This is a genomic window from uncultured Chloroflexus sp. (assembly GCF_938091255.1).
Lineage (GTDB): Bacteria > Chloroflexota > Chloroflexia > Chloroflexales > Chloroflexaceae > Chloroflexus.
In genome coordinates, this window is the sequence record NZ_CALLJH010000034.1 from 1 (window position 1) to 57,671 (window position 57,671).

Sequence of the window (57,671 nt, forward strand, 5' to 3'; positions counted from 1 at the left end):
CGCGCTCGATCAACGGCGCGGCGGCTTGTTGGATCAACGCTGGTTGACGAAGCTGATTAAGCGGGTCGTGGATCTGTAATCGGCCTTGGGCAAACACCGGCGAACCGACCAAGGTAGCAATAAGCAAGCACAGCACGAGAGAAAGATAGGGTCGCATGTAGCAATCTCCACGCTGGCGTGAGATCGATGAATGGATCCGGCCGGTGCATTGGGGCATGGTCGCGATCTCCACGCTGGCGTGAGATCGATACCCCTTGTCACTACTATAATATGTGCCACTAACCAATCTGTTTCCATCACGGTTTCATGTATAGGTGCAGCACTCCCATTCTCCCCGCAGGGGCGAGAGAGTGTGTATCGCGTACCGCTGTCCCCAGCAGCGCTGGCCTCCCACCTGCAGGGGACAGCAGGGGAAGGACGGGCGTAGCACATCTACCGCGCTGAGCGGATTGCGAGGGGCGAGATACATTCCGCCTGCATAGGAGAAATCCCCCCGTGTGGGAGTGGGGGGATCATCTCCTCGCTTCCCTCACCCCCCTAGCCCCCTCTCCCACGAGGGGAGGAGAGAATACTCCCCTCCCCCCGTGTAGGGGTGGGGCCGGGGGTGGGGGTACCCGGGCACGCCGGCCTCCCATCTGCCGAGCAGCACTGCTGCGTCCCGACAGGCACGACTAACGACTAATAATCGGCAAATACCGCACTGCCGGCCCGGTGATGACCTGCACCCCCGTACCATACCGCTGCGGTGTCGTACCAAGGTATGCCCCATAATTCGTAATACGCAGCACATCACCGATGTTGCCAGAAGCGAAGCTCAACGCTTCATAAATGTTATCGCCCCCAGAAATTTCGGCTACCGGCCAGATCACCTGACTCCCAGTTTGCGTACCGCCGTCACTGATTGCCACCGGCGTTACCCCCGTCGGCAAATCAACGACGAAGTTCAGGTTGCTTACTCCTGCTGCTGGGCCTTGCCCAAAATTAATAATAGTGAACAGCATCGAATAATCAGAACCTACTTCGACAAACATTGGGGCGAACGCAGCGACGAAGAGGCGTGGCTGATTGATAACCGTGGTTACAGGATCGCGACCAGAACTTGTAACGGGCCCACTAGTGCTACCGGCTACAACGTTCACCGCTCCAGCAGTCACGCTTGCCACAGCCTGTACTTCATAAGTAAGTCCCCGCACTTCACCGGCGTCCAGAGCGCCAAGCGACCACGTAACGGTGTTTGTACTACTATTGTAGACGCCGTCATCACTGATACTACCACTTACCAGTGTCGCTCCAGTCGGCACAGTGACGGTAGCAACCACACTCGTCAGCGGCAATCTACCACTATTCGCAACCTGCACGAGATATGTAAAGGGTGTATTTGGAGCCGCAGTCGAGATATGAAGAGGCATTTCCGGATCATCAGACAGTGGCGATTGCCAGATATCGACATGGGCGGCACCGCTTATCTGCGCAGTAATCCAGTCGGCGAAGAAGGCAGTACGTGCATACACGCCGGGAAAGTGCGGCCAACTACAGCCGATACCGAAGCTAACAATACCGGCATGCAAGAAACCACCACTCCCATCCGATACCATCAACGGCCCACCGCTGTCGCCTTGACACGTATCAACACCACCAGCGGGATACTGGCCAGCGCAGAGGTGCATTGAACTCAGCGCATCATCATACCGCTCATTGCACGTTGCCAGATCAACAATCGGCACTTGCGCCTTATGAGCGACATTGGGGAAGTCAAAGCCGGTTTGAGGTAACCGGTTGCCCCACCCAGCAATGTAAGCCGTCTCCCCCGGAGCAAACCGTACTGCGTCCGCCGGCGTAGCAATCCGGATCGGCGAGATGCCATTCACCGGATTAGCCAAATGCAAGAGCGCCACATCGTTGTAGAGTACGCTGTCTTGTACGTAGAACGGATGAACAATCACTTCAGCAACATCATAGCGTTGGGCAGCAGTCGCTTGCGACAGGTCTTGCTGACCAACCAGCACTTGGATCGAGGCTGGGTCAGCAATATTCCCATCGCTATCTACCAGACAATGGGATGCGGTTAACACCCACTGAGTTGTAGTAAACGCACCTCCATCATCAATCAACGCACCACCGCAAAACGCAGCCGCCTCATCGGTAATCTCAGCGATCAACAATGCAACGAGCCACGGATATTCGCCCGGCGCCACCGGCGTGCCACCAACAATTGTCAACTGCGGCGGCGTACTTTCCCGCGAAGCTACACGTACCGGCAACCAACCAATGAACAGGACAAGAGCAAGCAGAGCAATACGGTATCGCAATCGCATATAGTGGGAAGTCCTTTCTTGTTCATAGTAACGTTATTAATTATAATAATACAAATCACTAACGTTGTCAACCGGCGACGATCCACAGCTTTCTTGCCTGCTTACTAAAAAATGGTATATTGATAAACTGCAGGCAGTATCGCATAAAAGACTAGGAGGCCACGTCCGCATGAGCCCTGATTTTGAACGGCTGATCGGCAGAGCCGTGCTTGATCCTACTTTCCGCAAGCGGCTGCTCGCTGATCCGGATGCCGCAGCTAAAGAGGCTGGATTGCAGCCCGATCCTGCCGAAATGGATCGATTGCGCAAAGCGCTTGCTGATCCGGCGCAACGCAAGCAGCTTGAGAATATCGATCAGCAAGCGACTTCACTCAGCGGGTGGAGTTAGCGATTAGGTGAGACGCTGAGCATTTGCAACACGTTATGAAACCGCGAGATGCCAACGTTGTGAATGAATTGCTAGGGCAGATCGATGCCCAGAATGAGCAGTTGCGCCTGCACACGATGTTGCGGATGCTCAACAATCTTGTTGTGCTGCTGACGATTGTCGCGCTGCTGATCATGCTGATTCCACCCCTTTCCCGGCCGTTGTACTATGCAATTGTGGTAACATCCTTAGCAGTCAACGGATGGATAGAATGGTTGATCCGCCATGAGCGTGAACGAATCGGCGCCGTCTTGTTGGTTCTTTGGACAAATCTCGGCATTTTGTTGATCATGGTGGCGAATGCGATCGAACACGATCTGCTTCGTGTAACGATATTCGCCGAAACGACCCCCTTATTCGTAATTCTCGCCGGATTATTGTTGGGTTGGCGGTTCGCCGGCTTGATCACAATCGGTAATCTGATAGTGATCTTTGCCGTTTATGTCATAATATTTACCGTCAACCCCACACCGCGAGGCGTTTTTGAAGAATCGACTGGGTTCTTTATTCCTATCTTGATTTACACTATTCTGGTATGGGTCGCTATCTCCTTTTATCAATGGCAACTCTCTGCATCACAGCGCCAGCTCAATCAAGCTCGTCTGCAATTGATGCAAGACCAGATGGTCCGCTATGAATTAGAACTGGCCCGTCATATCCAGCAGCGCCTCTATCCACCGCCGCCGCCACCACTCGGAGACATTCGGATCGTCGCTCGCCTAGAAGCGGCCCGTGAAACGAGCGGCGATTTTTACGATTTTGTGCAACTGCCCGATGGGCGCTGGGCCATTGTGGTGGCTGATGTTACCGGCAAAAGTGTTCCGGCTGCACTCATGATGGTTATGGTTCGCTCGCTCTTACGTTCACACATTGCTGCTTACCAATCGCCGGCAGCCGTCTTGCGCGCTACGAATGAAATGCTCTGCCGTGATGGCTTGCAGGCCCAATATGTGACTGTATTTCTCGGCATCCTCGATCCGGCGACCTCAACGCTCATCTTTGCCACCGCTGGTCATCCCTTCCCCTATCTCCGGCGCGGTGATCAGGTTCACGAGATCGGCTGCCCGAGCCTGCCGCTTGGTGTGCAACCGACCGTTGAATATTCCGAGATCACGCTCAACCTCCAATTGGGAGATCAGGTATTTTTGTTGACTGATGGCTTCTTCGAGACCCGTAACGCTCAGCGCGAGCTGTTTGGGTTTGATCGGTTGATGAATCTGATCCGCCAAATTGATGCCACTGATCCCCAACAAGCGCTCGACCATATGTGGGCCGCTGTCGCCGATTTTCGCGGTGAGTTAGAACAGAGCGATGATATAACGGCGGTGATTATTCAGAGGCTGCCTGAACCACATTATGCTATCGCTGTCACCAACCGAACGCAGGCGCTGGCAAACGATTCAGATCAAGCTAACCCGACTGATCGTCAGGCTGCCATTCTCATTGCAGATGCCAGCACGTCAAGCGCTTGACGGTGAATTGCACCGGCTGTTAACGCTGTGGCCATATTGGCTGGCTCCCCGCTGGCCGCTTCCGGCCCCCATTCTTTGTCGTGCGGCACTCGCCACGCTGTGCGGTAGTTGGGCTGCAACCCTACGCGATGCGTGCCTCGATGGTGAAATGCCGGCGTATACCGGACGATTGGCGCACGCATTGGGGCGACGATCGTGGCGGATGTTTCTGCGTCTTGGCATCAGCCATTACTTATTGCACAGCTTGGAACACCGAATGGTCGCCGCTTACCGGCGCGAACTGGCGGCGCGGGCTGTTGATGGTCAATGGCAACCTTGGCAATTGCAGGCGCTAACCGCGCAGTGGGTGTGCGATCGTGCTGCGGGTTGGCACGTAACGCAAATCGCACATTTGACACTGGCCGGCCTGCCGCCGGATGATCCGGCTTGGCATACATTGGCTGGCGTGCTCAACTGGCTAATTCTGGCTCGCCAATTACGCGATGACGCACTTGATCTAGCTGCCGATCTGAACGCTGGACGGGCCGGCTGGTTGATCCATCTGATCGCCGAAGTCATTTGGCGGGAAGATCGCAATATGAGATCGTTAGATCAGCAGCGCATCGCCGGACGGTGGCTACTTGACGGCGGCCTCGGCCAGCGTATTGCAAAGCTGCACGCACGGCTCTGCGCTAATGCAGCCAATACAATTGCCACTTATACCAATGATCTCCCACGACTCCGCGACGTGATTGTCGCTGAACAACAAGCCGGTCAAGCTGTCTTTGCCAGCGTCCCTTCATTCGCCTTCAGTGCAACGCGCGCGCCACTGTGCGATTCGTTCGGCGCTATCAATGCAGGCGTCGAGGGCAACGCTAGCCTCAGCCAGCGCCTGTTCACGCCCGATCAGCACTAGTCGGCAGAGCGGTATAGACCGCTGCGCAAGCCGTAGCGCGCTCAAGCGCAGCCTGCCGGCTACCAGATGCACTTCATCGGCCCACGGCGAGTCGGTGCAGTAGACAATCCCTTTGGCGCGGAAAAGGCCCTTTACCGCCAGATCGCGCAGGGCCTGTTCGAACGTTGATCGGCGCAACGGCAGATCGGCTTGCCAGCTTAGCGCGTGAAATTCAGCATGCTGGTGGGACAACTCAGCCGGCAGGTGGCCATCGCTGCGCGGACTGAAGATCAGATCAGGCGAGACATCACCATAGCTTGCTGGCACAATCGGCGCGCGCCGGTTAAGCTGGCGAATCTGTCCGGTGACACCATGCATCGTCTGTGCATCAACCAGATCGCCATGGGTCAGTATGATCAGATCGGCAACCTGAATCTGGCGCATCGCCAAGGGAGTTGCAGCCAGCGCCTGCTCATAATCGGCGGCTGACACCAGCGTCACGAGCGCATCGAGCGAAATATCCACAGCGCGGAGCTGGCGCACAATCGCTCCCGGCTCGGCCAAACCGCTCGTTTCAATTGCAATGGCGTCGAGCAGGCCGCTATTCGAGAGCGTTTCGATCGCCAAGATCAGATCGCTGCCGGCCACACAACACACACACCCGCCGCTCAATTCGATCAACTGACTAGCGCCACTTTGTGCCAACAACGCGCCGTCAATCCCAATCACACCAAACTCATTGACGATCACGCCGATTCGGCGATCGGCACGAGCCAACAGCCGGCGCAACAGCGTCGTCTTGCCGCTGCCAAGGAAGCCGCTGATCAATGTGATCGGCGGCAGCGCCGGCTCATTTCGTGTCAGCATAGCCGGTCAATTCCACATAGCCGCGCCCGCTCATCGTGCCGCTCACCGTCACCGCTCCTTCCCAATAGACCACAGTCACGGGCAATTCTTGATCGCGTATTGCCGGCGTGATAGTGAGGTCTAACCCATAGCGCGGCAGGCGCAAGCGCCAACCGGAAGGATAGACCGCACCGCTGCGCGGGCTACGCCACGTATCGGTCACGCTCAGCTCGACATCGCCGGGCTCGAGAATGATCACGGTATCGTCGGGCAATACGAGACTACCGCCAACAAACGGCGACGGCCTGCCGTCGGCTTCGCGTAGTTGGTAATACATCAGATCGTGCCCACTCTCAAGCTGCAACGCAAACCAATCCCATCCTGTCAGCCCCTCTTCGAGCGCACTGGTACCCCACTCGCGATCCATCCACGTCAAGCCGCGCACCGCATACGTCGTCGCGCCAATGCGGATCGTACCCTCACTAACCATACGAGTGAGTGAGTAGTACGCCGAGGCATTGCCAATCTGCGACCCCTTCTGGCTCACGCCAGCATTGCCTTGGAGTACCGGCGGTCGGCTATTGACCGCGATCAAGTCGAGGGCAACATCATCTTGAGCAGCGCGCAGATGCATCGTCATGCCTTCCGGGCCGCTGCCTTCCACTGACCAATCGTTGAGAAAAACACGGAACGGTTCGCCGCTGGCGCCGGCCAACCCCGCCGCAGCGCGACTAAACCGCTCGAAGGCGTAAAACTGGCCGCCATCGATGTCGCTCAGGGCAAAATGGGCCATGTACACTTCACTCGCTGCCCACGCCGACTCGCGGGCCGGCGGACTGGGGCTGAGCGCGCGGCGGAAGAAGGTCAGTTGAAAGCCAAAGCGCCGGCCATTGTCGGCGGTGAGGTTGCCGGTGTAGTACCACCATTCGGTTTGGAAGGCCGGGTGCGGGCCGTGATCGGCAGGAAACACGAACAGTCGCGGCGTCGTGACACGCTCAAACCCTTCACTGTTATCAGCATTGACCGCCTCGATCGCACCGATGCTTGCCCGCACGGTCGGCTGAGCCGGCGCTGCGCAGGCCGCCAACGCGAACACGATGGTTATGATGAGCAAAAATTGACGAAAAAAGCGCATAACGTTTGGCAAGTTGCGACGGTTTCATATATAGAGGGCCTGTTTGTAGTGTACCACGGATCGGCTGGCGGAAACGAGCCAAACTAATGGAACGGAGGACATGGATCGCGCCAGCGTTTGTCATTGCGAGGGCACGTAAGCGCCCAAAGCATTTCCCCCTTCAACGTTAACGAATATCCTCCGCTTTTGGGGAGATTGCTTCGCCGCCTCCGGCGGCTCGCAATGACACCGACGCGCTCACCAATGGAAGATCTTCCTCTCACTCCAACGGGGGAAGGTTGGGGGTAAGCACCGTCAGCCCTTCCCGCCGGGAGAGGGAGAAAGCGCCCCTCCATTAGAGGAGGCTACCTCCGCGATGTACTCAACCGGAGATCGCTATGCTAGAACCTGATAATGACGCGCGGGTACTGGTGGTAATCGTGCCGCGTCCCCGTGACCTTGAACTAGCCCGCAGCGCGGGGTGGTACCGGCTACCGCTGAGCTATGCCCCGCCCCGTCTTGCCGCTGATTATCTCGCCTTCTACCAACCGGGATCCTTCGGTGCTGAGCGATGGCGGGTGCAGCGTTACGCTGCCGTGCTGCGCTATCACATCGTGCAGCGTCGTGATCTCTTGCCTGACGAACCTAACCATCCCCGCGCTAGCGAACGCTACTACCGGATCGATCTTGGGCCGCTGTGCGAGCTGGAGCGACCGGTGCTGGCAGCGCGCTTGCGCCGGATCACCTTCATCGCTACCACCTTTGGCCGGTTGCGGCGAGCAATTGATGTGACCGATCTGTTTATGCCGCCGCCGCCTCCCGACGTGTGGGGCGGCGGGTTGGCGGGCAAGGCGATTACGTAAGGCGCAGCGCATGTAACCGCAAAGGCGTAAAGCACGCACAGGATCGCCAAGGTTTGATAGACGTAAAAGCGCGAAGCGGTATCGGGCGAGCGAGACAACTCGTCTTATGACATTCCCGCAAACCCATTTGCGTTCTTCGCGTCTTTTGCGTTAAGAACCTCTGCACCTCTACGCCTTGGCTTCCTCGTTCACCACCCGCCAGCGCAACGTCTGGCCGGCAGCAAACGGCACGACATTGCCATAACGATCCGGCACCTGCCACGGTTCTTCAACCAGCCGCACCATACGCGCTGGCGGGGTCAAACCGTGGATACGGCAAGCATTGCCGCTGACAAACGCCGGCAAGCGATCGAGCGCATCGTGGCGCTCAAACAGCTCAACCAGCAGCGGCAGCAGCACCGGCGCCGAAAAGACCCCGGCAGCGCAGAAGGCGGCTTCTTTGCGATCAATCGGGTGCGGAGCGGAGTCACTGCCCAACATCAGCTTGGGATAGCCAGCCAACGCCGCCGCCAGCAGCGCATCGCGATCCGCCGGACGCTTTGCAATCGGCTTACAGAAGAGGTGCGGCTGCAACAACTCACCAGCTACATCATCGAGTGTAATCATTAGGTGATGCAGTGTCACCGTCGCAAACAGATTGGGATAGCGGTCGAGCAGATCGAGCGCGGCGGCAGTGGTAATATGCTCCATCACAATCCGCAGGCGCGGAAACGCGCGCGCCCACCGCTCGTAGACAGGCAAAAACTCGGCTTCGCGATCAAGCACAAAGCCGTGGCTCTCGCCATGCACTAGCAGCGGAATACCTAGTTCTTCCATCAGCGCTAGCGTTGGCTCAATCGCGGCCAGATCGCTCACCCCGCCAGCGCTGTTGGTGGTCACACCTGCGGGGTAGAGCTTAATCGCAAAGATCTGATCACGCAGCGACCGCAACGTCGCCGCATCATACGGGCGGAAAAAGAGCGTCATCAGCGGCAGAAACGGGTAGGGTTCCGTCGCAGCCAGAATCTCGGCTCGATAGCGCGCCAACCGCTCGGCGTTATCCACCGGCGGGATCAGGTTTGGCATAATCACAGCGCCGGCGAATTGGGTGGCGGAAAAAGGCGCGACAAGGCGCAACATCGCGCCTTCGCGCAGATGCAGATGCATGTCAAGCGGCGCAAAGAGGGTCACCATCATAAGCGTTTTCCGGGTTGGCGCGGCAAACGCATCCGCGCCGCCACAAAGCGATCATGAGGCAGGTTAATAGCGGCAGTGATCCGGCTAATCTCGGCGCTTTCAGCGCCAGACAGTTCGCCGTCAGCGAGAGCCACCGCAAACAGCGCATCAAGAAATCGTTCGCGCTGCTCGACCGAGGTTGACTCGGCAAACTCTTTGGCGAGACGGAAGAAATCAAGGCTGGCCGCACTCTCAGCCAAGGCCACCTCGGCCACAAGTGTGGCGCGGGCATGGTCGAGATGCCACCATTCTTCGAGAATCGCTACAATCTTATCATGCTCAGCCGGGGTCACCTCCTTATCGGCACGCGCGACGTGGGCTAATAGGCCACCGGCTAAAGCCAGCGCGTAGACCTCGCGCTGATCAACACCCAGTTCGTCAATATGGATGCCAAGACGCATGTTCAATGCGTAATAAATCCGGTTGCGCAAAAACTCTTGCAACAGATCTTCGCGATTGGGACCACGAGCGCGAATGCCAAGCGCCAAGCGGAAGGCGCGGCCCAATTGGTGGAGCAGGCTATGGTTATCGTGATCGAGCGCGGCATGAATTTCTTGGGCAACCGCGCGCTCGGCTGGCGTTAACACCCGATCGGCGGCAAGCAAGCGATCGATGGCACTGATTGCAATCTGGCGCTCAGTCGGCGTTGCAATCAGATCACGCAGATCGGCGATCAACCGCGCCCGTTCGGCAGCCTCCACCGGTGAATGGAGATAAATTTCCAGCTCAGCCCACTCTTCGGCGGTTAATGCGAGATTGCCGCTGGTTTGGCCCAACTCGGCCAACAACCGCTTCAAATCGTTGATCTCATCTAGCGTCAACTCGCCATCGGCCCACGCCGCCGCAATAATCACTTTCGCCAGCGCCATTGCTAGGGGATGTTTAGCCATAATCGCCCCGCTCAATCACCAACTGCGCCGCCCGCATGGCACCATCAACCCAGTTGAGCCATCTGCATCCGGTGCTATCACCGCATAAAACGACTGTACAGTGTAACGTCCATATTGTACAATAACTAAGGAGAGATTATCTACCGGTAAAGAGGCCGAGGAATGCAACGCCGCTGACCCAAAAGGGTCAAGCGGCGTGTGATTTTGAAGGAGGAGATCATGCACACCAACCTCACCTGCCCCCGCTGCGGCCAGCCACTCACCTCCGAGGGCACGTACCTCCGGTGCGCGGCACACGGCCTCTTCTTCCGCTACGGCCCCCGCCGGTTGCTGGCGGCGCCGCAACCGGAAGTGAATGACGACTATCTCATGCCGTGGCAAACGCTGGCGGAAGCAGCACCGGAGCGGTTAGAATTACCAGCCGCCGCCGCCACCGCGCCTGCCAAATGAGCCGCCACCGCCGCCGCGACCGAACGAACCGCCACCGCCGCCGCGGCTACTCCAGCCACTGCTGCTCGACGAGGAGCTGCCCCAAGAGCTGCGCCGTGATGAGCTGCTCCAACTCCGGCTGTACCCCCAACCGCCGGCAGCTCGCCCGATTGTCGAAGCGACACTATCGGTGGCAGTCCGCGATGACAATGATGGTTGCAACGTCAGGAGCAGTTCATCCGCTGCGGTAATAATTGCCTTTGCCTCAGCCAATGCTGCGTTTAGGGCCTGTTCACCGTTGATTGGCAACCGGATGTGATTAAACCGCTGCTGTAACGCGGTATATTTGCCGCTTACCGAAGCCGGCCAACCCAAGAGCGACGCTGTACGCAGCCGTTCAATCCGATCCAACCGATCACGGGCCTGCTGCAACGCTTGATTAAGTTGGGCACGCAACGCTTCCAGCCGTTGCACATCGGCATACGCGGCTTGATAGGCTGCCATCGCCATTTGCAAGATGACTTGATAGCGTTCAATCGTCTCGGTCAGCACCTGCCGGCGGGCGGCATCCTCGCGTTCCTCGGCTTGGCGCATCAAGGCAAATGTCTGCTGTACCTGCTGCCGCACCTGCTCGATCTGCTGGATAGTCGCCGGGGCTAGATCAGCGTCATGCACCGAGGCGTAATGCACCAACTTTTGCACTTCGGCGGTTGCTAACTGCTGTGCCTGCTGGGCGCGTTCGCGCAAGCGGGCAGTCTGTTCGGCTTCATCACGCGCGCCAGCTAGCGCCTGATCGGCCAGCCGGTCAGCCTCTTGCGCATCTTGCACCAGCCGCAGCCAATCGGGGTTAGGTTTGGCGGCTTCGGCTTGGGCTGCTTGCAAGAGGGTGGCCGCGCGTGCCAGCAAGGTGTCGGCCTGCGGGCTAACATCGGCATCGTGAGCGGCCACAAACGAACGGCCAGCGTTGATCGACCGATCAGCTTCAGCCAAGAGATCGCGGGCAATAGCACGGGCATGCTCCAGTGCGCGTAAGCGGTCGGTAATCGCGCCGATCAGCCGCTCGACGTGATCAAGCTCCTGCTCGGCGGCATCGAGGTACGAGCGCGCGGCCAAAAACTCTTGCGTTTCCATGGTGTTCGCAGCTTTAGCTGCTTCCCAATGCTCAAACGCTCGCTCAGCCGCCGCCTCGGCCTCGCTGCCGTTGCCGCAAATATCTGCCCACGTACTCTCGGCAAACTCATCAACCAGATCGAACGCCTCGCGCCCTTGGGCAATCAGATCGGCAATCTGCGGGCCACGCTCAGCTAGCGCCGCGATCCGCCGCTCGTTCTCGGCGCGGATCGCAGGCAGATCGAACCCTTCTTGACGGGCGCGCTCCAACGCCGCTTCCGCTTCCATGATTGCCGCTTCCGCCGTTTCCAAATCACCTTGCTGCAACGCGGCGGCCAACCGGTCAAGCGCTGCGCGGGCCGCATCCAGCGCGGCATGGCAGGCATCCATGCGATAACCTTCGGCAGCCAACGCCTCGGCGGTGCGGCGACCCTGCGCAATAGCCGCGCGCGCCTTGGCGTAACGATCCAGAATATTGATCAACGTCTGCCCTATGACCGACGCCGCTCGCGCCGCCGTACTCGCCGCCGCCGCCTCGAGCTGCGCTAGCACCGCGACGGCGCGCTCCAGCTCGCGCTGCGCTGGGGCTAACACTCCGGCATGATCGGCCAGCTCATTGCCAAACTGCGGCAGCCGTTCAGCGACGCCGGTCAGGACTTTTTTTGCCTGATCGACATCCTCCTGCGCTTGACGCGCCAGCGCATCGAGTTCGGCGCGGCGCTGCTCAAGCGCGTGTAATCGTTCAGCAACCGTAGCCGCCTTTTCCTGCAATTGTTCATAGGCCGTAGCCGCCGCAGCTAACGCTTCCAGCGACGGCTTCGCTTCACGGTTCAGTTGCTCGCCGATCTCGTCAAAAGTGACCTTCAGAGCAGTAAAGGCGTTGCGCGCCGCTTCTTGCATTTGGAGCAACTCGGCCACTGCCGCTGGCGGGTACGAAACGCGGTCGTATTTAGCCTTTTCTGCGGCGTCAGCAAACCGCTGGCCGAGCTGCACTACCCATCCTCCCGCCTGTTCGCGAGCATCGCGCAGGCGCTTCTCAGCAGCCTGCCGCGTCTGCCGGCGACGGCGCAATTGGTACGCGCCCGCCCCAGCCGCAGCCGCGCCAGCCAAGCCCAACCCGCCGATTACCACTGGAGTCAAATCGGTATTGATCGTCAAACCGCCGCCGGGCCGGGGCGGATTTACAATCGCTGTTTCAATCGCTGTCAAAGCGCTGGTCACGCCGCGGGTAAAATCACCGGCGGCCAGACCGGGGTTAAGCTGGGTGGAACGGATCGTCTCATAGTTGTCATTTACTGCCAGCGCCGCATTCCAATCATCACCGAAAACGATCGCGCTGTAGCGATCATTGACCGCAACATAGATCGCGATCAAATTCGAGCGCACCGAACCATCGCTACGGCCAAGGCCATCGGCGATCAAGCGGCGATTAAAATCAGCCTCGCCACCGTTATCAACCACATACACCGCCACCTGCGCACCGCGCCGGATCAGGGGGCCGGCAGCGGCTTGCACCGCCGATTCGTTCAGCCGGCCAGCCGGGTCGACCAGCACCAGCCGACCTTGGGCCAATACCGGCGTAAGCAGCAACAGGGCTAGCGCTAGCCCAACCAACCAGCGAGTTCTCCTACTCATGGGCATACTCCTTTGCCCGCAGCAGACGCAAAGATCCCGCACACTACTATTCTTCCCGCATAACAGTACGTCTGAGCAGCATAGATCGTTGCATGCTATTGGAAGCACGGGCGGCCCGCCCGCAGCCCGCGCCCCAATATGAGGAGCGCGAGCACCCCTCCCACAGCGCAGCCTAAATCACTCACGGTCTAGGCGTCCCATTCCCCGGCGCCGGCAAATCACGGAAATCGGCCGGAGGCATAAGCCGGATCGACCCATTGATCTCGCTGAGTTGCACATCGAGCGCGAATGAGAAGGGTTGCGCTTGACCTTGCGGATCGGTCGCCGTGCCGGTGAAGGTAATGGTAAGTTGGTGCAGATACCCATCATCGCACACCCAAACCTGCGCTGCCGCGTCAGTAATTGCACTTTCAGGCAACTGCGTAGGGAGACCGACGGCATTAAGACTGGCGAAAAGGGCTGTCGTTGCGTCGCGATCACCGCGATACTCTTGGCAACGAACGCCGTTACGTTCAGCGGTCGCACCAGCGGTAAAGCGACTGAAATCGGCGCCGGCGTTGCCTACTGCGCTCAATGTAGTATCGACCTGCGCTGGCGGCGTGGCAATCGCGCTCTGTTCGGGGGCTAACCGATACCAGACATCATCAGGCGCACCGAGAAAAGTTAGCGGGCCGCGGGCATAACTTACCCCTCCCACCGTCATTGCCTGCAAGCCGCGGGTCACGTCAGCGCCGAGAAACGCCGCCAGAAAGCCACGCAACGTAAACGAGACATCGGCACCGGCAAATTGCGCATCAAGCCCTAGCAGTTCGGTTGTCGCATTACCCAGATTGAACCCGCCAACTAACCCGCTGCCGCGCAAAACCAACTGCATTCGATAGGTATCGATAGTAGCCGTTTGGCGAATTGCCGCCGGAATCGCACTGCCCGCCGGCGCCGCAGCAGCGGTTGGAGTTGGGACAGGGGTCGTTGTAGGCGAGGGGGTTGGTGAGGGTACCGGCGACGGCGTAGCCGTTGGCGGCGGGGTCGGCGTTGGGGCTGACGGAGCAGCGCAACCAACTATAAATACGGCTATCAGGACAAGCACGACAAGACGCACCACGTTCATCCTTTCCCTTTCGATCAGATGATGGGTCGCATCACCGTGGCAACAGCGGGGTGTTACCAATAACACAGGGTTTGGCCGAACTAAATATCAGGGCACAGCGATGCTGTGCCCGTATCATATCGCATCCAAGCTTGATTATAGCAGCGAAGGAAGGCATACGACAAGGCAAACGCTAGCCAAACACTGGTTGGCGCGGTATCATGGGTAGAGAGACATTGCTGGGCAAAGCCGGTGAGCAGCTTCTGCTGTTGCATTCAGCGTATAATCGCAGTATGATATGTCAAAAGCGTACATCCATAGACAGGAGGCGAACGATGGATTTCTGGATTATGGTCGGGATCGTTATTTTTGTCTTTATTGGGCAAGCCGTCCTGTGGTCGTGGGTCATTATCCAGCGCAACAAGGTCGCGCCCGACGTCAAAATTTTCAACTGGCGCGAACTGTCGCAAGCGTTTGACCGCTGGCTCGCCGAGCGCCAACGCCGGCGGCAGAACCGCTCGTTCCGGTAACGTGAAGGGTGCGAAGGGGGTAAACGCACAGGCGCGAAGGATTTTGGTAGGTGGGGCATCAGCGTGCTGGTAGCTATCCTTGACAACCTTTGCACCTTTGCGTCTGTGCAGTTCAAACGCTTTGCGTCTGTGCGCCTTTGCGGTTCAAACGCTTTACGCCTTTGCGGTTACACTTCCACCTGCTCGCGGCGCAGCGCCGAGGCTAGATCGGCTGCCGTTGCCACATCAGCCAGATCGACGCCAAGCGCAACCATCGTCTGCGCCACTTCCGGCCGTACCCCGACTAATGTTACCTCGGCGCCAAGCAAGCGGGCGGCTTGCACTAGCTTAATGAGACCGGCAGCAACCGTCGTATCGACAAACGGCATGCCGGTAATATCAAGCACCAGATGGCGCGCGCCAGTCTGATCGATCGCTTGCAACGCAGTTGACTGTGCTAGCCGGATCCGATCATCATCCAGCTCTCCCACCAAGGGCATTACCAGCGTCGCGCGGCCTACTGGCAAAACCGGCATACTCAGGCCACGGATCAACTCGCGCTGCCGTTCATTCTCGGCCAGCAATCGGCTCTGTTCAGTCATTTGCCACTCAACTTCAGCCAACACCTGTTGCAATTCCGCCGTGCGTTCCGCAACCCGCTCTTGCAAACTGGCCCGTTCGCGCTGCAAATCTTCATTCACTTGCCGTAACTGCGTGATCACGCCGATCAACCGCTCGTGAAATAGCCACAGTTGCAAGAGTAAAATTGCGCTAATCCCCAACACCCCGGCAAACTGAAACGGTATTTCCAACACATCAGGAACAGGTGGAAAGAGGCGTAGCTGCGAACCAAGGATGAGTGTAACGAAGACTCCAATCCACGCAATGATGAGCAAGCGGCGGAGGATCTGGCCACTGAGGAACGGCAACATGGCAACAATTGCAATCACCGGTCCAAACGCCATTAAACTGGCGATGTTTGGCAAGATCACTGCACCAGCTAGACTGTACAATATCAGCGCGATAAATGACGTCATCAACGAAACGCGCACTTGCCCGCTGCGCGCCTGCGCCCATGCCTGCAACAGACCGACGACCAACATCCAATCGAGGATCATCAGCGCAATTAGGGTAGCGGTTTGCCAGATAAGCGCGGAAATCGTGGCGATCATAGCAACCACTCCCACGATTCCGGACACTATCAAAAAGAAGCGTTGAAGTTGGCGAACTTGTCCCAGCGACAGCGTTGAGATAAACGGTTCGTGCATAGCGTCCTCGATCGCGTCGTTGCTTCCGATAGCGCTGTCATCGTACCATATCTTGACAAACGCGCTGTAATCCCGCTTTTGCCTCAATCCATTGTGATCCCGCCATCGACATCGAGTGTCTCGCCGGTGATGAAGGCAGCTTCTGCTGAAGCGAGGAAGACCGCTGCTGCCGCCACTTCGACCGGTTGGGCAAAGCGGCCCAGCGGAATGAGTGCCTGCACCCGCTCGCGCTGCGCCAGCGTCATCGCGCCAAGCAACGGCGTCTCGACCGGGCCGGGGCAGATGGCGTTGGCGGTGATGCCATGTGGAGCCAGTTCGCGGGCAAGGGCCTTGGTCAAGCCGATCGCGCCGGCTTTGGCCGCGCTGTAGGCGGCGCTGCCGAGAATGCCGCCACCGCGCTTGCCAGCTACCGACGCGATGGTGATCAAGCGGCCATACCGATTGGCGATCATCGCCGGCACGACGGTGCGGCACGTGTGATAGATCGCGCTCAGATTGACCGCCAGCGTCCGTTCCCATTCGGCAGGAGCTAGTTCGAGGAACGGCGCCGAGCTGATGATTGCGGCGTTGTTGACCAGAATATCCACCCTGCCCCACTGCGCGAGCACATCGCCGATCACCGCCGTCACTGCGGCGGCATCAGCTACATCAACTGCGGCGCTCAATGCGGCGGGGCCAAGCTGCGCCGCCACTTCGGCGACTAGCGTTGCCTCGCGGTCGAGGAGGGCAACGGACGCGCCGTGTTCGGCGAGGGCGACGGCGATGGCGCGGCCAATTCCGCGTCCCGCGCCGGTGACAATCGCAGTGCGTCCGGTGAGATCAAACATAGATACCTCAGAGAGGAAAAGTGCAAAGGCGCGAAGATTGTAACGTAAAGGCGCAAAAAGGACAAGCCAGCAGACAAGTTGCCAGCATGGCCCAAGCCTGCTATACTTGACACACTTGTTCGGATAGCAGTCGCGATGACCGGCGCTGACCGGTCATTGCGTTGTCAAGGGGGAACCCGCGATGCAATTGCTTTATCTCGATCCGCGCCAACTAGACGTTGACCCGGCGGGGGTGCGCGAGGAGCCGGGGGATGTGGCTGGGTTGGCGGCGACGATTGCGGAATACGGTTTGTTACAGCCGATTGGGGTGACGCCAGCGGGAGGTGGGCGGTACCGGGTGGTCTACGGCGGGAGGCGGCGAGCAGCGGCGATCCAACTTGGGTTGAGCAAGGTGCCTTGCATCGTGCTCGATAGTGATGACCCTGACCTGCTGCTGCGCCAGTTGATCGAAAATGTGCAGCGCCAAGACCTCAACGATCTCGAGCAAGCCCGCGCCTTCGCCCGGCTGCGTGAGCACATCATCGCCACGCGCGGCAAACTACCCGACAACGAGCTTGACGAAGCGGTCGGGCAAGCGGTCGGTCTCGGCGCGCGCACAGTGCGCCGCTACCTCGGCCTGCTCGAACTGCCGGAAGAAGTGCAGCAGATGATCCGGCGCGGCGAGTTGAACGTGACCCAAGCCCAGCACTTGCGTCGCATTACCAACCCTAAGACCCAGATCGATCTAGCTCGCTTCGCGGTCGAAGAGGGTATGTCGGCAGCAGAACTGAGCCGGCTCACGACCTACTTCGCCGCCAACCCCAACCTGACCCTCGACGTCGCCTTGCAGGCGCTCGAACAAGGCGCCGAGCTGCGTACCAAAGCTACCCCGGACGTTAGCAGCGGCGGCCCGCTCAGCCACACGCCGGTGGCAGTGGTTGATCTGCCTGAACACGATGACGTGTGGGAAGACGAGGAGGGTGCGGCGGACGGCGAGTATTTGACGGTGGTGGAAGAGACGGTTGAGAATCAACCCAAGAACAAATCCCGTGTTTTCCGCATCCGTTCGCTCGACCAAATGGTTGACGAGAGCGACCGCCTCGCTCGCGCCGTGCATGACGGCGACCTGCTGAAGTGGATCGAACGCGACGAAGGAGCGGCGTTCAAGGTCAGCTTGCTGTTACGCCAGCTCGAAAGCCTCACCCGCGCCCTGCGTGAGATTGCCCGCCAGCGCAATATCCCGATTGAACCGTAACCGCGCGGGGATGGTTGTTGCCATCCCCTGCGCTGACCAACGGCATGCCCTATACAGGGATGCCGTCGCATCGTCATCCCCGTAACGACGCCCAGCCGAACGTTCAACCAGTCGTCATCCCTGTAGAGACGCGGGGCTGTGCGCCTCCCCCTCTGCCCCCGATTGCATATCGGGGTGCGCCGGTGGCCGGCGAGTGGCAAGGAGGCAGTGACGAACGTTCAACCGGTCGTCATCCCCGTCACAACGCACGGCTGTGCGTCTCCCCACCCAATGCCACCCTCGGATAGCATGCCGAATGCGCTGGCGGGAACCGCGTGATCTGTGGTTGTGCGTGAATTGGCGGATGGTTGATTCAGGCAATGCGGGGGCGGTATTGATGGAGACGCACGGCTGAGCGTCGCTACGGGATCACAAACCGTTCCCGGCATTGTATAATTAATGATATGAACAACAACATTAGATGGCTCAACCGAATCCGCGCTCGATTGCAACGGCCCGCCGCGCCGCCGGAGGAACGGCGGCTGGGTTTGGCGCTCAGCGGCGGCGGTGGGAAGGGGGCTGCTCACATCGGCGTCTTGCAGGTGCTACAAGAGCTAGACATACCGATTGACCTGATTGTTGGTACGTCAGCCGGTGGAGCGGTGGCAGTGCTCTACGCCGCTGGGTTTGACTTACCCGCGATACAAGAGGTCTTTCGCCAGAGCGCACTGCGCCGCATTGCCACGCCTGATCCGACCGGCACCGGTATTATCGGTCAGCGCCGGCGCGAAGAGATGCTACGCCGCTTGCTCGGTGATCGCACCTTTGCCGATCTGCGCATTCCTTGCGCCGTCGTCGCCACCGATCTAGTCAGCGGCGAGCTGGTGGTGTTGCGCGAGGGGCCGGTAGTACCGGCGCTGCTGGCGACAACGGCGCTGCCGGCGCTCTTCCCGCCAGTGCCTTACGGCGAGATGCTGCTCGCCGATGGCGGCATTCTCAACAATCTGCCGGTTGATGTCGCCTACGAGATGGGGGCGCAGCGGGTGATCGCAGTCGATCTGCGCGATGCCAACACCGGCTTCTCACTCCAACCCGAAGAGAACGATAACCTGTTCGCTCGCCTCATGTTCGCGCCTAAGCAATTCGCTGTCGCCCAACGGGCGTTGAGTTTGCTTATGGCGGAGGCGACCGAACTGCGTTTGCAGCAGTATCCACCCGACCTCCTTATTCAGCCCGATGTGAGCAGCATCGCGACCCTCGACCTGACGACGCCGGAGAAAGGGTTTGCCATTGGGGTTGAAGCTGCCCACGAGCTAGCCGGTGAGTTGATCGATTTGCGTTTGTGGCGTAAAGGTACTCAGTTGGCTGCCCAACCCCAACCAGCCCGTCCGCCGCGCCTGCCTGCGCTGCCGGCGTATCGACGGGTGACCACCCCGGTGACGTCGTAATGTGGTTGCCCCCACCTCTAACCCCTCCTACGCCGGAGGAGAGGAGCGCCCTTACCCCCTCTCCCACGCTAGTGGGCGAGGGGAAGGGTTGCTGCTGCGTTCCGCGATTCGGTTGTCATTGCGAGCTGAGCGACGCGAGGCGAAGCTATCCCCCACGAAGGCGCATGCTGCCACTCATCGCGTGGAACCGCTTCCCAGCTCGGCTACGTCGTGGTGTGGCTATTTCGTACCCTCACCCCCACCCCGTCCCCGCTGATTGCAAACATGAACATCCCTCCGACAGTCTGGCAAGCAATCCTCTCAGCCACCATTGGGCACCCGGCTTGGCACGAGCGGTTGCGAGCGTGGCGCGAAGGGCGCAGCACGGCTACCCTTCACCTTGCTATGTTGCGCGAGCCATACTTGGGCCGCATCCTTGCCGGACGCAAGCGGATCGAAAGCCGGTTTGGGCGCGACCGGCGCGCGCCGTTTGGGCAAGTGAAGGCTGGTGATCTTGTGTTGCTCAAGCGGGCTAGTGGCCCGTTGGCCGGGTTGGCGCTGGTGACGCATACGATCAGCCGGGAGATAACGCTGTCTGTAATCAATGAACTTCGCACTGTTTACGCCGCTGATCTGGCGATTGATGATCCACAATTTTGGGAACTCCACGCCTGTGATCGTTATGTCACCTTGATTTGGATCGACGACATCTATCCACTGCCGGCCATTGCCTTACCTCGGCGCGACCGGCGCGGGTGGGTGGTGGTGGGTTAGGGTTTTTGCCCGCACAGGGCGCGCAGGAGTGGAGTCGCTCGTTTTCTCTTCTGTCTGCCAACATCCATTTGCTCGGCGCTTACGTTACGTTTAGAGGGAGCACCCCCTTCTCTCCACCCTACGACCGATTGACGGCCAATGCCAGTTGTGTTATTTTGTGAATGATTTCACTAGAAAGGAGGCGGGCAATGGCTTCGCCACTATCAACAACGTCTCTCGCCCCGACAGCCCGCCCGCGCGTTGTGATCGTCGGTGCGGGTTTTGGGGGCCTCGCTGCAGCGCGCATGCTCGCCAAAGCGCCGGTTGATGTGCTATTGATCAATCGCACCAATTACCATGGCTTCTGGCCGTTGCTGTATCAAGTTGCTACCGCCGGTCTCGAACCAGAGTCGATCGCGTATCCGGTGCGTGCCATCTTGCGCCGCTACCGCAATGCCAGTTTCTTGCTGGCCGAAGTCACCGGGGTTGATTTCGCGCGGCATCTTGTGCATACCAATACCGGCCCCGTCAGCTACGATTATCTCATCCTCGCTGCGGGCAGCACGACCAACTTCTTCGGCAACGAGCGAATTGCACGGTATACGATGGGGATGAAAGACCTCAATGAAGCGCAGCGGCTGCGTAATCACGTGCTCTTGTGCTGCGAGTATGCCGCCGCCGAGAGCGATCCAAACCGGCGCGCAGCGTTGCTCACCTTTGCCGTGGTTGGCGGTGGGCCGACCGGGGTCGAGTTGGCCGGTGCGTTTGTCGAGCTGATCCGGCACGTGATTCGCCACGACTACCCGATGCTCGATGTGCAACAGGCACGGGTGGTGTTGATCGAAGCAACTGGCCACATCCTTGCCTCTTTTCCTGAATCGTTGCAGTGGGCAGCTTTGCAACGCTTGCAGCAGATGGGGGTTGAAGTGCGGTTGAATGCACCGGTGGCCAACGCCGATCCGCACGGGCTCAATTTCCGCGATGGTTCGCGGTTAGACGCCGAGACCGTAGTGTGGGCAGCGGGGGTACGAGGGGCGCCGCTGGCCGATGCGCTTGGCGTGACGCTGGGGCGCGGGGCGCGAGTGGTGGTGACGCCAGAACTGACCTTGCCGGATGATCAGCGGGTGTTTGTGATTGGCGATATGGCTTATCTCGAAGGCTACCGGCCCGGTGTTGCGTATCCCATGGTCGCACCGGTGGCGATTCAGATGGGCGAACAGGCGGCACGGAATATCGTTGCGCAGATCAACGGCCAGCCAATGCAGCCCTTTCGCTACGTTGACAAAGGCCAGATGGCAACCATCGGACGTAGCGCCGCCGTGCTCGACGCTTTTGGCATCAGGCTGAGCGGATGGCCGGCGTGGGCTGGCTGGCTGTTCGTGCATCTGATGGCGTTGGTTGGCTTTCGCAACCGGGCATTGGTGCTGTTGAATTGGGCTTATAGTTACTTCACCTATGATCGCGGGGTGCGGCTCATTTTTGGGGTCGGAGCAGAGGAGCAGCCAGTTGCGGAGGCGGTCTGGCGCGATTGATGCTCCACTCTGCAGCTTGGATGGCGTGCGGCAGTCAAACTGCCGCACGCCATCCGTTTTGCGCGTTGTGTTGGTCCGTAGCGTGAGATCTGGCCGGTATTGCATCGCCATGGGTTTGCTAGCCAGCCTTTGGTTTCCCGACCAGAAAGGGCCGGGCTACGGTTACGAAGCCCGCTACGCGGGCTGAAGCAGCGGTGGGTCCTTCAGTCGTAGCGCAGGAGTGGGTCTGCTTGTCATTGTGAGAGCGCCGAGCACTCGCAGCAATCTCCTGCTTGCTGGCACATCATACCTTGAGCGACCGATCTCACTGTCGGAGGAGATTGCGTTGCCACCCGTGGCGGCTCGCAGTGACAGGGGAGCGCGCGCATCAAACCACGATCGTTCATCTTATGCTATAGTGAGCGTACAGCAATGCTATCGGAATGGCATGCATTTAGGACTGCAACCTCGGTGACGCAACATTAGTCATATTTCGCAAACAGTCGCTCAGCAGATAGAGAAAGATGGAGAAGAGCCATGCCATTCTGCCCGCAGTGTGGAGTATCTAACCCTGATACTGCTCGCTTTTGCGATCAATGCGGCGCACAGTTGATCCCGGTACCGGCTCGCGCGCCAACACCGGCGTCTGTGCCCAAACCGGCCACGACGATCAGCGGGCCGGTGAGCGCCGGCCCGACCAGTTGCCCGCAATGCGGATCAGGCGTGATTCCGGGTGAAGCCTTCTGTGACAATTGCGGTGCGCCGTTGTTTCAGGCGCCGCCGGTCACCACAGCGCCAGCGCCGGATCTCCCCTTCCCCGGTGCGCCGCCGCAGCCGGTCTACCCGCCGCCGCAACCGGTGACGATGCAACCAGCTCCTCCGCCGCCGGCAGCGATTCCCGCAGTGTCACCCTCATACCCAACACCGCCACCAGCACCGGCAGCGCCTCCGACGCCGCCAGTGCGCAGTTCACTCGCTGGCGCGCGGTTGCGTCTTGCTGATGGCACAGTGCTCCTCTTGCCAGCGGCAGCGCAGGCGCTGATCGGGCGAGCTGATCCGGTCAGCAACTTCTACCCTGATATCGACCTCACCCCACACGGCGGCTTTGAACGCGGTGTAGGCCGTCGGCACGGACGGTTCTTCGTCCAGCAGGGGCAGGTCTATTACGAAGACCTTGATAGCACGAACGGCAGTTTTGCTGGCGGGCGGAAACTGTTGCCGCGCCAACCCCAGCCAGTGCGGCACGGCGAGGAATTGCGGCTGGGAACGTTGTCGCTCATCGTTGAATTGCAATAGCTGAGAACTATGACTACTGTTGAACCAATGCGCATTGCGATTGTGGGCGTCGGCGGCGTCGGCGGCTATTTCGGTGGACGTTTGGCGCAGGCCGGGTATGAGGTGTTGTTCATTGCGCGCGGCGAGCATTTGGCAGCGATGCAGCAGCACGGGTTGCGCGTGCGCAGCATTGCCGGCGATTTTACTTTGCCCACAGTCAAGGCAACCGATAACCCGGACGAGGTGGGGCCAGTTGATTTGGTGATTGTTGCGGTCAAGGGCTGGCAGGTGCGTGAAGTGGCTGAAATGATGCGCCCGCTGATCGGCCCTGACACAGCAGTGCTGCCGTTGTTGAATGGCGTTGATGCGCCAAACGAACTGGCCGAGGTCCTCGGTCGTGAACACACCTTGGCCGGTCTTTGCCGAATCATTGCCTATCGCGAAGCGCCGGGGGTGATCGTTCACGCCGGCGTCAACCCAACCTCGATCGACTTTGGTGAACTCGATAACCGGCGAACACCGCGCCTATTGCGCATTAAGGCAGCGTTTGAGCGCGCTGGCATTCGCGGCAACCTACCTGCCGATATTCATGTCGCGATGTGGCAAAAATTTATGTTAATCTGCGCATGGAGTGGATTTGGCGCCACGACGCGCGCCCCGATTGGTGTGTGGCGGTCATTACCCGAGACCCGCCCGCTGGTCGAGCGGTGCTTGCAAGAGGTCGTTGATGTAGCCCATGCGCGTGGGATTGCGATGCCTGATGACTCGGTACCGAATATGATGGCCTTCATCGATAGCATGCCCTACGAAGGCACGGCGTCGCTGCAGCGCGACATCATTGCCGGAAGACCGTCTGAATTGGCGAGCCAGAATGGCGCATTGGTGCGGCTGGCCCGCGAAGTCGGGGTGCCGGTTCCGGTCAACGAGATGCTTCATGCGATTCTGTTGCCGCAAGAGTTGGCGGCGCGCGGGCAATTACCGAGGTGACATAGCGACGCGCGTTTCTGAGCGAGGAAAGCCATGATCCCAGCCCGTCTCCAGCGCTTGATCGACCGCCTCGCCGAAGGCGAGTGGGCCGGAGCGGCCCTGATGCCAGCCACCAATCTGGCATATCTAACCGGCTTACAGTTTCACCCCGGCAAGCGGCTGACCCTGCTGCTGATCCCAGCCAGCGGCGCTCAGCCGGTGATGGTCGTGCCGCAGCTCGAACTGGAGCGAGTGCGCGCGGCGGCGCCGTTTGCGATGCGGTACGTAGCATGGAGCGATGCCGAAGGGCCGCTGCGGGCACTCGCCGTGGGCATGGAAGCCGCGTTTGGCTCAGGCGTGCCGGCCAAGCCGCTGGCCGTTGAGCATACGATGATGCGGGTGATGGAACTGCGCGCGCTGGAGACGGTCGCACCCGGTTTGCACACTGGTGACATTGACCCGTTGCTGAGCGAACTGCGTATGGTCAAAGATGCTGAGGAGCTCGCGTTGATGGAACGGGCAGTTGCGATTGTCGAGCAGGCTTTGCACACCTTCATCGCGCAGGTGCGCCCCGGCCTCAGCGAACGTGCGCTATCGCGGATGCTGAGCGACGCAATTATGGCGGCAGGGGCCGACAGCGAAAGCTTTGCTAATATGGTGGCCAGCGGCCCAAACGCAGCTAACCCCCATCACGAAAACAGCGACCGGCTCTTGCAACCCGGCGATCTGGTCATTATTGATTGTGGCGCCGTTTACCGAGGTTATCACTCTGACATTACCCGCACGATTGCCATCGGTAATGTAGAACCAGAAGCGCGCCATGTCTACGAGATTGTGCTGGCCGCCAATGCCGCTGGCCGCGCTGCCGCCCGCCCCGGCGCTAGCGGTGCGGATATTGATGCCGCTGCGCGTACCGTGATCGAGACTGCCGGCTACGGCGCGGCGTTTGTCCATCGCACCGGCCATGGGCTTGGTCGCGAAACCCACGAACTACCCAATATCGTCGCCGGCAGCGATACGCCGCTGTTGCCGGGCACAACCTTCACTGTCGAACCGGGCATCTACCTGCCGGGCCGGTTTGGTGTACGGATCGAGGATGATGTAGTGATCACCGCTGATGGTAGCCGGTCATTGACCAGTTTCCCGCGAGAGTTGATAGTGATATAGCCTGACCGAGGAAACGTCATGACAGCGCTCGACACCCCAGCTCATCGCTTCCAAGCGCATGTATACCTCCACCAGTTCTTACTTTGGGCCGCACTTGCTGCGGTAGCTGCAAGTATCGCGTTCTTCACTGGTGGTTTCTTACTCAACGCTTTGCCACTTATTATCCTAGCGATAGGCGCTATTGCTCTCTTGGCGCTCGAACTGTTTGCAATGTGGCTGAATCGGCAAGCAAAGCAATCAGCAGCAATCTACACTGTAAGCAGCGCCATAGCAGGGTATAGCATCCTTATCACATTGGTAGTGCCAGATTTGTTACCATTATCGATACTTGGCCCAATGGTCGTTATTGCGATTGTGTTTCCATACCTTGACCGCATCACACTGCTTGGGTTCGGCATCGGTGCGGTAGTGCTGTCTGTCATCATCGCTGCACTCGGGGTGTATGTGCGGTTGTTTGAACCACTGCCGTTCGCAGTGCTAAACCCGCTCCTGATCCTACTTGTTGCGATATCAATGCCAGTCATCATGCTCTTGTTTTGGCACAACTACCAGCGGATAGTAGATGCACTACAGCAGAGTGAGCAGAGCAATCGCGCATTACAGGCTATTCGCGAACGGCTCGAAGAGGAAGTTGCCAAGCGAACAAGTGATCTCCAACAAGCAGTTCAAACGCTTGAACAGCGATTTATCGAGCAGCAGAATCTTCGACGCGCACTCGAACAGCAGCGGGAGGTTATTCGTGGGCTGAGTGTACCTATATTGCCGGTCACCAATGATATTCTGGTAATGCCATTAATCGGCGAGGTAGATCATGAACGTCTTACCGAGGTGAGTCGTCGCGCACTGACCGCTATCGCTCAGACGGGCGCTCGGAACTTGTTTATCGATATTACCGCTGTACCGGTGGTTGATGAAGAAGTCGCCAACGGCTTGATAACAGTGTTCCAAGCGGTTCGTTTGCTCGGTGCGCAGGTGTCCCTTGTCGGTGTGCGCCCAGAAGTAAGCCCAGTCTCTGGTGATGGCGGCCATTGATCTCAAGAATATTCAGACGTTTGCCAGTCTACAAGATGCGTTAGCGCGAACGCTCGGCTATCGCGAACGTGTAACTGACGGCGAGCGGTACGTATGACGACCTACGCAGGTACGAAAGTAAACAGAAAAGCACCGGTGTGCGCCCGTCACTCTTCCAATGCTCAACGTAGGTCAGATCGTCATCATAATTCTGGTTTAGGCATGCTCTAAGCTGTTCCGCAGCCATTCCACTAATTGCACCCCCGCGCCGGCTGTGGTATACTGCGCGAGCACAGTTGCAGGCAAGGAGACGATGATCGCAATGGATATCATGATTCAGCCCAACACCTACCGCAGCCACCCGGTGGTTCATCGTCGCCGTCGTCGTTGCCGTCGCCAGCTCATTGCGCGAACTGGCTAGCCGCGCCTGCACTTCTGTACGAGATATTCTCAGGCCAGCACTGCCAGCGCGCAGGCTGGCTTCTTCTATGTATTCGCATCAAGTCAGCGCAGGGAGTTATGACGCACTTATATCTAATCCGTCACGGGGAAGCCGTCGCCAATATTCAGCCGATTGTGGCCGGGATGCGCGGCGATGCCGGATTGACGCCGCGCGGTATCACGCAAGCCGAACGATTGCGTGATCGTCTCGCCACCAGCGGCGAGATTAAGGCCGATGTCTTGATCTCATCGACCTTGCCGCGCGCCCGCCAGACTGCCGAGATTATCCAACCCGCGTTGGGCCTGCCGATTATCTTCGATGATGAAGTGCAAGAGCTGCGCGTCGGCGAGGCTGATGGCATGCCAAATCACGAGGCTTGGGCGCTGTTTGGAGTGCCTGATTTCGACCGCTACCCGCTGCGCCCGATCGCTCCCGGCGGCGAGAGCTGGGGTGATTTTACGCTGCGCGTGAGCCGCGCGCTTACTCGGATTACGTCCGAATATGAGGGCAAGACGATTGTGGTAGTCTGTCACGGCGGTGTGATCGACTGCTCGTTCATTCACTTTTTCCGCATGCCGAGTCTGGTGGTGCCACCAACCGACTTTCATACCCGCAACACGAGCATCACGTGGTGGGAGCGGGTAGAACGGCGGAACCAACAGCTTTGGCGGCTTAATGCCTATAACGACATCGCTCATTTACAGGGGATCGGTGCGGTCGAGTCGGTACGCTGGGAAGATACCCACCCTGCCTCGCCAGTCCCAACTGAGGAGTAGCGCAGTATGATCAGCTTTCTCGCCGATGGACACGTTGCAAGCCCGCGCGGCTGGCGCGCTGCGGTCGCTGCGTGCGGCATTAAGTACGCTCACCGCGACGATCTAGCGTTGGTGGTCAGCGATCGTCCGGCGACAGCAGCGGCGGCATTTACCACCAACGCCGTGAAAGCGGCCCCGGTGCTGTACGATATGGCGTTGATGGCCCAAGGCGGCGATTGGCGCGCGGTGGTCATTAACGCCGGCAATGCCAACGCTTGTACCGGCGCTGATGGCGATGCTGCTGCGGTCGCGATGGCCCGCGCCGTCGAGCAGGCCCTTGATCTGCCAGCCAATAGCGTCTTTGTCATGTCAACCGGCACCATCGGCGTGCCGATGCCGGTGGAAAAGATCACCCGCGGGATCGCCGAGGCTGCGACCCGCCTTAGTCCTGATCACGGCTTGGCCGCTGCCCGCGCGATTATGACCACCGATACCCGGCCCAAGCATTGCGCCGTCACAGTGACGTTGCCCGATGGGAACAGGATAACCATTGGCGGAATGGCCAAGGGCGCGGGGATGATTCACCCGAATATGGCGACCATGCTGGCCGTGGTGACAACCGACGCCGCGGTGCCGCGCGCGGTGCTTGACGCAGCGATGCGGCAGGCACTCGAGGTGAGCTTTAACAGTATCAGCGTCGATGGCGATACCAGCACCAACGACACGTTGCTGGTGATGGCCAATGGCGCAAGCGGCGCGCTGCCGATCACCGAGCTGGATTCACCTGCCGGAGCTGCCTTTGTGGCCGGCCTTACCACAGTTTGCCAGCACCTTGCCCACGCAATTGTGCGCGATGGCGAAGGTGCGACCCGTTTTGTCACCATCACCGTGCATGGCGCCGTCAACAACGCCGAGGCCAAGCAGGCGGCCATGACCATTGCTCGCTCGCCGCTGGTCAAGACGGCACTGTTCGGGGCTGATCCGAACTGGGGACGGGTGTTGTGCGCGATTGGCTACTCTGGTGCAACGGTTGATCCTAACCGGGTCGTGCTGCACTTCGGCGGAATGCGGGTGCTGGAAAACGGTTTACCACTGCCGTTCGATGAGCAAGAGGCTCACAAACTGCTCGATGTGCCTGACATTACGATTGATGCCGATCTTGGTCTTGGCGAGGGAAGCGCCACAGTCTGGACGTGCGATTTTAGCTACGATTATGTGCGGATCAATGCTGAATACCGGACATAACCATCCCGTCTGGTATCGCGGAAGAGGGGCGGGGGGTGAGGGTTATGGATCGCACTGCACGCCAACAACTTGCCCGTGAACTGTGCCAGCGCCTCGCTGCGCAGCCGGGAACGGTCGTGGTTGTGGCGGGAATGATCGAACCGCCTGCGCCACTGACCGATTTCGATCCGCTTGAGGTGCTGGCAGTGGTCGAGAGTACCGTCACGCGCCCACTTCACAGCTTCATCGTGCAGAATCTGCCGGTGACGATACATACCATTGCCGCGGCGGAACTGGCGACGGTTGTGTACGCACCAGACCTGCGCTGGGCGCAGTGGCTAGGATGGTTGGCGACGTTGCAGCCGCTCATCGGCGATGGCCACAAGGTGAGCGAGTGGCTGGCACAGGCCGGCGCCTTGGCCGAGATCGATTTTCACCGCAGCATCTGGCCGCACCTGCCGCAACTAGTGTTCGGCGTTTACGGCGAACTACGTGCCGCCGCTGCTCGCCGCCACGAGCGGGAGGCCGTCTTGTTAGCGCCGGCATTGCTCGCCGAGCTACACACCGCGCTCTGCTTGATCAACCGGCGCTGGCCTACCCAGCGCCGCTTCGCCGGAATCATGGAAAGTTTTTCGTTTCCGTTGCAGCCCCGCGATTGGCCGCAACTAGCCGAAGAGCTGCTCAATGCTCATCAGCTCGACGAGATTGTGCGCGTGGCCGGCACACTCGTCGCCAACTACTGGCAATTACTGGTACGGTGCAGTTTGACCATTGAATCTCATCAGACCACAGCAACCGCGCCTTTATGATCCAAATGGAGGAGTAGCGCCGATGGAACACCGGCTTTGGGGGGGCAGATTTAGCGAACCAACGGCAGCCGAGATGCGCCGGTTCAATGACTCGTTCCGGTTTGACCGGCGACTGGCCGACGTTGATATTACCGGCAGCATCGCGTGGGCCAGCGCCTTGGCGCAAGCCGGCCTGATCAGCGAGGCCGAGTATACCGAGCTAGTGCGCGGCTTAGAGCTGGTACGGGCCGAATTCGCCAATGGTACGTTCGTGGCAATCGAAAGTGACGAAGACATCCATACTGCCGTCGAACGCCGGTTACGCGAACTGATCGGCGATGCCGCGCTCAAATTACATACTGGCCGCTCGCGCAACGACCAAGTCGCCACCGATATGCGCCTCTACACGATCGGCATTGCCCGCCAGCTCGACCGGCGGCTACGCGATCTGCAATTGGCGCTGCTCGCGCAAGCCGAACAGCACGCCGATACCCTCATGCCGGGTTATACCCATCTGCAACGCGCCCAACCGATCACCTTCGGCCACTGGTGCTTGGCCTACGTCGAGATGTTTGCCCGCGACCGCAGCCGCTTGCGCGACGCAATTGCCCGGATGCGCGTGTTGCCACTAGGAGCGGGGGCGTTGGCCGGTAACTCGCTCGGCGTTGAGCGTGAGCGGCTGACCGAATTGCTCGACGAATTTGATGAATTGTCTGCCAACTCGCTCGATGCGGTCAGCGACCGCGACTTCGTGGCCGAGACGCTGTTCGCTGGCGCGCTGATCGGCGTTCACCTCAGCCGGCTGGCCGAAGATGTTATCCTCTATGCTAGCAGCGAATTTGGTTTTGTTGAACTCGCCGATGCCTACAGTACCGGCTCGAGTCTGATGCCGCAGAAGAAAAATCCTGATAGTATGGAATTGTTGCGCGGCAAGAGCGGGCGATTGCTGGGCAATCTGGTGGCGCTGCTAACCGTGCTGAAGGGCTTGCCGCTCACCTACAACAAAGATATGCAAGAGGACAAAGAGCCGCTCTTTGACAGTTTTGACACGCTCGATCTCGGCTTGCAAGTAGCGGCGGCGGCCATTGCCACCATGACCGTGCGCCGTGAGCGGATGGCTGCCGCACTCGATGATGCGATGCTGGCCACCGATTTGGCCGACGAACTGGTGCGGCGCGGCGTGCCATTCCGCGTCGCCCACGGCAAAGCCGGTCAACTCGTGCAGCGGGCAATGGCGCTGGGCATTAGCCTGCGCCATCTGCCGCTGAGCGAGTATCAGGCGATTGAGCCAAGCCTTGATGCGAGCATCTATGCCGTGTTCGATATGGCGCGCAGCGTCGCCCAAAAGGCCAGCTATGGCGGCACCGCGCCGCAACGAGTCCGTGAGCAATGCGCCCGCTGGCACGAGATCTTAGAGGAAGAAGACGAGTAGGGCACAGCAGGCTGTGCCCCTTATGAGACACCTAAAGCTATGACCATCCCGCTCTATACACCGCCAGTCAGCCTGCCGGCACTCCACATCCGGCCCGACGCCGCCGTATCGATTCGCCGCGCGCGGGTCAGCGATGTACCGCGGCTCTACGAGATCATCAACTACTATGCTGCTCGTGGCGACATGCTGCCTAAGACGCTCGATCAGCTCTACAACCGCGTGCGTAATTTCAATGTAGCCGAAGCCGATGGCGAAGTGATCGGCTGTGCCGCGTTGCATATCACGTGGGCCGATCTGGCTGAAGTGGTCAGCGTTGCCGTGCATCCCGCGTTTCAAGGTCGCGGCATTGGCCGCCGCCTCGTTGAACCGCTCTTCGCCGAGGCGATAGAGCTAGGTATTCCCACTCTCTTCACGCTAACCTTGCAGGTCGGCTTCTTCAGCTCGCTTGGCTTCCGCGAAGTGCCCAAATTGCGCCTTCCGCACAAAATCTGGCAAGATTGCGCCACCTGTTTCAAACAGGATCGGTGCGATGAAATTGCGATGATCCGGCAGGTGCCGTAATCGTGACAACCATCGGGCCGTCACGATCACGTGCGGCTCGATGGTTGTGCGAATCGTCACATATTCCCTGCTCATAACGCGACTATTTCCACTGTGGCCACGCGCCAAACCGCCCTTTTGCCGAGTCGGACTCAGGCATACAATAAATCTAGGTTCTTGCAGATGCACTGAAAGCTAGGAGTCATCGTATGCGGATGAATAGCACTATTGCTGCCGCAACTCTGCTGATCGTTCTTGGTGTTGGCGGTGTCTTCTCAACCGGTGCTGCAACGTCGGCCATTCCTGCCTTGTTCGGGATCGTCTTGCTGGGGTTAGGGGTGGCGATTGAACGATCGCCAACGCCACGTCGCTTTGAGTGGATCGCCGCGTTGGTTGGGTTGCTCGGCTTTCTGGCACCGGTCGCCAACCTTGCTCGCGTGATCGGACAAAGCGGCTTCGTCATCAATGCAGCTGTCTTTGCCAATATCGTGATGTTGGGCACGTGCGGCCTCTACCTGTTGGTCTGGCTGTGGGAGCAGCGCACCGGTGAGCGGTTGCGCATTCGGTAGACCACGAACAGGATAATGAATAAACGAATGGTGAGGTAGTATCGCCTCTCCTCACCATTCGTCTATTCGTTCAGTTATTCGTTGCTTCCTACTTCAACCCCCGCTAGCCGTTCGATCGCTTTAATCAGCGCGTGATTGCCTTCGTGGCCCAAGCCGGCGGCTTGCAGCGTGCGATAGAGGTGGAAGACGGTTGATGTGGTGAGCATCGGTGCGCCGACGGCATCGGCGGCGGCCAGCACTAACCGCAAGTCTTTTTGTTGTAGGTCGATGGTGAAGCCGGGCCGCCAGTCGCGCCGGATCACCTGTGGCCCTCGGTTCGAGAGCATCCAACTGGCTGCTGCGCCACCGCTGACCGCTGTCAACGTCTTTTCGAGATCGACACCGCTGGCCTGCGCGAAGACCAGCGCCTCGCTGATCGCCAGCATTGTACCAACGACCAGTATCTGATTAACCAGCTTGACGGTTTGGCCGGCGCCGTGCCCGCCGACATGGGTGATCGTTTTGCCCATCGCTTGAAACACCGGCATCGCCCGATCAACCAGTTCCGCTGGCCCGCCCACCATAATGCTGAGCGTGCCGCGCGCTGCCCCTTCGCTGCCGCCGCTGACCGGCGCGTCAAGGAAGCCGATGCCGCTCTCGCCGAGCCGAGCAGCGAATCGCTGCGCTCCCTGCGGACTGATCGTGCTCATGTCGATCATCAGCGTACCAACCCGCGCACCCTCAATCACTCCCTGCGGCCCGAAGATCACTGCCTCGACATCAGGCGTATCGCTGACGCAACTGATCACAATATCGCTGCGGGTAGCCACATCAGCCGGCGATGTTGCTAGTTGCGCACCAGCGGCTACCAGCTCATCGGCGCGCCCCGGCGTGCGGTTCCAGACCGTCAGCGGAAAACCGGCGCGCAAGATGTTGGCCGCCATCCCGCGCCCCATAATGCCCAATCCAATAAAGCCGATTCGTTCGGTCATGGCACTCTCCTCGTTGCTATGTGCGTGGTGTACCAATGGTATCATACCTGCCGGTGGGCAAATCTGCCGTTTCGGGAGCCACACAGCCGTGCGACTCTACCGGAGGGATCAATTCGCTATGCCTGCTGCACTTTCTGATCTGCTGGTGCTCGATCTCAGCCGAGTGCTGGCTGGCCCCTACGCTACGATGGTGCTTGCCGATCTAGGGGCGCGGGTGATTAAGGTTGAACAACCCGGCCTTGGTGATGAAACTCGCCAGTGGGGGCCACCTTTTGCCGAGAATGGCTTGAGCGCCTACTTCATCGCCGTCAACCGCAATAAACAGAGCATTGCCGTCAACCTCAAACATCCTGACGGGCAAGCGATCGTGCGCGCGCTCGCCCGCCGGGCCGATGTGCTGATCGAGAATTTCTTGCCGGGAACGTTGGCACGGATGGGGTTGGGTTATGAAGACTTGCGTGTGCTTAATCCGAGGTTGATCTATTGCAGCATTACCGGTTATGGTCAATCTGGCCCTGACGCACTACGGCCCGGCTACGATACGGTGATACAGGCCGAAGGCGGGTTGATGAGCATTACCGGCGAACCCGCTGGCCCGCCGCTGAAGACCGGCGTGGCCGTCGTTGACATCACCACCGGTTTGTACGCCGCCACCAGCATGTTGGCCGCGCTGCACTACCGCGCGCAGAGCGGCGTAGGCCAGTACATCGATATCGCCCTCTTTGATGTGCAGCTCAGTTGGTTAGCGAATGTCGCCTCGGCCTACCTCGTCTCCGGCCAACCACCGCAGCGCTACGGCAATGGTCATGCCACGATCGTGCCATACCAGCCCTTTGCCGCAGCCGACGGTTACCTCATGATCGCGGTTGGCAACGATCAGCAATTCGCTCGTTTCTGCGCTGCGCTCGACCACTCGGAATGGGTGACCGACGAACGCTTTGCCACCAACCCGGCCCGTGTCGCTCATCGCGCCATTCTCGTGCCGCTGATCGCAGAGGTCATTGCCCGCGAACCGGTCGCGGTCTGGCTGAAACGGCTCCGCGCTGTTGAAGTGCCGTGCGGGCCGGTGAACGATATTCCAACCGCACTGCGCAGTCCGCAGGCGCAGGCGCGAGCGATGGTGCAGAGTATCGAAGACATACGTATGATTGCTCCCGCCCCCAAACTGAGCGAAACCCCGGCCACTATTCGTACCGCCCCGCCCGCGCTTGGTGCCGATACCGAAGCGGTGTTACGCGAGATGGGCTATGAATCTGACCAGATCAGCACGCTGCGTGCAGCCGGAGTAGTGGGGTGATTAAGCGGCCAGAAAAGCCAAGCCCTACTGTAACGTGCCAGTGAAGTCCGGTGGGTAATCGTGGCTCACACCGCGGCGCACTTCGATCTCGCACGGTATACTGGCCTGCTGAAGCGTAGTGACCCACTCGAGCACCGGCTGGGAGAGGCTAGCGAGATCGCAGATCACTACATACCCCCGCAGGTGCCGATCAGTATTTGTGTGCAGCGGCTTGACCCGCTCTGGCCTGATCGCCGGCATAACGGTAAAAAACCGGTTCACGGCGACTGTCCCGCTCAACGCCGCGCGCACTGCCAGCGCCGCTCCCATCGAAGAACCGGTGATAACCGTCACTGGCATCGGCGCTAGTGCAGCCAGATGCCGGCGAAGCTCGGCTAATGCCTGCGCTGTATCGGCCCAGTGGTAACGGTTAGAGGCCCAAAGCTGCGCCGATTGCAGCATCGCTACCCGCTAGCCAAACGCCGTCGCCGGTTGCCAGTTCGCCATCACTTACGATATTGCTGCTTGTCATACCCGGCGCTGCGGAGTTGCCACGGCTTGCGCTTGCGCGTATCGCTGCTGAAACAGAACCTGTAACTTCGCGAACACCTCCGTGCCCCGCACGATATCGAGATCAGAATCGCGTAGCATCCGCTCGTGATACCAAAGACCACGATCGGCGGCTTGTTGTAGCCACCCGATCACACTGGTTCGATCGCCCGTGCAACCGGCAAGACACGCTCGCCGAAAGAAGAGATCGCTTTCGTATTGTCGGAATAGTGACATTCGCTGATCGATCAGCGTCGGTGCCGCCGCACACGAATGCTGGTTGTACCGTGCAAAGACCTGCGCGCGCAATCCGCGCAAGGCAGGTTCGGTCATTACGGTATCCTCGGATTGCACACTGGCAACGCACCATAGGCTGTCCATACGTGCGGTACATACGGCGTCGCTATCGAGTATCGAAGCGGGTGCGTGTTGAGTACATAATATCGCGGTTTTACTTGGAGTGCGGCAGTCAAACTGCCGCACCACGTGGTGCCTATGAGTTATCTTACCCCCGCCCGCTCATGCTACAATGCCGCTACCCGTAGACAATTGGCGTCTGCGGCACGTAGACGGAGAGACGGCAATGCGACATGAATTGCACAGTCCAGCCGGCACGGTTGTGATCGATAACGCTGGCCGGATGGCCTTTTTCCACGAAGGGCGCGAGGTGCTACAGGGCTACGGCGCAGTAGCCCACGCCTATGGCGTTGATTTCCCGATCACCGGCGTCGCCAGCGCCAACGTCACCTTGCACCATGCCCGTATTCATTACACCACCACGCGCCCGGAAATCACGTTGCGCGCCGAGATCGAAGCCACGCCGACCGGGTTTCGCTTGGTCTGGTCGGGGCCACCCCACCTCCACGCCGTGCGCGTCGAATGGCAGCTCGATCCGGGCCGGCCATGGTATGGCATGGGCGAACGTATCTTCCAACACTGGCCGCTCGATCGCGCGCCAGTCGTTTCCGATCCGTTCGAGCCGATCGATCATGGCCGCGATGGGACGTTGAACATCGCTACCCCTTTCTGGCTCAATGCTGCTGGCACGGCAATCTTGCTTGAGGAGAGCGATGGCGAGTTAGCGGTGACGATGGATCGAGCGGGAGACGGCTTGTTGCGCATTACCAGCCGCGAAGCGCCGTCGCCGCCCAACCTTGGCTTTGACGAACGCTATGCGGCGCCCGGCCCCAGCCTCGCCAGCCACGTCATTCTAGCCGCCAATGCTCCGGCTGCGTTCTATGCCTCATTGCCGTTGCTTGGTCGCCCGACCGCCGCCCCGCCGCGCGATCTCTTCGCTCGCCCGATCTGGACAACGTGGGCGCATTATAAGATGCACGTCACCCAGCGCGATGTGACTGAGTTCGCCACTCAAATCGTTGCTCGCGGCTACCCTTACTCAGTGCTTGAAATCGATGACCGTTGGCAGCGCGGCTATGGCGCGTATGTGTTCGACCAACACAAATTTCCCGATCCGCGGGCAATGATTGACGAGTTACACGCCGCTGGTTTTAAGGTCACGCTCTGGACGCCGATCTTTTTCGATCCAGTCGATCCGGCCTTTGCCGTCGCCACCCGGCGCGGCTACCTGATTCGCCATCCCGCTGATGGCTCGCCCTATCTCGTGCGCTGGTGGCAAGGCTACGGCGGTGTGCTCGACTTGACCAATCCTGAAGCGGTGGCGTGGTGGCTGAGCGAACTGCGCGCGTTGCAAGCTGAAACCGGGGTTGACGGCTTCAAGTTTGACGCCGGCGAAGCCAACTTCATCCCGCCCGACGCCATCTGCTATGCACGTGAACCGCGCCGTCGCTACGCCGACCGCTACACCGAGTTTGTTGCCGACCACTTCGCCTACACTGAAGTGCGTGCCGGTTGGCGCAGCCAGCGCCGCGGCATCCTCTTTCGCGAGTGGGATAAGTGGAGCCGCTGGGGAATTGATAACGGCTTGCACAGCGTGCTGACGCAGGCACTAACTCTCAGTGTCTGCGGCTTTCCGTTCGTTTTGCCCGACATGATCGGCGGCAACGCCTACCAAGATGAAGTGCCCGACGGCGAACTTATGGTGCGTTGGACGCAACTGAGCGCATTGTTGCCAACCATGCAATTCAGCGTCCATCCGTGGCAGTACGGCGCTGAAGTTGACGCCATCTGCCGACAGTATGCCCACTTGCACACTGAACTCGACACGTATCTCGCTGAACTGATTGATGAAAACCTGCGTGATGGCACGCCCCTAGTGCGTCCGCTGTTCTGGCACGATCCTACCAATGAGCAGGCGCTGCGCTGCAACGACCAATTCCTGCTCGGCGCACGCTACCTCGTGGCGCCGGTGGTGCAGCCGGGCCAGCGCCAACGCGATGTCTATCTGCCGGCAGGCGTCTGGCGCGATTACTGGAGCGGCGCGATCCATCAGGGGCCAGCGCTCTTGACCAATGTACCGGCGCCGCTGGCACAGATACCGCTGTTTGAGCGGCAGGAATAGGTCGGCCCGACAAGCCGCTGCCCGCTCGCCGGTTGTCGTTGCAAGCCGTGTGCAGTGCGGCGAAGCAATCTCCCGCGAGCACGGATGAATCCTGCGCAGGCGTGCTTCCTGTCCTCCCATCTCCCGTATGTTGCGGCTGCGGGGGCTGCGCGCCCTCGCAATGACAGACGCACCATGTCATTGCATACCGCTATTTATCTCCTCCCAACGCCACAAACGCGATCACCTCAGCCACCCGCGCCCGCCATGCCGCCTCGTTGTGATCCGCGCCGGGAAATTTGCGCGTGATCCAATCGTGACCGTGCTGGTAACCAGCCCGCCGCATCCACTCGTCCATCCTCTGCTGGAACGGCTCATATTCGGCGTCAAGGCCAACCGTGCCGTAATCGAAGTAGAAGCGGTGGCGGCCCGGTGGCGGCAAGAGCGCAGCTAGTTCATCAACCAAGATATTGCCGCCCACCGGCCAGTGGGTCGAGAGACACCCCGCACCGTGAAAGACTGCTGGATAGCGGCAGAGACCGTAGAGCGAGATCAACCCGCCCATGCTCGATCCCATAATGAAGGTATTGGCTTGATCGGGCAGGGTAGGATAGTGAGCATCAATAAACGGCTTAATCTCTTCGACCAGATAGGCCAGATACATATCCGACACCGGCTCGCCGCCCATTCGCTCGATAATGCCTTCCCAACCGCGCGTCTGGCGGAGGGCCGCGAACGGTTGTTGCGGTGCGTACTCGCGCCAGCGTCGATCGGTACACCAAATCCCAACCACAATCGCGCCGGGCCAGCCTCGCTCGGCGCGCAGCCGTTCAATCGCCCGATCAACCGCCCAGACCTCGCCATCGGTCCGGAGGGCGGGATCAAACAGATTTTGGCCGTCGTGCATGTAGATAACCGGCAGGCGTTGATCACCAATCGCTGCCGGCGTCCAGACATCAACGGGGCGTGATGGAACGTAACGGCTCGTGATAGTCGTATGGCGAACAAGAGGCATCCTATTTCCTTTTGTCAAGATGGCCCGCTAGGCCATCGCTGCAATATTACCGCCCTAACTGGTATGTGATCACCCCATCGGCGCGGGTGCCGATCCAGAGCACCCGTCGCTGATCAACTGCCAACGCCAGCGGTTCAGCGCCGGTAAAACCAGAGTTGCGCGGTAGAAAGTTGCGCCACGTGTGGCCATCGTAACGGAGCAGAAAACCGCCGGTGGTGAGCGGACGGGCCGCGCCGACCCATAGTTCGTTAGGAGCCGGCTCGAGTAAGGTCGTGATCGTCTGCGCCGGCAACTGTCGGTTGGCGGTGGTCAACCACTCCCAGCGCGTACCATCCCACCGCGCTAGACCTTCACCCAGCGTCGCTACCCACACGATGCCGTTGTGATCAACCAGAATAGCCGAGATTCCTGCCCCGCCGAACCCATCGGCGCGATCAAAATGCTGCCAGCCACCGGTGGCCGGCGTGTAGCGGCTGACGACGCCAAGCCCGCCAAACCACACTGTGCCGGCGGGATCGAGTGCAATCGCAAGCGCCAAACCGCCGCGCACCGCTTGAGGCAACGGCTGCCAGCGCCCATCAGCATAACGCACTGCGCCGCCGGAGCTAGTGCCTAGCCAGAGCGTGCCGTCTGGGCCAGCGACGACCGTGCGGACCACCAGATCGCGCTGGCCGCCGAGCGTTGGCGTCTGCCACTCCCAGCTCCCATCAGCAGCTACTAATGCTAAGCCACGATTACTTGCTGCCCACAAGCCGGATTCGGTCTCGGCCAATGCATAGACTCGCCCTAGTGGCAGGCGTGTCCAAAGCGGTGGATCTTCGCTCACTGCCGGTGCTTGCCAGATGACCAACCCGGTCTCACTACCTATCGCCACGCGCCCATCGCGCAACGGTTGAATAGCGTATACCGCTCCCGGCGGCAACCCGCCGGCGCCCGGCACGATCGCGTTCCAGCCAATACTTCCGAGCGTAACCATCACTAATGCTGTGCCGTAGACGGCAGCGATAAACCCAATCAAAAGCGCCAGCGCGATCCACGCAGAGCGGGGCGGTCGTAGAAACATGATCTCGCTCCAACCCCAATACTCATCCAGATCGCGCAGCCACGTTACGATCCGGCCCAAGACCGGCGCCGCCAACAGCGCAATGGGAATGACCAGCGTGAGCGCATACTGCGGCCATTTAACCGGCCACCAGAGCAGGATCAGCAAGCCGCTCACGAACCAGACGGCAAGATAGCGGCGTTGCGGATTGCGCCACGCGGCGGGCAGACCGATCAAGGCCAGCAGGGTCAGCCAAGGATCAGGGCCGGGGAAGAAGAAGACTTCGGGGTGCCATTCAACCGCCGGCGCTGTCGCGATCCAGATCAGTGGTTGGTACCACGGATAGCCGGCGACTTGCACCTCGCTCCCGTGGGTGTACGCCGTCCAGAAACCGGCCATGGTAGTGAGGCGAGTCACCGGCTCACGCCAGATCGTTGGGTTAGCAAGCGCGAAAATAAGCAATGCAAGGCCGGCCACCTCCCCCAACCGCAGCGCATACCATACCAACCCCCTGCGTTCTTGCGGCTGTGCAGTTATCTCAACGCGCAACGCAGCCAGCGCAAGCATGATCATCGCCGGCAGAGCAACAATCGTGTAGGACATCTTGGCCGCCGTTGCCAAACCCCATGCCATGGTACCGATCCATAACCATCTACGCCGGTGGCGCGTTGCTGGCTGGCAAGCGTGTTGCCATGCGCCGATGGCCGCCACCACAAGCGCCAGCGGCAGCGCCTCAAGATACGCCTGCGCCGTGTATTTGATCGTTAGGGTATGGACGGCAAGTAAGCCGGCGGCCAGCGGGCCGGCGCTGAACGCCAACAACGCAACTGCGAGTGTGCCAAACAGCGCCGAAATCAATCGCGCCACTAAGAGAACAGTCGTTTGGTTGGCGCTCTCGCCCAACAGCAGCGCCCCACCGGCGTAGACCAGCTTGGAGAGCGCCGGATGCTGGCGATTGCCGGGATAATCGATCACTCCCATCCAATCGCCCTGCCGGATCAGGCGCGCATAATCGAGCGCCGCCCCTACATACACCGGCTCATCAAAATCGGGCGGCAGCGCTAACGCGGCCCACAAACGGAGCAGCGCGGCCAGCACAATCACGCTGATCAGCCAGCCGCGCGATACAGTAGCGTTCACGGTTGTTTATCCCTTAACACCGCCAACCGTCAACCCCGACACGAGGAAGCGCTGGAGCATCAAGAAGACAATGATCGTTGGCAGAATAATCAACAACCCGCCGGCGGCAAAGTTGCCCCACGGCACGCTCTGGCTGTTGGCCAAGCTGAAGAGACCGGGTACCACTAACTTCATATTGTCGGGAGCCGGCACCAACACTGAGGCAAAGATATAATCACCCCAACCAGCCAGAAAGCCAAGCAGGGCCGTAACCGCTAAAGCCGGACGCGCCAGCGGCAACGCGATCAAGATAAATGACTGGATCGGCCCGCAGCCATCAATCATTGCAGCTTCTTCTAGCTCGATTGGGATCGTATCGAAATAGCCCTTCATATTCCACGTGCTAAAAACCAGCGTGCCGGTTGTGTAAGCAAGGATCAGACCTTCGTGCTTGCCGTATAAGCCGAGCGCCGTCAGCAACTGTGCCACTGCGACGAGACTCAAGACACCGGGGAAGGTTTGAATAGCCAACAGGAGGATGAGGGCAAACTCGCGACCATAAAACTTAAACCGCGAAAACGCAAACGCCGCCGAGGTGGTAATCACCAGCGAGGCGACTGTTGTCACACCCGCCACATACAAGCTATTCCGCAACCACGTCAGTAGCGGCCGGTCAAAGATCATCGCTCGATAATTCTCAAACGTCCACTCGGTAGGGATAAACATCCCAAGCAGGTTGAGTGTATACAGCCGGTCGCCGGTGCGGCCCGAAGCCAGAAAAGCAAACCACAGCGGGTAGACAGCAAACAACACCCCGAGAATGAGGATAGTGTACTGCAAGATGAGGACTGGTCGAGTAGGTTTGCGGATCATGACTCGTAAGCCCCTTTCGTGATGCGCGTCAGCCGCAGGCTGTAGAGCGTCGCGGTGAAGAGGAAGATGAAGAGAATGACGGCAAAGGCAGTCGCATTCCCGTAATTCTGGGTTTGGAAGATTTGCTTATAAGCGTAGACAATCACAAACTCAGTTGCGCCGGGCCGGCCAACCTCGCTAATTGGGCCGCCCTGCGTGATGGCCCACACCGTGCCAAACATCTGAAACGCGGTGATCGAGGTCAGCACCGTGGCCGGCAATACCGCTGGCCGGATCAACGGCAAGGTAATGCGCGTTAATTGTTGCCACCACGACGCGCCATCAAGTTCAGCCGCTTCATAAACATCACGAGGCACCGACTGTAACGCGCCGAGGATCACAATCATAAAGAAGGGGTACGAGAACCACGTATCGACCAGCACCACAATCAAAAACGCACTTACCGGATCACGCAACCATGACATCCCGGAAAAACCGAACAAAGTCAACACTTGATTGAGCGTGCCTTGCTCGCGAAAGAAGAACTGCCAAATCAGGGCCATCAAAATCGCCAGTGATGAGGCTGCCCATGGCACAAACAGCAACACCCGGAAGAGGGTGCGTCCGGGAAGGTTATCACTATTCAAGATCAACGCAAACGTTAAGCCGAGCAAAAAGCTAAACGGTACCCGCGCGATCACGAAGAGCAAGGTACGGAAAACCACCACTACAAAATCGCCAGTACGCATCAGGGTGTCATACGCTTGCGCCACATTGACCACGGCGGCCAGAATGAAGCCCAACACTAACGCCCCCAGCCATACCATCGACGGCGCAACCGGCGGTTCTAACATCTGGTTGAGGCGACGATTAACAAATGAAGCAGCAATCAGCGGTACGAAGCAGAGGGCAATCGCCACCATAGCGCCGAGCGCTTCCGGCGTGAAGAGGTTACCAATCAGATTCGCGTAATTAGCGTAGATTGGGTCTTGCAAGCGGTACGGCTGCCCTAGACCTACTGGCGTACTGGTGCGGAACTGCGGCCAACACAACGGGTCAAGCAAACCGGTGAGGAAGATTTCGCAATCGGGATTGGGGCGGAAGCGATTACGATTGGTAAACGAGGTATAGACGCTGAGCAGAATAGGATAAATATTAAACAGCAGAATACCAATAATGGTAGGACCGGTAAAGAGCAAAACGGTGAGCGCCTTACGGCGATTAGACCACGACACCATGTGCGTTACCTCACTGGAAGCAACCGGAAGGCCGTTGAGCGGCTGCCGGGCGCCCGACCGGCGCGGCGGTAGTTAGTGAGCCGGACACTGTTGTCCGGCTCAAGTTGATAATCGCCATTGACAATACTGCGGGGTAAGAAAGCAATTCTCACCCCGCACCGCCACTTACTTCATCTGCATAATCGCAGCTTCAATCGCCTGCGCAGCAGCAGCCAGCGCGTCAGCCGGCGACTGCGTGCCCGTCCAAATGGCCACGCTCGCATCACCCACCGGACCCCACTGGGCCGAGGCAAACGGCGTGTTAGCCATTGGCACACCAGCATTCAACGCCGCGCCAAAGCCCGCCAGCGTCGGCAACGCCGCCACTTCCGGATTCTGCAATGCTACAGTCGCCGCCGGCACCGTCTTGTTGGTCAGCGCCAGCTTTGCCTGTACCTCGGCGCTGGTGAAGTATTTCATGATGTCAAGCGCCACTTCAGCATTGCCGCGCTCAACCGCATTGCGGGTCAGCATAAGGGTCTTAATGCCGACGAACGGCTTGCCCAGCGGCAGAATGCCGTAATCAACACCATCTTGTTCGATACCGGCAATCGCCCACGGGCCGGTCCACCACATCGCCGCTTTGCCTTCAGCCAGCGCTGCCTTGCAGATGTCGTAGCTCTGCTCGCTGAACGAGACTTTGCTCATTTCGGCCAGCCACTCGCCGCCCTTGATCATTTCAGGGGTATTAACGTAGACATTGCCCTCATCGTCAACGTAGCTGGGCACGCCATAGCCGAAGTAGATCGGCGCAACGTGATAGGCATCGCTGCCGCCAAAGCCCTGATTGCAGACCAGCGTCTTGTCGGGGTTGGCCGCGCGGAAATCCTTCGCCATCTGCAACAGCTCATCGAGGGTGCCCGGCAGCTTCATATCGCCGATCACCTTCTTGTTATAGATCAGCGCAATACCTTCCTGCGTCTCTGGCAGCGCCCAGATCTTGTCTTGCCAGATCACACCGTTGACTGCCGCTGGCTCGTAAGTGCTGCGCAGGAAATCTTCGGTGATACCGTAGTCATTGAGGGCGACGATATTACCTACCAGCGCCTGCTGGCCAATCTGGTCATTGGCCCAACCGATGATATCGGGGCCTTCACCGGCCGGGATAGCCACGTTGAGCGCGTTGCTCACGTCTTCGGGCTTCGAGAGGTCAATCTTTACGTTTGGGTGTGAAGCCTCGTAGTCGCGGAACGCCTGCTCAATCGCGGTGAGGTAGGCGCCATCCCACTGGTGCCAAATACGGATGGTCACTTGCTGCGCAGCCGGAGCAGCGGTCGGCTGCGTAGCCGGAGCAGCGGTCGGCTGCGCAGCCGGAGCAGCGGTCGGCTGCGCGGTCTGGCCGCCGCCACACGCCACAAGCATCATGGCTGCGGCGAGAAACACTGCGATCAAGGCACGCTTCATTGCATTCACGGTTGTACTCCTTAACTGTGTCTACGACGACGACAGCACGGTAAAGGAAAATTTGTGATAATGGGTAAACGAATCCGGCAGTAACTGAGCGGTATGCAGCGATTGAATCCGATCCACCTCCTTTCTGTTCATGTAACAGGAGCGCATCACGCGCAGCCGAGAAGGAGAACACGTATGAATAAGAGGCCGGCGTTGCTACTCGCCGTTGTCAGGCAAGGAGCTAGCCAAAGGGTATTTGGGGATGTTTCCCTTCCCTGCGCTTGATGACAATAGTTGTGCTAGACATTGTTTTATATACAACCTTTTCAAGCACAACTATACCTCATTCCTGCACCCCTGTCAAGTAGGTGCAAGTAATTATACCGCAGAATACAATAGCACAGCGAGGCAATGATGTAACATTGCCCCGCCATGTAGCGGCCCGTAAGGGTGTAAGGGTATCGCGTCGCGATACCCTTACGGGCCGTACCGCCAGCGCACATAATGCTGTCCGACATTACCCATCTCGACCCGCCAATTCGGATCGTTGTCAGGAGTGTAGGTCAGCACCCGCCGTTCAAAGGCCTGCATCAGCACATCTTTCTCAATGCCGCCGACCTTAACTCGCGCCCAATATGGTTCGCTAATTGGCAAGCCCATCACGAAGAGCCAGTCGATGATCTGGCGGTTCACATACCGGCCATTCTCAAACACGACTCCCTGTTGGGCGAAGTAGTCGAGGAAGACTTGCGGGATATTGTGGCCGAGAGTCGATTCGTAACTGCCAATCCGCACGTCGTAGCGGGCCAGATCGGGTCGATCAACCACCAAGCCGTCGCGGTTGAGGAAGGCGGTCACAACTTGCCCGGTTTGATCGGGTGCGCGGTGTTGGTTGACCGGGAAGGCGACGTTGCGCAACGTAGCATAGGTGGGTGCGTTGGGATTGATGCTGGCCGGATCGCCGGCTACTGCTTCGGTGGCCGGCGCGCGCTCTTCAAATTGGGCATCGCCAAGCTGTACCCGCCCGGTCAACATCTCGACGACGAGCAAACCGTTTGTGACGTACCACTGGTTGCGTGGTGCCTCCGGGTTGTTGATCTCCATCCGGCTCTTGTCAAAATATTGCACTAAGCGGCTACCACCGGGGCTTTGCACGTATGGTTCGCGCATCGCGCCGCTAATCGGTTGCGGCCCCCAAATCCACGAACGCGGGCGCAGACCCGGCGCGCCGCCAGCCACCGGTTGGTCAGTGCGCTGCCAGACGTTGCGCATCGCATCGTCGGCAAAGGCGCCATTGGCCGGCACAAAGCCGCCGCTCACCGGAGGCTGCGGTGGCGACGGTGGCTGCGGCTGCGGCTGAGCCGCTCCCGGCTGGTAGATGAGGTAGATCGGGCGCGGGCCGACATCAAGAGTCAGAACTCCTCCCGCTGCGGCTTGCCGACGCTGGCTGCCATCGCGGTCAATGATCGTTACTTCGGTATCGGCACTAGGGATGCGCACCTGCCCACCATCCACTGCCCAGATGACTTCGACCACACCGCGATCAGCGGCAAAGCGGGCAGCGTAGGCTTCCGGCCCACTGTAGCCGGTCAGATCGTCGAGGTACATCACGCCCTCACCGGTGCGGCTGTCGGGGTCGTCGTCAATCACGATCGCCTGCAACGCAATCTCGCCGTCGAGTTTGCCATCGACAAAGCGAATCTGGTTGCCCGGCTCGACGGGGCCATTCACCGCCGCCACCAGTTCCTGCCAGCCGGGAGGGCCGATCTTGCCGAGCCGGTATTGCAGAATTTCGCCTTGCGCATCGCGCAGTTGCACTTTGAGATCGAAACTGCTGCCGTCGCCATACACCCAAAGCCCAATTTGGGTCGTGCCGGCAGGGAACGTAATGGCTTCGCGCGGCGTGAAGCTGACGTAATCGTTGCCAGCAGTGGTGAAACGATACCGCACCTCAGCCGCACTGCCGCCGCTGCGCACTTGCGCGCTGCTCTGGCTAATCGAGCCATTACCGGCGGGGAAGGTCTGCCACGCGATCGCTCGCTCAAAGTCAAACGCGACCCGCGCTTCGCTCAACCGGCGCAAACCGAGCGGCTGCCGCCCGCCTACCTGCTGGTTAAGCGTGCGAAAGGCGTTGAAGGCTGGTTTGAATTGGCTATAATCGCCTTGCCCACTGCCGTAGCGCAAGAGGCCATAGGCGTTAAACGGCGTGCCGTTGCGCAGTTGCATGTCTTTGAAGCGGTACATGATGATCCGCTCGACGCCAGCCTGCCGCAACAGCGCCATCGCCCGGATCAGATAGTTTGCCTGCGTTTCCCCATCAAACGCCCGCTCGCCGGTGCGATCGGTCGGGCTGTCGGCCCAGCCGAATTCGGTCACCCAAATCGGTTTGGGGCCGAGCCGGGCGGCTAACGTCTGAATCGCGCCGATCCCGACCGTATCAATCGAGCCAGCCTCCGGGCCAAGCGGATCGGTATAGGGATGCAGCGCAATGATGTCGAATGAGTTCCACGCGCCGTTGTCGGCGATGACTTGCAAGAACGATCCGGCTGGTTCAGGCGAGACAATACCGGCTGCCAGCACCATTGCCCCCGGATCAGCGCCTTTGATGGCAGGATAGACTGCGCGCAACAGCCCAGCATACGCTGCCGGGTTGGGTGAGGGCCGCCAGTATACTGGGTTGTCTGGTTCGTTCCACACCTGCCAGTAGCGCACCCGGTCTTTGTATCGGTTGACTACAGTAGCGGCAAACTTGGCAAAGAGTTGCGGATCAGGCGGGTAAAAGCTGCCTTGCTCAGGCGGGATGTTGTCGTCAGCCGGATCGGGTGTGCCCCAACCCACCGCCGGGTTGAGCAGGCCGACGATGTTGACGCCGCGTTGCACTAATTCATTCACCGCCCGATCGGTGAACGTCCAATCAAATTGGCCGGGACGTGGTTCGATCCGGCCCCATTGAAACTCCTCGCGCACCCAGCCCAAACCGCTCTGGGCAATCACATCGGCGGGTCGGTTCAGCGAGTCGGGGAAGGGGTAGCTAGCGGCGATGTGGGTATTCGCGCCAAAGACCGATGGGTTCGCCGATTGTGCGACCGGCGCCACGGCAAGCCAGCCAGTCAGTAGCACTCCAACCAGCAGTAACAGGCTGAGATGGCGAGTATAACGCATACTGCATTCCTCTCCAAACTACCACAGGATCGACAACCGTAGTATACCGGTTTGGCAAACCCGAGACGGTAACACTTTTTGCAAAATTTTGCGCCGGCCATACTTTGCGATTGGCCGGCGGTTGCGTATCAGCGTTGATATGATCCAGATTACCGCGATACGAGCGGGATCAGCACGTGGTGTTGCGCCGGAGGCGTTTCAATTGGCACGGCGTAGGCCAGCGACGGCCAGCCAGCTCCATCGATAAAGCGCACGTACATCGTAGTCAGGAGATCCGTATTGGCGGTAAGCGAGGGCACACTGTCTAACGGCAGCGCAATCTCGGACGCGTATGGCAGGCGCATCGCATTGGCAAAGTCACGGCGCGTGCTGATTTCAACCGCTTTGGTCGCTGCTGGCGCTTGCGCGTGAATAATGAGATGCTGGCCATTGAGATAGGCCGGCGTAGACAAGCGGTATTCCGGCGCCGGCCCAAGCCCGCTGACCGTCACCGTTTGCGTGATGATCGCAGAGGCATTGCCGGCTAGATTGAGTGCGCGAAACTCAACCACATACTCGCCATCGTAGAGTGGCAGCTCAATCTGCGCCAGCTCACGAACACTATTGTACGTACCATCCACTGGCTCAACGAATTGCCAGTCGCTCTGATCCACACGATACTCTATCGCAGTGATTGGATTAATGGTGGCATCAGGTTGCACCGGCGAGGGGTATGGCACATCACGCGCCACCAGCTCAACCAGCGGACGCTGGCCCGGTTCTTGCTGTACGGTAGTAAGCGTCAGCGACGGCATCGTATCGAGCACATCAATGATCCCATCGCCATCGCTATCGCGATACCCAAGCTGCGCCCGCGCCGAGGCGTCAATCGCGCCGTTGACAAAGCTGTTGATCAGTTCGCGCATGATGCTCGGTTCGTTTGTACCACAGTCATTGAACATACTGTTGGTCGTGGGGGTGAACAGATAACCGCTGTGCTGATCACACCTGACTCCGGCGGCGCTGTACTGATCAAGCGCGCCAAAGAGATGGGCGAATTCGTGGGCAATCACTGCGCGCAGCCACTGCGTAGTATACGGGCCGCCGTCAGAAGTGACCACACTAAAGGGGCCATGGAGATACGCATACGCGAAGCGGCCATCGGCGAAGTAACCATCATCACGCGCACTATTGACAATAAAGATCATTGTTGCCCAATCAGCGCCACGCTGGTCACGCAAGTCAAACACGGCTTGGAAGGCTTGCTCAAAATAGTTGTTGCTCGTGTAGCCCAATGTCCGCAAGACATCACTAATCCAAAGACCCTCTTGCGCCAAGCCATAGCGGATCGGCTCGTAGCGGGTTGGCACAACTTGCACTACTACATCAAACTCAAGCCGAGCCGCTGGCAACCGTTCGCGCCACCAATCGAGGGCAGCACGAACTTCAGCCATAACCTGTTCGATCTGGGTCTCAGTCCAATCTTCGCTTGAACGATCAAGTGCGCCAGTGCTTTCTGGCAACACGATGCGTACTGCAACCCGGCCAGCAAGGTATTGGCTCGGCAAGCGCAGGTCTTGTTCATCATCGACGGCAAACGCGAGTGATGCCGGCGCTGGGGCAAGCAATACATCATCAGCCGGCAGCGGTAGGTTGGGTTCCGTACTAGGAGCAGCCTGAAGGGTAACGATAGGCGCTAAGACTAAGCAAAGCAGCAGGCTGAGAAGAAGTTTAGTACGCATAGCGGCCTCGCTCGGATAGAATGAGAGTGAGTGGCAAAGCCGTTTCTTGATTTCACTGTAGCTTGCCGAGGTGCAGATTCCGAGGGGCGAAAGAGTCCCGTCGTTGCGATACAAGGAGGGGCATACGGCGACGACAAGAGATAGGAGCAGCGTACTAATCTACATTGGAAAAAGCTATTTCAACTCAGTGACGATGTACAATAAGGTTGGCAAGCCACGTTACGCAGCTCTATCTTCGGAGGAGGTAGAATGGGATCGTTGCTCCCATGGTTGATGCAGATTCAGCACACTAACGAAGATATTGTCCGGCGCGGGCGGATCATTGTGGTATTAGCGCTGTTTGTCAATGCCATGGCGATCATCGCGATTCCGTTAGTGGTGATTACAGTGACGCAAACCACATTTGAGCTTATCGCGATCAATCTGATCGGGCTGGTCGTTTACACGACGGTGACGATTCTTGCCCAAAGAGGGTTGGTAGCGGTAAGCGGGGTCATCTTTGTAGTCACTATTTCATTGCTCACACTGATGGCCACGTTTGGCTCTGCAAACGATAACGCCACCTCTTACAGTTCTCCCTTCTTTCTGACCTTTCCCATCATCATCGCTTGGTTAGTGCTCAAACCGGCATTGGTGTGGATAACGTTCCTCTTCAATCTGTCCGGCTTGCTCAGGGCATGGCAGCTTACTGGCATTCCGCTGTTGGTCAGCCCCTCTGAAGGCGCGCTCCAAAATGTCGCGATCTTGTTGCTGTCTGGCACGACTCTCTTTGCCTTCGTTGGCGGGCGCACGACTAAGCAGGCGTTGCGTGAAACGTGCCGGTTGCACGAAGAGGCAAGCCGGAACGCCTGCCGGTTCACAGCGCTCAATGCTAAGTTGGAAACGGAAATCGCGGAGCGTACCGCAGCATTGGAAACGACGTTGCGCGATCTCGAGCAGCACGTGGCGGCACAAGCCCGCTTGCTAGCCGAGAGTGAGCAGCGGCAGCAGGTCATCCGCGATCTGAGCGTACCGAATCTTGTCGATGCGCGATATGACCTTGGTCATGCCACTGATTGGCCCGCTCGATCCGGCGCGGCTCGCCGATCTGCAACGACAGGCGCTCCGCCAGATTGCCCAGACCGGCGCGCACGATCTGCTGCTCGATATCACTGGCGTACCGACCATCGATCCACAGGTTGCGCAAGGCTTGCTGCACCTCGTCGCCTCTGCCCGGCTGATGGGAGCGCAGGTCACATTGGCTGGAATCAGACCGGAAGCAGCACAGATCTTGGTGAGTCTCGGTATTAACCCCCAAGAGATTCGCACTGCGAGCACATTACAGGCAGCGTTAGTTCAACGGTAGGTAGTTAGACAACATGCAGCACTTAGCAACGCGATACCGGAACAGGTATCATTGAGATTACAGATCGTTCCTCACGCATGCTTGCAGGAGCCGCTATGCAATCCTTCTTTACGTGGCTAACCCAGATCCAAAGCACGAATGAAGACGATCTGCGCCGAGGTCGCACCACGATCGTGATGGCGCTGGTGATGATTGGGTTAGCAGTGCTGGCCATTCCGATCAGCTTCCTTAACGATGCTGCGCTCAGCGGGGTTATCATTATTGCGATTGGAATAACCGCCTATCTTGGTACTATCGTCGTTACCCGATTGGGCCGGGTCAATCTCGGCGGTTTCATGTTAATCACCTTTATTATCCTGCCCATCTTAGCTTCAATCGCGATTAAAGCCTCGCCAACCAGCCCATTTACCTCACCGTTTTATCTGATTCTTGTCTTGCTCGTAGCCGGCTTAGCGCTGCGCCCGGCACTGATATGGATGGTCTTGGCGATCAATGTCGTGGGGTTATTCACTGCGTGGAGCATTGCCGGAATACCGCTGTTCGCCGACGCGCTGGAAACCTCACTAGAGGCGGCGGCGATCTTTTTGCAAATCGGCGCTGCGCTCTTCATCTTTGTCGGCGGAAACATTACCGATAGCGCATTGCAAGAGGCACGGCGGCTGCGCGAGGAGGCACGGCAGAGCGCGGCTCGGTTGGCAGAGTTGAATGCCAGCTTGGAAACGCAAGTCGCGCAGCGCACGTCGGCGTTGCAAACCGCTTTGCGCGATCTTGAGCTGCGTGCGGCGGAACAGGCCCGCTTGCTAGCCGAGAATGAACAACAGCGGCAAGTTATTCGCGAGCTAAGCGTGCCGGTGCTGCCAGTGCGCGATACAACTCTCGTGATGCCGCTGATCGGCGCAATTGACACTGCGCGCCTGAGTAATATGCAGCAGCATGCCCTTGAACAGATTGAACAGACCGGTGCGCATGAACTGCTGATCGATGTCACCGGCGTACCGGTGATCGATACACAGGTGGCCAAGGGGCTGATTCAGTTAGTGGAAGCGGCACGGTTGATGGGGACGCGGGTGATGCTGGCTGGTATCCGACCCGAAGTGGCCCAGACGCTGGTTTCGCTTGGGGTGGATTTGAGCAATATTCGCACGTTTAGCACGTTGCAGGCGGCGTTGACGAAGCGGTCATAGCCGCGAAAAAACTCAACCAACACGAATCGGTTGGGATGATTGGCCCTCGTCCCCTTTGCCCCCTTCTCCCACAGTGCGGGAAAAGGGGGCGTTTACGTGTCTGCATCATCAAGCACAAGCAAGGAAAGCGCGGCAGCGTATGGTTCACGCTGATGGTGCATCCTCTGCGCCAGCCGGCGGGGCGAGCTGCGGCAACACCCCACTATCGCCGAGCAAACCGGTGCGCAAGTAGACCATCAGCTTCTTGCGCGTGTCAGCAATATCGTTATTGCGCATATGCAACTGGCCAATCCGGTCTTGCGGGGTAAAGCTGGCTTCGCCCTTCTCCATCGTCAACCGGCTCGGATCATACGTCAGGTTCGGTGAACTGGTATCGAGAATCGAGTAATCATTGCCACGACGCAGACCGATTGTCACTTCACCGGTGATCAAGCGCGCCACCCAGCGCTGCAACGATTCGCGGATCATCATCGCCTGCGGATCAAACCAGCGCCCGGCGTAGAGCAAACGGCCCAGTTTGCGCCCGTACTCGCGGTACTGATCAATGGTATCTTCGTTGTGAATACCGGTCACCAACCGCTCGTAAGCGATGAAGAGCAACGCCATACCCGGCGCTTCGTAGATCCCGCGGCTCTTGGCCTCGATAATCCGATTCTCGATCTGATCACTCATGCCCAGCCCATGCCGCCCGCCAATCCGATTGGCCTCGGCCATTAAGGCGACATGATCAGGGAAGGTCACGCCGTTAATCGCCACCGGAAAGCCCTCTTCAAAGGTAATCCGTACCTCTTCATACTCGATCTGCACGTCAGAGCGCCAGAAGGCGACTCCCATAATCGGGTTGACAATCGTGATATTGCGGTCGAGGAATTCGAGATCCTTAGCCTCGTGAGTCGCGCCCAGCATATTCGAGTCGGTCGAATAGGCCTTTTCAGCCGGCATGCGGTATTCAAGACCAGCCCGGCTCAGATAGGCCGACATCTCGGCCCGCCCGCCCAATTCGTCGATAAAGGCTTGGTCAAGCCATGGCTTATAGATGCGCAAATCGGGGTTAACAAGCAGGCCGTAACGGTAGAACCGCTCAATATCATTGCCCTTGTAGGTGCTGCCATCACCCCAAATATTGACGCCATCTTCACGCATCGCCGCCACCAGCATCGTGCCAGTAACAGCGCGGCCCAGTGGGGTAGTGTTAAAATAGGGCAAACCAGCGGTGGAAATGTGGAACGCACCGCACTGGAGCGCGGCCAAGCCCTCGGCCACCAACTGGTGGCGGCAATCGATCAGGCGCGCCGCCTCAGCGCCGTACATTAAGGCCCGGCGCGGAATATCTTCGTAATCAGGTTCGTCGGGCTGGCCAAGATGAGCGGTATAGGCGTAGGGGATCGCGCCTTTGGCGCGCATCCAGTGGATCGCGGCGCTGGTGTCAAGGCCGCCAGAAAAGGCAATGCCGATCTTCTCCCCAACCGGCAGGTGTTGCAATATTTTGGCCATGGCGCTACTCGTTTCTGGTCTGAGAAATGATGCTCACTCGTTCCGCCGTATTATAGCAGGGAAGCGCACGCGCTCCAACGATGCAACCAGCCGCAGCAGAGATGGTACAATACTGGTGAAAGATTGGTTAAACAACGACTGACTCATCAACCGAGCATTGCTATGGATCTACGCGCACGCCTCATTCTCTCACTTTCACCGCTGCTCGTGGCGCTAGCACTCATTGGTGTGATCGCTCTTTACTCACAGCAACGAGTAACCGCGGCGGTTGCAGCAGTTGATCGCAGCGCCAGCGATCTCGTGAAAGTAGCCCAAGGTGAATCGCTCATTTTGCTTGAACAGTATCACATTAGCGAACTGATCGCTGGACGTGATCTTGATCGGAGACGGATCGAGCAGATTCGCGCTGAAGCGCACAAGTTTTTTGAAACCTACACACAACTCGATCGGGGGTTTATCGAGCTAGAACTTGTGGCGCGCTATAATGCGATGGTTGAGCAGCATAATGCTGCGTTGGTCTTCCTTGATCGCGGCGATCGCCAACGCGCCCAAGAGTTGATTAGTTCTACTGATTACCATCGCAATATCCGGGCCATTCACAGCTTGGCAATCGGTGCGCAACGCGAGTACCAAACGTATTACCTACAGCGAATAGCAGCACTCGAACGGATCGCTAACGAAGGGTTCTGGATTGCATCAGCCGTGGTCGGCGCGGCAGTGTTAATCGCGCTTGCCTTGGCCGTATCGTTGATCTGGCAGGTTGGCAAGAGTGTCGATTGGCTGACCGCTGATGCTGAACGTTTGGCGCACACTGATGATCACGGCCAGCTTAGCGCCGTTAGTTCGATCAACCAATTACAACGGCTGCGCAATGCTTTCCAGTATCTCCTCGACACGAATCACAATCGCCAACAGCAACTCGCTGCCGCTATACAGGCTCAGCAAGCCCAGCTTGAGCGCGAATTGCAATTGCAAGCGACGATCCGGGCACTCAGTCTACCGATAACACCACTCGGCCCGCAGACGATCTTTGTGCCGCTGGTCGGCCATCTCGACGCCGAACGTAGCAAACAACTTGAGCAGACTGTCCTTAACGCGACTCAACAACGGCGGGCGCGCACGGTGGTGATTGATATCAATGGTCTGGCGACGCTTGATGAGCACAGTATCGCGACGCTAATCCGGGTTGGGCGAGGGACGCGGCTGCTCGGCGCGCAAAGCATTTTGGTCGGCACCCGGCCCGAACAGGCACTGCGCCTTGCTGATATGCCACCGGATCTGTTTCGGTTTGCCCGTGATATTCCGGCTGCGCTGAGTCTCGCTGGCTAACACTCTGCTATAATGCAGTGCGTTACCGCTCCATGGTACGAAGGAGGCCATAGCATGCACATCGTGGTGTGTCTCAAGCAGGTCCCCCGCGACAATTCGGTCAAGATCCGGCCCGATCTGACCATTGACGCAGAGGGGATTGAGAAGATCATTAACCTCTTCGATGAATATGCGCTCGAAGAGGGGATTCGCTGGAACGAGCAGCATGGCGGCAAGGTGACGGCGCTATCGATCGGCACTTCCGAATGGGTTGAGCAGTTGCGACGGGCGCTGGCAATGGGTGCAACCGATGCGCTGTTGCTGAGCGATCCGGATTTTGCTCAGCTTGATACGATTGCCGCCGCGCGAGTGGCCGCTGCCGCGATCCGTAAGCTCGGCGACGTTGATGTAGTCATAACCGGTCGCAATAGCACCGACGATGAGAGCGGCGCGTTCGCGCCGGCACTGGCTCGCTTGCTTGGCTGGCCCCAGTTGACCTACGTCGGCAAGGTGCTTGAGTTGCAGCCGGGAGGTTCGATCAAAGTTGAACGCCACCTCGAAAACGTGATCGAGACGGTGTCTTGCCGCTTACCGGCAGTGATGTCGGTGATCAAGGACATTAACGAGCCGCGTTATCCGTCGTTGCTCAAGATCAAGCGGGTAGCCAAGATTGAGCCGCCGGTGTGGACGGCATCTGATCTGGGGTTGAACGCCGCCGATCTGGCTCCGGCTGCTCAATTGGCCGAGCGGGTGCCGCCGCCGCCGCGCCCGAAGGGCGAGATGATCGATGGCCCCGATGCCGCCGCCAAGGTGCGCAAACTGGTCGATAAGCTGCTGGAGTATCAGGTGATTTAAGCGCGGAAAGGAGCCGATCATGAGCAACGTGTTGGTTATTCTCGAAGCGGTTGGCGATGATCTGGCCGCCATTTCGCGCGAATTGCTCGGCAAAGGACGGCAATTGGCCGATGCATTGGGCGGTTCGCTGGCGGCGTTGGCCATTGGCCCCACGACCGCCGTCGCGGCGCGGGCCGGCCAGTTTGGCGCCGATCAGGTCTATACCGTCAATGCCCCGGCGCTGGCCCAGTACACCACCGATGGTTACGTTGCAGCGGCGATGGCCGCGGTGCAGGCGTGCAATCCGGCGCTGATTCTGGCCGGAACGAGTTTCCAGATGCGCGATTTCGGCGCGGCGCTGGCTACCGATCTCAATGCCGGGTTGGTGGTTGACGCAACCGATCTGCAAGTGGAGGATGGCGCGATCCGGGCGACACGCCCGTCGCACGGCGGCAATGTGATCAACACCTACCGGTTTGCCGCCGGCAAGCCAGTGGTGGCGCTGGTGCGCAAGCAGAGCTTCCCCGAAGCCACAGCCCAGCCCGATCGCCGCGCACCGGTCACGGAATTAGCGGTTGCAAACCTCAACCCGCGCACAGAGGTGCATGCGGTAGCGCCGAAGGCCGGCGCAGTTAACCTGACCGATGCAGCGATTATCGTTACCGGCGGGCGCGGGTTGGGCAACAAAGACAACTATTACCGCCTGATTCCGCCGCTGGCCGAGGCGTTGGGTGGGGCATACGGTGCCTCGCGCGCGATCGTGGACGATGGCTGGGTACCGTATGAGCATCAGGTCGGCCAAACTGGTAAGACGGTCAGCCCTAAACTGTACATCGCTGCCGGTGTCAGCGGCGCGATCCAGCATCTGGCCGGCATGCGTACCAGCCGCACGATCGTGGCGATCAACAAAGACCCCGATGCGCCGATTTTCCGTATTGCCACGCTCGGCGTGGTCGGTGATGTCAATGAGATTTTGCCGTTGCTGACCGAAGAGATTAAGGCGCGGTTGAACCGGTAAGCGATCGTTGTCCTCACCTCCTTCCCCTTCTCCCACATAGTGGGAGAAGGGATGTTGCATATCTGCATTTATGCATGTTGTCAATCTCTAACCTAGGCCAACACCGGGGCATGTGTTTGGTAAGCGTGCTAGCTGATTTGGTATGATGAGCGTACCGTATCATCAACCCAAAGGCTAACACGTATGCAACGCTCATTGGCTGTCCCGCTAGTTGCGATGGGCTTGACGCTCACCGCCATCACCCTCGCCTAATCAAGCTATGTGCTACACTTTCCGCTCATCGCTCGATCACCGGCCATCCCACCAGAAATAGAATCAGTACGCGGTTGCAAGTCGCTGCTGGGTACGCGGTGCGGCTCTATACGAGCGGGTTGAATCGCCCGCAACTGATGGCTATCGGGCCAGATGGCGCGCTCTACGTCGCCGAACGGAGCGCCAACCGGGTTGTGCGGCTGGCCGACGCCAATGTGGATGGGAGGGCGGATGGGATCACGCTGATGGCTACGAATCTGCCCGGCGGGCATAGCCTTGCATGGCATAACGGCGATCTCTACGCCGCCGGCAATGCCACGGTGTGGCGGCTGCGCGACAATGATAGCAACGGGATGTTCGAGAGCAGCGAAATAACGGTTATTGTTGACGGGCTGCCCGATGACGGTGGTCACTCAACTCGCACCGCCCGCATTGGCCCAGATGGTATGCTCTATGTGTCGGTCGGCTCGAAGTGCAATATCACCGTCGGGTGCAGCGAGGGCGATCCGCGCCGGTCCGCCATCCTCCGCTACACACTCGTTGGCGACATTCCCGCCGATAATCCATTCGCCAGCGATCCCGATCCACGCCGACGTGCGGTGTGGGCCGAAGGCTTGCGCAATAGCGTTGATGTTATTTTTTTCCCGACGGGAGGCTGTGGGCCATGCACAACGGCAGCGATGGCTTGGGCAACGATCTGCCGCCAGAAGAGGTACTGATCGAGGTTGAGCGCGGCAAGCATTATGGCTGGCCCTACTGCTACACCGCCGAACTAGGGCCGGTGCCTGCTGACTCGCAAGAGGTGCGTGACACGCGGGTGCCGCTCGATGCCGCTTTCAGCAGTTGCGCGCAAGCAACGCCGGCACTGTTTACCGATCTGGCCCACTACGCGCCGTTAGGGCTTGACCGGCTGGCGAATGGCGATGTGTTTCGGCCACATCGCAATAAAAAAGCGTGCCGGCAGTAATACCGATCGGCACCGCCACCAAGTTGAAGAGCGGAATGCTCACCAATCCAAGACACATTAAACCGAAACCGGCGCTGGCCGGCAAATGACGGCGGATAAAGCCGAGCTTGGCCCGAAAACGCCAGCGCCGCCGTTCGAGCGGCGGGTCGAAGAAGTCGAGGCAGGTGATCGTCGCGCCGAGCGCAATACCGGTGATCGTCGCCAAAACCGAACCGACGCCGGGGATCAGGTTTAGCAAAAGTGCAGGCAAACCGATAGCGAGCGTCAACAGCAACTTCTTCAGCTCAAACGAGAGGGCGCGCCCCAGATCACGCGCAATATTGGCCGGCGTTGCCGGCGGCGCAGTGATGGCAACCCCGCGCAACCGTTCTTCGAGCAGCTCGGAAAGCCGGCTGTAGAATGGCGAACCGAGCACTACACCGAACCGCACCAGCAGATACCCTAACCCAATGAAAAGCGCAACGATCAGCAAACCGCGCAC

General features: G+C 59.2%; 50 protein-coding genes (1 of these 50 running past the window's edge). 29 read left to right on the forward strand and 21 right to left on the reverse strand.

What is annotated here, in order from left to right; all coding sequences use genetic code 11:
• Positions 1-671 precede the first annotated feature (671 nt).
• Complete coding sequence (locus tag Q1A00_RS12110) at positions 672-2,315, reverse strand: trypsin-like serine protease (protein ID WP_299757047.1); 1,644 nt, start codon at positions 2,313-2,315, stop codon at positions 672-674.
• A 169-nt stretch (positions 2,316-2,484) separates the two neighbouring features.
• Between Q1A00_RS12110 and Q1A00_RS12115 the strand changes: the two genes are divergently transcribed.
• Genes Q1A00_RS12115 through Q1A00_RS12125 form a run of 3 tightly spaced genes read left to right on the forward strand, consistent with a single transcriptional unit; the run spans position 2,485 to position 5,109 of the window.
• Positions 2,485-2,703: a Franean1_4349 family RiPP gene (locus Q1A00_RS12115; protein WP_298402297.1), complete on the forward strand. Its 219-nt coding sequence runs from the start codon at positions 2,485-2,487 to the stop codon at positions 2,701-2,703.
• Positions 2,704-2,738: 35 nt separating this feature from the next.
• Positions 2,739-4,214: a SpoIIE family protein phosphatase gene (locus Q1A00_RS12120; protein WP_298402299.1), complete on the forward strand. Its 1,476-nt coding sequence runs from the start codon at positions 2,739-2,741 to the stop codon at positions 4,212-4,214.
• Complete coding sequence (locus Q1A00_RS12125) at positions 4,192-5,109, forward strand: hypothetical protein (RefSeq protein WP_298402301.1); 918 nt, start codon at positions 4,192-4,194, stop codon at positions 5,107-5,109. The genes Q1A00_RS12120 and Q1A00_RS12125 overlap by 23 nt, the downstream gene beginning before the upstream one ends.
• Here Q1A00_RS12125 and Q1A00_RS12130 read toward each other — a convergent pair.
• Both Q1A00_RS12130 and Q1A00_RS12135 read right to left on the reverse strand, forming a co-directional pair.
• Positions 4,993-5,955, reverse strand: coding sequence for a GTP-binding protein (locus Q1A00_RS12130; RefSeq protein ID WP_298402303.1), 963 nt, complete (start codon positions 5,953-5,955; stop codon positions 4,993-4,995). The two genes, Q1A00_RS12125 and Q1A00_RS12130, sit on opposite strands and share 117 nt — an antisense overlap.
• Positions 5,939-7,069 carry a lipocalin-like domain-containing protein gene (locus Q1A00_RS12135; RefSeq protein WP_298402305.1) on the reverse strand — a complete coding sequence of 377 codons (1,131 nt, stop codon included), beginning with the start codon at positions 7,067-7,069 and terminating at the stop codon, positions 5,939-5,941. Before Q1A00_RS12135 ends, Q1A00_RS12130 begins: the two co-directional genes overlap by 17 nt.
• Before the next feature lie 377 nt (positions 7,070-7,446).
• Here Q1A00_RS12135 and Q1A00_RS12140 point away from each other — a divergent pair, with 377 nt between their 5' ends.
• On the forward strand, positions 7,447-7,911 hold the full coding sequence (locus tag Q1A00_RS12140; RefSeq protein ID WP_299757052.1) for a hypothetical protein: 465 nt from the start codon (positions 7,447-7,449) through the stop codon (positions 7,909-7,911).
• Positions 7,912-8,079: 168 nt separating this feature from the next.
• Here Q1A00_RS12140 and pyrC read toward each other — a convergent pair whose 3' ends face one another.
• Both pyrC and Q1A00_RS12150 read right to left on the reverse strand, forming a co-directional pair.
• Positions 8,080-9,087 (reverse strand): dihydroorotase, encoded by a 1,008-nt coding sequence (pyrC, locus tag Q1A00_RS12145; protein ID WP_298402309.1) that lies wholly within the window; start codon positions 9,085-9,087, stop codon positions 8,080-8,082.
• Positions 9,084-10,016, reverse strand: a complete 933-nt coding sequence (locus Q1A00_RS12150; RefSeq protein WP_298402311.1) for a TerB family tellurite resistance protein — start codon at positions 10,014-10,016, stop codon at positions 9,084-9,086. Before Q1A00_RS12150 ends, pyrC begins: the two co-directional genes overlap by 4 nt.
• A 219-nt stretch (positions 10,017-10,235) precedes the next feature.
• Here Q1A00_RS12150 and Q1A00_RS12155 point away from each other — a divergent pair, with 219 nt between their 5' ends.
• Positions 10,236-10,466 (forward strand): hypothetical protein, encoded by a 231-nt coding sequence (locus Q1A00_RS12155; protein ID WP_298402314.1) that lies wholly within the window; start codon positions 10,236-10,238, stop codon positions 10,464-10,466.
• On the opposite strand, the gene Q1A00_RS12160 is transcribed toward Q1A00_RS12155, so the two are convergent.
• Positions 10,431-13,190, reverse strand: a complete 2,760-nt coding sequence (locus Q1A00_RS12160) for a TPM domain-containing protein (RefSeq protein WP_298402316.1) — start codon at positions 13,188-13,190, stop codon at positions 10,431-10,433. The genes Q1A00_RS12155 and Q1A00_RS12160 overlap by 36 nt on opposite strands.
• 181 nt (positions 13,191-13,371) lie before the next feature.
• Entirely contained in the window at positions 13,372-14,292 is a 921-nt protein-coding gene (locus Q1A00_RS12165) for a hypothetical protein (RefSeq protein WP_298402318.1), read from the reverse strand.
• 320 nt (positions 14,293-14,612) lie between these two features.
• Between Q1A00_RS12165 and Q1A00_RS12170 the strand changes: the two genes are divergently transcribed.
• Positions 14,613-14,807 carry a hypothetical protein gene (locus tag Q1A00_RS12170; RefSeq protein ID WP_066783033.1) on the forward strand — a complete coding sequence of 65 codons (195 nt, stop codon included), beginning with the start codon at positions 14,613-14,615 and terminating at the stop codon, positions 14,805-14,807.
• A 167-nt stretch (positions 14,808-14,974) separates the two neighbouring features.
• Here Q1A00_RS12170 and Q1A00_RS12175 read toward each other — a convergent pair whose 3' ends face one another.
• Both Q1A00_RS12175 and Q1A00_RS12180 read right to left on the reverse strand, forming a co-directional pair.
• Positions 14,975-16,054, reverse strand: coding sequence for an STAS domain-containing protein (locus tag Q1A00_RS12175; RefSeq protein WP_298482009.1), 1,080 nt, complete (start codon positions 16,052-16,054; stop codon positions 14,975-14,977).
• Positions 16,055-16,137: 83 nt separating this feature from the next.
• A complete protein-coding gene (locus Q1A00_RS12180) occupies positions 16,138-16,881 on the reverse strand; it encodes an SDR family NAD(P)-dependent oxidoreductase (RefSeq protein ID WP_298402324.1) in 744 nt (247 codons plus the stop codon).
• A gap of 181 nt (positions 16,882-17,062) precedes the next feature.
• On the opposite strand from Q1A00_RS12180, the gene Q1A00_RS12185 reads away from it, so the two are divergent.
• The 14 genes from Q1A00_RS12185 to Q1A00_RS12250 all read left to right on the forward strand — a co-directional run bounded on the left by Q1A00_RS12185 (position 17,063) and on the right by Q1A00_RS12250 (position 31,954).
• A complete protein-coding gene (locus Q1A00_RS12185; RefSeq protein ID WP_298402326.1) occupies positions 17,063-18,115 on the forward strand; it encodes a ParB/RepB/Spo0J family partition protein in 1,053 nt (350 codons plus the stop codon).
• A 443-nt stretch (positions 18,116-18,558) separates the two neighbouring features.
• A complete protein-coding gene (locus tag Q1A00_RS12190; protein ID WP_298402328.1) occupies positions 18,559-19,542 on the forward strand; it encodes a patatin-like phospholipase family protein in 984 nt (327 codons plus the stop codon).
• Between the two features lie 264 nt (positions 19,543-19,806).
• A complete protein-coding gene (locus Q1A00_RS12195; RefSeq protein WP_298402330.1) occupies positions 19,807-20,295 on the forward strand; it encodes an ASCH domain-containing protein in 489 nt (162 codons plus the stop codon).
• 188 nt (positions 20,296-20,483) lie between these two features.
• Entirely contained in the window at positions 20,484-21,806 is a 1,323-nt protein-coding gene (locus Q1A00_RS12200; protein ID WP_298402332.1) for an NAD(P)/FAD-dependent oxidoreductase, read from the forward strand.
• Positions 21,807-22,322: 516 nt separating this feature from the next.
• A complete protein-coding gene (locus tag Q1A00_RS12205; protein WP_298402334.1) occupies positions 22,323-23,081 on the forward strand; it encodes a zinc-ribbon domain-containing protein in 759 nt (252 codons plus the stop codon).
• A gap of 9 nt (positions 23,082-23,090) precedes the next feature.
• Positions 23,091-24,047, forward strand: a complete 957-nt coding sequence (locus Q1A00_RS12210; RefSeq protein WP_298482005.1) for a 2-dehydropantoate 2-reductase — start codon at positions 23,091-23,093, stop codon at positions 24,045-24,047.
• 33 nt (positions 24,048-24,080) lie between these two features.
• Positions 24,081-25,193, forward strand: coding sequence for a Xaa-Pro peptidase family protein (locus Q1A00_RS12215; RefSeq protein ID WP_298402338.1), 1,113 nt, complete (start codon positions 24,081-24,083; stop codon positions 25,191-25,193).
• 18 nt (positions 25,194-25,211) lie between these two features.
• Entirely contained in the window at positions 25,212-26,225 is a 1,014-nt protein-coding gene (locus tag Q1A00_RS12220) for an STAS domain-containing protein (RefSeq protein WP_299757062.1), read from the forward strand.
• 498 nt (positions 26,226-26,723) lie between these two features.
• A complete protein-coding gene (locus tag Q1A00_RS12225; protein WP_298402342.1) occupies positions 26,724-27,422 on the forward strand; it encodes a histidine phosphatase family protein in 699 nt (232 codons plus the stop codon).
• Between the two features lie 6 nt (positions 27,423-27,428).
• Positions 27,429-28,646 (forward strand): bifunctional glutamate N-acetyltransferase/amino-acid acetyltransferase ArgJ, encoded by a 1,218-nt coding sequence (gene argJ, locus Q1A00_RS12230; protein WP_298490514.1) that lies wholly within the window; start codon positions 27,429-27,431, stop codon positions 28,644-28,646.
• A gap of 44 nt (positions 28,647-28,690) precedes the next feature.
• Positions 28,691-29,434 carry a hypothetical protein gene (locus Q1A00_RS12235; protein WP_298402346.1) on the forward strand — a complete coding sequence of 248 codons (744 nt, stop codon included), beginning with the start codon at positions 28,691-28,693 and terminating at the stop codon, positions 29,432-29,434.
• A 22-nt stretch (positions 29,435-29,456) separates the two neighbouring features.
• On the forward strand, positions 29,457-30,845 hold the full coding sequence (argH, locus tag Q1A00_RS12240) for an argininosuccinate lyase (protein WP_298402348.1): 1,389 nt from the start codon (positions 29,457-29,459) through the stop codon (positions 30,843-30,845).
• Between the two features lie 39 nt (positions 30,846-30,884).
• Complete coding sequence (locus tag Q1A00_RS12245) at positions 30,885-31,406, forward strand: N-acetyltransferase (protein WP_298402350.1); 522 nt, start codon at positions 30,885-30,887, stop codon at positions 31,404-31,406.
• A gap of 188 nt (positions 31,407-31,594) precedes the next feature.
• Positions 31,595-31,954 carry a hypothetical protein gene (locus Q1A00_RS12250; protein ID WP_298402352.1) on the forward strand — a complete coding sequence of 120 codons (360 nt, stop codon included), beginning with the start codon at positions 31,595-31,597 and terminating at the stop codon, positions 31,952-31,954.
• A 74-nt stretch (positions 31,955-32,028) separates the two neighbouring features.
• On the opposite strand, the gene Q1A00_RS12255 is transcribed toward Q1A00_RS12250, so the two are convergent.
• Complete coding sequence (locus Q1A00_RS12255) at positions 32,029-32,970, reverse strand: NAD(P)-dependent oxidoreductase (protein ID WP_298402354.1); 942 nt, start codon at positions 32,968-32,970, stop codon at positions 32,029-32,031.
• A gap of 73 nt (positions 32,971-33,043) precedes the next feature.
• Here Q1A00_RS12255 and Q1A00_RS12260 point away from each other — a divergent pair, with 73 nt between their 5' ends.
• Positions 33,044-34,222 (forward strand): CaiB/BaiF CoA-transferase family protein, encoded by a 1,179-nt coding sequence (locus tag Q1A00_RS12260; protein ID WP_298402356.1) that lies wholly within the window; start codon positions 33,044-33,046, stop codon positions 34,220-34,222.
• 24 nt (positions 34,223-34,246) lie between these two features.
• Here the strand turns inward: Q1A00_RS12260 and Q1A00_RS12265 are convergent, their stop codons facing one another.
• Together Q1A00_RS12265 and Q1A00_RS12270 are read right to left on the reverse strand one after the other, a co-directional pair.
• The gene (locus tag Q1A00_RS12265) at positions 34,247-34,663 is read right to left on the reverse strand and encodes a hypothetical protein (protein WP_298402358.1); all 417 of its coding nucleotides are present in this window, start codon (positions 34,661-34,663) and stop codon (positions 34,247-34,249) included.
• Between the two features lie 66 nt (positions 34,664-34,729).
• Entirely contained in the window at positions 34,730-35,083 is a 354-nt protein-coding gene (locus tag Q1A00_RS12270; RefSeq protein WP_298402360.1) for a hypothetical protein, read from the reverse strand.
• Positions 35,084-35,333: 250 nt separating this feature from the next.
• On the opposite strand from Q1A00_RS12270, the gene Q1A00_RS12275 reads away from it, so the two are divergent.
• Positions 35,334-37,229, forward strand: a complete 1,896-nt coding sequence (locus tag Q1A00_RS12275; protein ID WP_298402362.1) for a glycoside hydrolase family 31 protein — start codon at positions 35,334-35,336, stop codon at positions 37,227-37,229.
• 190 nt (positions 37,230-37,419) lie between these two features.
• On the opposite strand, the gene Q1A00_RS12280 is transcribed toward Q1A00_RS12275, so the two are convergent.
• From Q1A00_RS12280 to Q1A00_RS12310, 7 genes are all read right to left on the reverse strand, one after another.
• Positions 37,420-38,223 (reverse strand): alpha/beta hydrolase-fold protein, encoded by an 804-nt coding sequence (locus Q1A00_RS12280; RefSeq protein WP_299757071.1) that lies wholly within the window; start codon positions 38,221-38,223, stop codon positions 37,420-37,422.
• A gap of 46 nt (positions 38,224-38,269) precedes the next feature.
• Positions 38,270-40,405 (reverse strand): transcriptional regulator, encoded by a 2,136-nt coding sequence (locus Q1A00_RS12285; RefSeq protein ID WP_299757074.1) that lies wholly within the window; start codon positions 40,403-40,405, stop codon positions 38,270-38,272.
• A 6-nt stretch (positions 40,406-40,411) separates the two neighbouring features.
• Complete coding sequence (locus Q1A00_RS12290; protein ID WP_298402368.1) at positions 40,412-41,257, reverse strand: sugar ABC transporter permease; 846 nt, start codon at positions 41,255-41,257, stop codon at positions 40,412-40,414.
• Positions 41,254-42,474 (reverse strand): carbohydrate ABC transporter permease, encoded by a 1,221-nt coding sequence (locus tag Q1A00_RS12295; RefSeq protein WP_298402370.1) that lies wholly within the window; start codon positions 42,472-42,474, stop codon positions 41,254-41,256. Before Q1A00_RS12295 ends, Q1A00_RS12290 begins: the two co-directional genes overlap by 4 nt.
• Positions 42,475-42,639: 165 nt before the next feature.
• On the reverse strand, positions 42,640-43,917 hold the full coding sequence (locus tag Q1A00_RS12300; RefSeq protein WP_299757090.1) for an extracellular solute-binding protein: 1,278 nt from the start codon (positions 43,915-43,917) through the stop codon (positions 42,640-42,642).
• A gap of 465 nt (positions 43,918-44,382) precedes the next feature.
• Positions 44,383-47,067 carry a flagellar filament outer layer protein FlaA gene (locus Q1A00_RS12305; RefSeq protein WP_298402372.1) on the reverse strand — a complete coding sequence of 895 codons (2,685 nt, stop codon included), beginning with the start codon at positions 47,065-47,067 and terminating at the stop codon, positions 44,383-44,385.
• 149 nt (positions 47,068-47,216) lie between these two features.
• A complete protein-coding gene (locus Q1A00_RS12310) occupies positions 47,217-48,788 on the reverse strand; it encodes a hypothetical protein (protein WP_299757079.1) in 1,572 nt (523 codons plus the stop codon).
• 1,045 nt (positions 48,789-49,833) lie between these two features.
• On the opposite strand from Q1A00_RS12310, the gene Q1A00_RS12315 reads away from it, so the two are divergent.
• Both Q1A00_RS12315 and Q1A00_RS12320 read left to right on the forward strand, forming a co-directional pair.
• Complete coding sequence (locus Q1A00_RS12315; protein WP_298482014.1) at positions 49,834-50,133, forward strand: STAS domain-containing protein; 300 nt, start codon at positions 49,834-49,836, stop codon at positions 50,131-50,133.
• Between the two features lie 95 nt (positions 50,134-50,228).
• Positions 50,229-51,317, forward strand: a complete 1,089-nt coding sequence (locus Q1A00_RS12320) for an STAS domain-containing protein (RefSeq protein WP_299757082.1) — start codon at positions 50,229-50,231, stop codon at positions 51,315-51,317.
• A gap of 144 nt (positions 51,318-51,461) precedes the next feature.
• On the opposite strand, the gene argG is transcribed toward Q1A00_RS12320, so the two are convergent.
• Entirely contained in the window at positions 51,462-52,811 is a 1,350-nt protein-coding gene (argG, locus tag Q1A00_RS12325; protein ID WP_298402377.1) for an argininosuccinate synthase, read from the reverse strand.
• A 162-nt stretch (positions 52,812-52,973) separates the two neighbouring features.
• Here argG and Q1A00_RS12330 point away from each other — a divergent pair, with 162 nt between their 5' ends.
• The 5 genes from Q1A00_RS12330 (at position 52,974) to Q1A00_RS12350 (ending at position 57,190) form a co-directional block, all read left to right on the forward strand.
• Entirely contained in the window at positions 52,974-54,140 is a 1,167-nt protein-coding gene (locus Q1A00_RS12330; RefSeq protein ID WP_298402379.1) for an STAS domain-containing protein, read from the forward strand.
• A 54-nt stretch (positions 54,141-54,194) separates the two neighbouring features.
• Positions 54,195-54,974: an electron transfer flavoprotein subunit beta/FixA family protein gene (locus tag Q1A00_RS12335; RefSeq protein WP_298402381.1), complete on the forward strand. Its 780-nt coding sequence runs from the start codon at positions 54,195-54,197 to the stop codon at positions 54,972-54,974.
• A 19-nt stretch (positions 54,975-54,993) separates the two neighbouring features.
• Positions 54,994-55,971: an electron transfer flavoprotein subunit alpha/FixB family protein gene (locus Q1A00_RS12340; RefSeq protein WP_298402383.1), complete on the forward strand. Its 978-nt coding sequence runs from the start codon at positions 54,994-54,996 to the stop codon at positions 55,969-55,971.
• A 326-nt stretch (positions 55,972-56,297) separates the two neighbouring features.
• Complete coding sequence (locus Q1A00_RS12345; protein ID WP_298402385.1) at positions 56,298-56,942, forward strand: PQQ-dependent sugar dehydrogenase; 645 nt, start codon at positions 56,298-56,300, stop codon at positions 56,940-56,942.
• Entirely contained in the window at positions 56,888-57,190 is a 303-nt protein-coding gene (locus Q1A00_RS12350) for a hypothetical protein (RefSeq protein ID WP_298402387.1), read from the forward strand. The genes Q1A00_RS12345 and Q1A00_RS12350 overlap by 55 nt, the downstream gene beginning before the upstream one ends.
• Here Q1A00_RS12350 and Q1A00_RS12355 read toward each other — a convergent pair.
• On the reverse strand, positions 57,093-57,671 hold the 3' portion of the coding sequence (locus Q1A00_RS12355; protein ID WP_298402388.1) for an EI24 domain-containing protein. Its footprint extends 204 nt past the window's final position; only the last 579 of its 783 coding nucleotides appear in the window; the start codon falls outside the window, past its right edge; the stop codon is at positions 57,093-57,095. The two genes, Q1A00_RS12350 and Q1A00_RS12355, sit on opposite strands and share 98 nt — an antisense overlap.

Bases quoted from the DNA above. Each gene is read 5' to 3' on its own strand.
- Q1A00_RS12110 (WP_299757047.1), bottom strand. From the start codon at position 2,315: ATGCGATTGCGATACCGTATTGCTCTGCTTGCTCTTGTCCTGTTCATT.
- Q1A00_RS12115 (WP_298402297.1), top strand. From the start codon at position 2,485: ATGAGCCCTGATTTTGAACGGCTGATCGGCAGAGCCGTGCTTGATCCT.
- Q1A00_RS12120 (WP_298402299.1), top strand. From the start codon at position 2,739: ATGAAACCGCGAGATGCCAACGTTGTGAATGAATTGCTAGGGCAGATC.
- Q1A00_RS12125 (WP_298402301.1), top strand. From the start codon at position 4,192: ATGCCAGCACGTCAAGCGCTTGACGGTGAATTGCACCGGCTGTTAACG.
- Q1A00_RS12130 (WP_298402303.1), bottom strand. From the start codon at position 5,955: ATGCTGACACGAAATGAGCCGGCGCTGCCGCCGATCACATTGATCAGC.
- Q1A00_RS12135 (WP_298402305.1), bottom strand. From the start codon at position 7,069: ATGCGCTTTTTTCGTCAATTTTTGCTCATCATAACCATCGTGTTCGCG.
- Q1A00_RS12140 (WP_299757052.1), top strand. From the start codon at position 7,447: ATGCTAGAACCTGATAATGACGCGCGGGTACTGGTGGTAATCGTGCCG.
- pyrC (WP_298402309.1), bottom strand. From the start codon at position 9,087: ATGATGGTGACCCTCTTTGCGCCGCTTGACATGCATCTGCATCTGCGC.
- Q1A00_RS12150 (WP_298402311.1), bottom strand. From the start codon at position 10,016: ATGGCTAAACATCCCCTAGCAATGGCGCTGGCGAAAGTGATTATTGCG.
- Q1A00_RS12155 (WP_298402314.1), top strand. From the start codon at position 10,236: ATGCACACCAACCTCACCTGCCCCCGCTGCGGCCAGCCACTCACCTCC.
- Q1A00_RS12160 (WP_298402316.1), bottom strand. From the start codon at position 13,190: ATGAGTAGGAGAACTCGCTGGTTGGTTGGGCTAGCGCTAGCCCTGTTG.
- Q1A00_RS12170 (WP_066783033.1), top strand. From the start codon at position 14,613: ATGGATTTCTGGATTATGGTCGGGATCGTTATTTTTGTCTTTATTGGG.
- Q1A00_RS12175 (WP_298482009.1), bottom strand. From the start codon at position 16,054: ATGCACGAACCGTTTATCTCAACGCTGTCGCTGGGACAAGTTCGCCAA.
- Q1A00_RS12180 (WP_298402324.1), bottom strand. From the start codon at position 16,881: ATGTTTGATCTCACCGGACGCACTGCGATTGTCACCGGCGCGGGACGC.
- Q1A00_RS12185 (WP_298402326.1), top strand. From the start codon at position 17,063: ATGCAATTGCTTTATCTCGATCCGCGCCAACTAGACGTTGACCCGGCG.
- Q1A00_RS12190 (WP_298402328.1), top strand. From the start codon at position 18,559: ATGAACAACAACATTAGATGGCTCAACCGAATCCGCGCTCGATTGCAA.
- Q1A00_RS12195 (WP_298402330.1), top strand. From the start codon at position 19,807: ATGAACATCCCTCCGACAGTCTGGCAAGCAATCCTCTCAGCCACCATT.
- Q1A00_RS12200 (WP_298402332.1), top strand. From the start codon at position 20,484: ATGGCTTCGCCACTATCAACAACGTCTCTCGCCCCGACAGCCCGCCCG.
- Q1A00_RS12205 (WP_298402334.1), top strand. From the start codon at position 22,323: ATGCCATTCTGCCCGCAGTGTGGAGTATCTAACCCTGATACTGCTCGC.
- Q1A00_RS12210 (WP_298482005.1), top strand. From the start codon at position 23,091: ATGACTACTGTTGAACCAATGCGCATTGCGATTGTGGGCGTCGGCGGC.
- Q1A00_RS12215 (WP_298402338.1), top strand. From the start codon at position 24,081: ATGATCCCAGCCCGTCTCCAGCGCTTGATCGACCGCCTCGCCGAAGGC.
- Q1A00_RS12220 (WP_299757062.1), top strand. From the start codon at position 25,212: ATGACAGCGCTCGACACCCCAGCTCATCGCTTCCAAGCGCATGTATAC.
- Q1A00_RS12225 (WP_298402342.1), top strand. From the start codon at position 26,724: ATGACGCACTTATATCTAATCCGTCACGGGGAAGCCGTCGCCAATATT.
- argJ (WP_298490514.1), top strand. From the start codon at position 27,429: ATGATCAGCTTTCTCGCCGATGGACACGTTGCAAGCCCGCGCGGCTGG.
- Q1A00_RS12235 (WP_298402346.1), top strand. From the start codon at position 28,691: ATGGATCGCACTGCACGCCAACAACTTGCCCGTGAACTGTGCCAGCGC.
- argH (WP_298402348.1), top strand. From the start codon at position 29,457: ATGGAACACCGGCTTTGGGGGGGCAGATTTAGCGAACCAACGGCAGCC.
- Q1A00_RS12245 (WP_298402350.1), top strand. From the start codon at position 30,885: ATGACCATCCCGCTCTATACACCGCCAGTCAGCCTGCCGGCACTCCAC.
- Q1A00_RS12250 (WP_298402352.1), top strand. From the start codon at position 31,595: ATGCGGATGAATAGCACTATTGCTGCCGCAACTCTGCTGATCGTTCTT.
- Q1A00_RS12255 (WP_298402354.1), bottom strand. From the start codon at position 32,970: ATGATACCATTGGTACACCACGCACATAGCAACGAGGAGAGTGCCATG.
- Q1A00_RS12260 (WP_298402356.1), top strand. From the start codon at position 33,044: ATGCCTGCTGCACTTTCTGATCTGCTGGTGCTCGATCTCAGCCGAGTG.
- Q1A00_RS12265 (WP_298402358.1), bottom strand. From the start codon at position 34,663: ATGCTGCAATCGGCGCAGCTTTGGGCCTCTAACCGTTACCACTGGGCC.
- Q1A00_RS12270 (WP_298402360.1), bottom strand. From the start codon at position 35,083: ATGACCGAACCTGCCTTGCGCGGATTGCGCGCGCAGGTCTTTGCACGG.
- Q1A00_RS12275 (WP_298402362.1), top strand. From the start codon at position 35,334: ATGCGACATGAATTGCACAGTCCAGCCGGCACGGTTGTGATCGATAAC.
- Q1A00_RS12280 (WP_299757071.1), bottom strand. From the start codon at position 38,223: ATGCCTCTTGTTCGCCATACGACTATCACGAGCCGTTACGTTCCATCA.
- Q1A00_RS12290 (WP_298402368.1), bottom strand. From the start codon at position 41,257: ATGATCCGCAAACCTACTCGACCAGTCCTCATCTTGCAGTACACTATC.
- Q1A00_RS12295 (WP_298402370.1), bottom strand. From the start codon at position 42,474: ATGGTGTCGTGGTCTAATCGCCGTAAGGCGCTCACCGTTTTGCTCTTT.
- Q1A00_RS12300 (WP_299757090.1), bottom strand. From the start codon at position 43,917: ATGAAGCGTGCCTTGATCGCAGTGTTTCTCGCCGCAGCCATGATGCTT.
- Q1A00_RS12305 (WP_298402372.1), bottom strand. From the start codon at position 47,067: ATGCGTTATACTCGCCATCTCAGCCTGTTACTGCTGGTTGGAGTGCTA.
- Q1A00_RS12310 (WP_299757079.1), bottom strand. From the start codon at position 48,788: ATGCGTACTAAACTTCTTCTCAGCCTGCTGCTTTGCTTAGTCTTAGCG.
- Q1A00_RS12315 (WP_298482014.1), top strand. From the start codon at position 49,834: ATGCCACTGATTGGCCCGCTCGATCCGGCGCGGCTCGCCGATCTGCAA.
- Q1A00_RS12320 (WP_299757082.1), top strand. From the start codon at position 50,229: ATGCAATCCTTCTTTACGTGGCTAACCCAGATCCAAAGCACGAATGAA.
- argG (WP_298402377.1), bottom strand. From the start codon at position 52,811: ATGGCCAAAATATTGCAACACCTGCCGGTTGGGGAGAAGATCGGCATT.
- Q1A00_RS12330 (WP_298402379.1), top strand. From the start codon at position 52,974: ATGGATCTACGCGCACGCCTCATTCTCTCACTTTCACCGCTGCTCGTG.
- Q1A00_RS12335 (WP_298402381.1), top strand. From the start codon at position 54,195: ATGCACATCGTGGTGTGTCTCAAGCAGGTCCCCCGCGACAATTCGGTC.
- Q1A00_RS12340 (WP_298402383.1), top strand. From the start codon at position 54,994: ATGAGCAACGTGTTGGTTATTCTCGAAGCGGTTGGCGATGATCTGGCC.
- Q1A00_RS12350 (WP_298402387.1), top strand. From the start codon at position 56,888: ATGCACAACGGCAGCGATGGCTTGGGCAACGATCTGCCGCCAGAAGAG.